The organism is Clostridium sp. LIBA-8553 (genome assembly GCF_057782465.1).
The window spans coordinates 2,364,535-2,422,205 of the sequence record NZ_CM173489.1 but is presented as its reverse complement, the minus strand read 5'-3'; the positions used below and the strand labels follow the sequence as shown (position 1 = coordinate 2,422,205).

Below are 57,671 nucleotides of genomic sequence, written 5' to 3'. Positions count from 1 at the left end.
ACATAAAAATAGAGTAAAGGTTAAAACTATAGGAGACTTATCAAGATTTCCTGAGGAACCTAAAAAGGCTATATTAGGTGCTATTGAAAAAACTGCAAACAATACTGGAGTAGTTTTAACTTTAGCTTTAAATTATGGTGGAAGAAATGAAATAATTAAAGGTATGAAATCTGTAATAGAAGATGTTCAAGCGGGTAAAATAAGCATAGAGGATGTAAATGAAACTATGTTTAATGATTACCTTTATACTAAAGGAATGCCAGATCCAGATCTTATAATAAGACCAAGTGGAGAGCAAAGACTTAGTAATTTCTTATTATGGCAATGTGCTTATTCAGAGTTTTGGTATTCTCAAATTAACTGGCCAGACTTTAATGGAGAAGATTTAAGAAAAGCTATTTTTGATTACCAAAATAGAGATAGAAGATTTGGTGGAATTAAATAAATATTGAGGTGATTTTAGTGAAATCCAATAGCAGATATTTAGGTGCGCTTATTATGGCTCCATTTATTGCTTTTATATTTTTAGGTGGTATTTGGCTTAAGTGTTTTACAGTTGCTTTATCTCTAGCAGGATTATATGAATATTATAAGACTGTTAAAGTGGCAAAAATGAAGCCTATATCTATAGCAGGATATATTCTTTTAATATTATATTATTTAACTTCAAATAATTTTGAAGTGTTATCATTTTTAATTATAATAGGAACTTTTATTTTACTATGTGTTCCAATATTAGATATTGAATATACTTTTATTGATGTAGCAGTAACTATTTTAGGGTTTATATATGTAGGAGTTTTCTTTAGCTTCATACACTTAGTTAACATCAAAGAAGGTGGACAATACCTAGTTTGGTTAATATTCCTATCATCATGGCTTTGTGATACAGCTGCATATTATTCAGGAAGATTTCTTGGAAAACATAAATTATGCCCAAAAGTTAGTCCTAAGAAGACTATAGAAGGATCTATAGGAGGGATATTAGGAAGTACACTAGCGTGTGGAATTTTTGGTATAGTGATATCAAGCAATTTCTCTTTAATACCAATATATCATTATTTCATAATAGGTATATTATGTGGAGTATTCTGTCAATTTGGTGATTTAGTTGCTTCATCAATAAAGAGATATGCCGGAATAAAGGACTATAGTAATTTAATACCAGGACATGGTGGAATACTTGATAGATTTGATAGTATCCTATTTGCAGGAACTATAGTATTCTTTTATTTAACACTTGTATTGAAGTTTTAATGCTTTAGATTTTTCTAAAGCATTTTTTTTATAAAATTTTTTATTTAATAGTCTTAATTTCTTAATGAAAATTCTGTGTCTTGCGATTAAAATAGAATACTATATGTAATTTATATTGCGTTTTAATTGCTAAGATTATATACTTTAACTAACTTTAAATACTATATTTGGAATAAAATATATAAATAGGATGTGTAGTGATAGTATTTGGAGTTTATTATATATAGTATATATATATATCAATTAATAATTAGGGGGTGAGGTTTATGATATCAAATTATATGATAGTATGTTTTCTTATAAATATAATGATAGGATTAGGAATACCTATAGGGTCGTTTTTTTATTTAATAAGAAAAAGAGATAAGTGTATAAAGCCTTATTTTATTGGTGTTTTAGTATTTTTAATATCTCAAATTTTCTTAAGAATACCATTAATAAATAATGTATTGGCTTATATGGAATGGTTTAATTATATGACTATTTTTTATCCAATAGCATATATTTTGTTTTTAGGATTTTCAGCTGGTATTTTTGAAGAAATAGGACGTTACTTAGGTTTTAAAATAGCTTTAAAGAATAATAGAAGGTGGATTGACGGTATTTCCTTTGGATTAGGACATGGAGGAATTGAGGCTGTGTTGTTCCTAGGAATACCTAGTATACAGAATTTATTTACAGCTATATCTCTAAATAATGGAACATACCTAGAAGGAAATATAGAGAGTATAAGAGCATTGTATTTATCAACGAGTAATATAAATGTATTAATGGGGAGTGTTGAAAGAATTTTAGCTATTATTATGCATGTAGGATTAACGCTTATAGTTTTATATGGTATAAATAAAAAGCAAATAAGATATTTACTATTAGCTATATTAATACATGGAAGTGCGAATTCTATATCAGTAATATGTTTGAACTTTGGAATGAATGTATTGATCGTAGAAGGAATTATAGGAATTTTTTCTTTAGGATTACTTATTTTTATAATAAAATCTAAAGAGTTATTCAAAAAGTTTGAAGGAGTATAGGGAATGAAAAAAATTATATCAACTTTATTAATAGTATTTTGTGGAGCTTTATTTATTGGGTGCGGAGCTTCTAAGTTAAGCTCTAATTATAATGAGGAAGATTTGAAGACAGCTTCTGAAAAAATTATTACTAATTTAAATGATGGAAGGTATGAAGATGTAGTAGATATGGGGAGCGATGAATTAAAAAGTCAATTATCAAAGGAAAAAATAGAAGAGGCATACGAAGCTTTAAAAGGAAAGCTAGGGAAGTATGAAAGTATTGAAAAAATATCTTTTAAAGAAAAAGATGATATTGCAGCCGTTATAGCAATAGCTAAATATGAAAATGGAAAAGCACAATTTACTTTGTCTTTTAATACTGATATTAAACTTATGGGAATTTACATGAAGTAATCAATAATATAAGAAATTATTAATAATATAAATCATAAAGCATATGGTTAAGTAAAAACCTATGCTTTTTTATTTAGAATATGTTTTAAACTAGTGTTAAGTTTTAACAGTCTAACATTCACCTAAAACAGAATCTTTATTTAAAGGTGTAATAATAAGAAAAAATGAATGTTTTATTTATAGAATATTCATTGATAAATTGAGTATATTTATTATGTAGATAATTTTCCTTAAATAAAATGAAGTTAAATGTAGGGAAACTTATTTAAAAACAAAATTAGATAAGAGTAATATCAAATTCTATTAGATAAATTTTTGTTAAAAGAATACATAATAAATGTATATTATTGTATTTAGAGATATAATGATATAAAATAATATAATAGGCTAAGTAGAGAATTTTAGTCTAGTATGTTTAAGGAAGAACTTAGGAGGAAAGAATATGAAGAGAATATCTATACTAGGGGTAACTGGTTCTATAGGAACTCAAACTTTAGATGTAATAAGATTTCATAAAGAAGATTTTGAACTAGTTGGAATAACAGCTAATAGAAATATAGATTTAACAGTAGATATAATAAAAGAATTTTCACCTAAATATGTTGCGATAAATCATAAGGAATCTTATGAAAAACTTGTGGATTTAGTGAAAAAAGAAGGATTAGAATGTGAAGTTATCTATGGTATGGAAGGCTTAGTCAAAGTTGCTACTTTAGATGAGATTGACATAGTTGTTACTTCTGTAGTTGGTATGATTGGATTAAAACCAACAGTTGAGGCTATAAGAAAAGGAAAAGACATTGCTTTAGCAAATAAGGAAACTTTAGTTGTAGCAGGGGAGCTTGTTATGAGAGAAGCTAAAGAAAATGGAGTAAAAATACTTCCTGTAGACTCAGAGCATAGTGCTATATTCCAATCATTACAAGGAAATGCTAATAATAAAATTGACAAAATACTTTTAACTGCTTCTGGAGGACCTTTTAGAGGATTTACTATAGAAGATTTAAAATCAGTAACTCCAGAAAGAGCTCTTAAGCATCCAAAATGGAATATGGGACAAAAGATATCAATAGATTCATCAACTTTAATGAATAAAGGGTTAGAAGTTATAGAGGCTCATTGGCTATTTGATTGTCCTTATAAAGATATAGAGGTTGTAGTTCATCCACAATCAATAATTCATTCTATGGTTCAATATACTGATGGAGCAGTTATAGCTCAATTAGGCGTACCAGATATGAAATTACCAATTCAATATGCTTTAAATTATCCAAATAGAGAGGGTAATATAAGTGAAAAGTTAGATTTATTCAAAATTAGAGAATTAACTTTTGAGAAGCCAGATTTAGATACTTTCAAATGCTTAAAATTAGCTTATGAAGCAGGAGAAAGAGGAAAACTTATGCCAACAATATTAAATGGTGCAAATGAAGTATGTGTTGAATTATTTTTAAATAAAAAGATAACATACTTACAAATACCAGAGATAATAGAAGAATGTATGAATAAGTTTAATTACAACCAAGAGGTTACTCTTGATAATGTAATAAATTTAGACCAAGAAGTAAGAAAATATATATATGAAAAATATAACTAGGAGGGGAAAGGGTGTATATAATTTTTGCTTTATTAGCATTTAGTGCTTTAATCTTAGTTCACGAGCTTGGACATTTTATTGTAGCTAAATTAAATGGAATTTATGTTGAGGAATTTGCTATTGGTATGGGTCCAAAGATTTTTGGTGTAAAAGTTGGAGAAACAGAATATAATTTAAGAATCCTTCCTTTTGGTGGATTTGTTAAAATGCTTGGTGAAGAGGATGATAGTGAGGATTCAAGAAGCTTAAATGCTAAGACCCCATTACAAAGAATCCTTGTTATGGGTGCGGGGGCTTTTATGAACTATATGTTAGCTCTTATAATTTTTGCAGGATTAGCAATTAATTCAGGATATGCAGAAAACAGCATTGCAAGTATTGTGCCAAATTCACCAGCTCAAGAAGCAGGGATTCAAAAGGGTGATGAATTCTTAAAAATAGATGGGCATAGAATTTATACAACTGATGATTTTAGAATGGGGTTAGCTTTAGCTAAAGGAGCTCCAGTTGAAGTAGAAGTAAAGAGAGGAAATGAAGTATTTACAAAGTCAATAAAACCTATGGTTAATGAACATGGAATATATCAAGTAGGAATAGGATATAGTGTTGTTGAAAATCCTACTTTATTACAAGGAATAAAGCAAGGATTTAATGAAACGATAAGTCTTGTATCACAAGTATTTATATCATTAAAAACTATGATAACAGGAAATATTAATTTCAAAACAGATGTAGGAGGACCAGTAACTATAATAAAAATGTCAGGTCAAGCTGCTAAAGCAGGTGCAAGTACTTTGTTATGGTTTATGGCATTTTTAAGTGTTCAATTAGCTGTATTTAATCTTTTACCATTCCCAGCTTTAGATGGAGGTAGAATATTTATAGAGCTTATACAGATGATAACAAGAAAAGATATACCAGCAAAATATGTAGATGCTGTAAATACAGTAGGCTTCATGCTCCTTATGGGACTTATGGTGTTGGTAACTATAAAGGATATAATATTCCCGATATTATAGAAATCAGGAGGATTTACCAGTGAATAGAAAAGAAACTAGAAAGGTTAAGGTTGGAAGTATATATGTAGGAGGAGACTTTAGAGTTTCTATTCAATCTATGACCAATACAGATACAAAGGATATAGAGGCTACAGTTAAACAAATAAAGTCTCTTGAAGAGGCTGGATGTGATATTGTTAGATGTGCAGTTTTAGATATGGATGCAGCTTGTGCAATAAAGGATATAGTATCACAAATAAATATACCATTAGTTGCAGATATTCATTTTGATTATAGATTAGCTTTAAAATCAATAGAAAATGGGGTTTCAGCAATAAGAATAAATCCAGGAAATATTGGATCAAGAGAAAAGGTTGAAGCTGTAGTAAAAGCATGTAAGGAGAAAAATATTCCTATAAGAATAGGGGTTAACTCAGGATCATTATCTAAAGAGCTTTTAGCAAAATACGGAAAACCTACCCCAGATGCCCTAGTTGAAAGTGCATTAGAACATGTTAAAATATTAGAAGAATTAGATTTTTATGATATAGTAATTTCAATGAAATCATCTAATGTTGAAACTATGATTGAAAGTTATAGAATAGCTTCACAAAAAACTAATTATCCTCTTCATTTAGGAGTTACTGAAGCAGGTACAACTTGGAGAGGGACAATAAAATCTGCTATAGGAATAGGAACTTTACTTGCAGAGGGAATTGGTGATACTATAAGAGTTTCTTTAACAGGAGATCCTGTTGAGGAAATAAAAGTAGGTAAGGAAATCCTTAAAAACTTTGGATATGTTAAAGAAGGAATAGAGTTTATATCATGTCCTACTTGTGGAAGAACTCAAATCGACTTAATAAATATAGCTAAAGAAGTAGAGGAAAGATTAAGTTCTTGTAAGAAAAATATAAAAGTTGCCGTAATGGGATGTGTTGTAAATGGTCCTGGAGAGGCAAGAGAAGCAGATATTGGAATAGCTGGAGGTAAGGGAGAAGGTCTTATCTTTAGAAAAGGTGAAATAATTAAAAAAGTAAAAGAAGAAGACTTAGTTGAAGAGCTTATAAAGATAATAGAAACAATATAGTTTAAAGGAGGGATTAATATCCCTTCTTTATGTCGTATAGGGATAAATTTAGATTTGATTCAAAGGAGGCTTAGATTTTGAGTAACGAGTTTGTTAAAAAGATTAACAGGTCTATAAGATCAGATGAAAATCTGAGCGACTTAGAGTTTGAAATAACTAAGTTTCAGTTATTAAAAAAAAGTAATACTTTGAGAACAATAATAAAAAGTAAAGAGCAATTATCAGAGGAACAGAAAAAAATAATAAAGCAATATATAAAAAAGGCTATAGGCTTTGAAATAAATATAGAACTTATGTATTACATAGATATTTCTGATATAAATCTAAAACAAGTAGTAGATCAACATTGGAATCACATTTGTGAAAAAATTATAGATAAACATCCTGTTTTAAAAAATATTTTACTTAATTCTCCTATAACAATTGAAGAGGAGAAATTAATTATAAGAAATGGATCAGAATTCTTGTGTACTTTCGTTAATAAGAAAAATATAGACAGAGAATTAAAGGGATATATAAAATCATTTTTTGGAATTAATTCTTTTATAGAGTTTAAATATGATGAATCTTTAGCTAATAAAAATTATAATGACGAAAAGATAAATGAAAACAAAGAAATAGCTAAAAAGGTTATAGAAACTATGAAGGCTCAAGTTTCCCAAGAAAAGTCTATTAAAAAGGAAAGTGTAGACAATAAATCCAAAACAGGTGGAGGAAGCAAAGGGGCATACGAAAAGAAATCATATAAGGATGAACCTAAGAATGAAAATACTATTCTTGGAAGAAATATTCAAGGTGATACTATAGATATATGTAACATAGATATGGGTTCTGGAATAGTAACTGTTGCTGGAGATGTATTTAAAACTGATATATTTGAAACTAAGACAGGTAGAATAATACTTACATTCTTTATAACAGATTATACAAGTTCAATAGCAGTTAAGTGTTTCTTAAGAGATAAGGATAAAGAACATGTATTAGAGAATGTTAAAAAAGGGCTTTATTGCAAGGTAAGGGGAGAAGCTACTATGGATCCTTATGCTAAAGAAGTAGTAATAATGGCTAGGGATATAAATAAGCTTACTAAAATAGAGCGTATGGACACAGCCGAGGAGAAAAGAGTAGAGCTTCACATGCATACGACTATGAGTTCTATGGATGCAGTAACTTCTGCTAGTAAGATAGTTGAGAGAGCAGCTAAGTTTGGACATAAGGCTGTGGCAATAACAGACCATGGAGTTGTTCAGGCTTTCCCAGATGCTCAAATCGCGGCTAAGAAAAATAATATAAAAGTTATTTATGGAGTAGAAGGATATTTAGCTGATAATGGAACACCTATAGTTATTAATGGGCATGAAGAAAGTTTTGATGATGAATATGTAGTATTTGATTTAGAGACAACAGGATTTTCTAGTAAGAATGATAAAATAATAGAAATAGGTGCTGTTAAGTTAAAAGGCGGAGAAATAATTGATTCCTTTAGTGCTTTTGTAGATCCTAAAGTTGTTATTCCATATAAAATTACAGAGCTTACAAGCATAACTCAAAATATGGTTGATGGACAGCCGACTATAGAGGAAGTTTTACCAAAGTTTATGGATTTCGTTGGGGATGCTGTTTTAGTAGCACATAATGCTGCCTTTGATGTTGGGTTTATAAAGAAAAACTTAGGTGATTTAGGAAAGGAACTTAAGAATCCTATAATGGATACTGTACCTTTAGCTAGATACCTTTATCCAGATTTAAAAAAAGTTAAATTAAATCTTGTTGCTAAGCACTTAGGTATAAGCTTAGAAAACCATCATAGAGCGGTTGATGATGCTAAGGCTACTGCAGAAATTTTAAAAGTTTCATTTGAAAAGATGAAAGAGGAAATGGATATTCATGATGTTAAGGCATTAAATGAAAAATATTTATCTAATATAGATGTAAGAAAATTACCTCTTCATCACATAATAATATTAGCAAAAAATCAAATTGGAATTAAAAACTTATATAAATTAGTATCCATGGCTCACTTAGATTATTTTGCAAGAAGACCAAGACTTCCTAAAAGTTTAATAACGGAATATAGAGAAGGTTTAATCATTGGGTCGGCTTGTGAGGCAGGTCAATTATATAAGGCGGTTTTAGAAGGAAAAACTCATGAAGAATTAAAGGAGATAGCATCATTTTATGATTATTTAGAGATTCAGCCAATACAAAATAATGAATTCCTTATAAGAAAGGGAAATGTAAAGGATGAGGAAGAGCTCAAGGAATTAAATAAAAAAATATATGATTTAGGAAAAGAAATGGATAAACCGGTAGTTGCCACATGTGACTGTCATTTCTTAGACCCTAATGATGAAGTGTTTAGAAGAATAATAATGGCTGGTCAGGGATATGGAGATGCAGATAATCAACCACCATTATACTTTAGAACAACAAATGAAATGATGAAAGAATTTGAGTATTTAGGTGAAGAAGCTTGTAAGGAAGTTGTAATAGAAAATACTCAAAAGATAGCTGATATGGTTGATGTTGTAAAACCTATACCAGATGAAACCTTCCCGCCTAAAATAGAAGGAGCAGAGGAAGAAATAAGAACTATGACTATGAATAAGGTACATAGTATATATGGAGATAATCTTCCAGAAGTTGTTCAAAAGAGACTTGATAAAGAACTTAACTCTATAATAAATAATGGATATGCCGTGCTTTATCTTATAGCTCAAAAACTAGTTGCTAAGTCTTTAGAAGATGGATACTTAGTTGGTTCAAGAGGATCCGTTGGTTCATCTTTTGTTGCAACAATGTCAGATATAACAGAGGTTAACGGATTACCACCTCATTATGTTTGCCCTAATTGTAAGAAGTCAGAGTTTTTCTTAGATGGTTCAATAAGTTCAGGAGCCGATTTACCAGATAAGAAGTGCCCAGATTGTGGAACTGATTATATTAAAGATGGTCATGATATTCCATTCGAAACATTCCTAGGTTTTGAAGGGGATAAGGAGCCTGATATCGACCTTAACTTCTCTGGAGAATATCAAGCTGTTGTACATAAGTACACAGAGGTTCTTTTTGGAAAGGGATATGTATTTAAAGCTGGAACAATAGGTACTGTAGCAGAGAAAACTGCCTATGGTTTTGTAAAAAAATATCTTCAAGAAAGAGATTTAGTAGTATCACAAGCTGAAATAGAAAGACTTACTATTGGATGTACTGGTATAAAAAGAACTAGTGGACAGCACCCAGGAGGAATCATGGTTGTTCCAAGTGATAATGAAATATATAATTTCTGTCCAATACAACATCCTGCTGATGACGTTAATACAGATATTATAACTACTCACTTTGATTATCACTCAATAAGTGGTAGACTTCTTAAGCTTGATATACTTGGACACGACGATCCTACCGTCCTTAGAATGCTTCAAGACTTAACTGGCTTAGATCCTAAGACAATACCTTTAAATGATCCTAAGGTTATAAGTTTATTTACTGCACCTGATGCTTTAGGAGTAACTAAAGAGGAGTTAGGATGTGAAGTTGGTAGTTATGGACTTCCTGAGTTCGGTACTAAATTTGTTAGACAAATGCTTGTTGATACTCAACCTAAGAGTTTTGCAGACCTTGTCAGAATATCAGGTCTTTCTCATGGTACTGACGTTTGGCTTAATAATGCACAATACTTTATTAAAGAAGGATATACGACACTGAAAGACTGTATTGCAACAAGAGATGACATCATGGTTTATCTTATGTATAAAGATCTTCCACCTAAAACTGCATTTACAATAATGGAGAAGGTAAGAAAAGGTAAGGGACTTAGTGAGGACGATGAGGCCTTAATGAGAGAAAAACAAGTACCTGATTGGTATATAGAATCTTGTAAAAGAATAAAATACATGTTCCCTAAGGGGCATGCTGTTGCATATGTCATGATGGCTGTTAGAATAGCATATTATAAAGTTTATTATCCAGAAGCTTATTACACAACATATTTTACAGTTAGAGCAGATGATTTTGATGCTGATTTAATATGTAAGGGTGAACAGGCTATAAAAGCTAAAATGGATGAATTAAATGGTTTAGGGAATAGTATATCTGTAAAAGAAAAAGGGCTTTTAACAATTTTAGAACTTTCTTATGAAATGTATAAAAGAGGTTTGAATTTCTTAAAGGTTGATTTATATAAATCAGAGGCAACTAAGTTTAAAATAGAAGAAGATGGAATAAGACCACCATTAAATGCTCTTCAAGGAGTTGGAGACAATGCGGCAAAAAGTATAGTTGAATGTAGAGTAAATGGTGAGTTTATTTCAAAAGAAGATTTAAGACTTAGATCTAAAGTTTCAAAGACTGTAATAGAAACTTTAGATAACCATGGATGCTTAGAAGGAATGCAAGAAAGTAATCAACTTAGTTTGTTTGGCTAATTTCAAAAATTTCTTGTAATATAAAATATACTATGTTACTATATAAGTAGAAGTTTTTTACTAATAGTTTGAGGTAAAGGAGTGGGACAGAAAAGCCCGCTCTTTCTATTTGTAACGCAACTTAGAAAAAAGTTGCGTTTTTGCATACCTATTATTATATAAGTTAATAGGTATTTAATTTATTGGATACAATAAAGATAAGACTTAAAACTTAATAAGGGAGGGAAGTATAATGAAAAAAGAACAACTTGTAGCTGATCTTGAAGCACTTTGTGCTCCTATAGTTAAAGAAAAGGGATATGACCTATATCATATAGAATATGTAAAAGAAAATAATGAATACTATTTAAGATTATATATAGAAAAACCAGAGGAAAGAATTTCTCTAAGAGATTGTGAAATTGTAAGTAGAGCATTAAGTGAAATGCTTGATATAGAAGATCCAATAAAAGATGCTTACTTCTTAGAAGTTTCATCACCAGGATTAAATAGAAAGTTACATAGTGATGATCATTTTAATAGATTTGTTGGAAGTGAAGTATTTGTTGGATTTAAGAGTTCTTTAAGTGGTAGAAAAAACGTAAAAGGAATTCTTAAAGATGTACAAGAAGATGAAATAGTAGTTGAATGTGAAGGGAATGATATCAAAGTTCCTAAAGATAAAATTAAGACAGCGAACCTTGAAGGGGAGATATAATTTAAGGAGGGTTTAAAAATGAACGAAGAATTTCTAGGGGCATTATCTGAAATAGTAAAAGAGAAAGGTATTTCAGTAGAGGCTTTATTAGAAACTATAGATGACGCTATAATAGCAGCTTATAAGAAAAACTTTTCAAACTCAGGAACAACTGCACAAAATGTAAAGGTAAAACGTGATGAGAAAACAGGAGAAATCCATGTTTATGCTCAAAAAGTTGTTGTTGAAGAAGTGTATGACGATGTAACAGAAATAAGTTTAGAAGATGCAAAGGCTGTTAGTGCTATTTATCAATTAGATGATATAGTAGAAATCGAAGTAACACCTAAAAACTTTGGAAGAGTTGCGGCACAACTTGCTAAGCAAATGGTTATTCAAAGAATAAAAGAATCTGAGAGAAATGTAATCTATTCAGAATTTGCAGAAAAAGAGTTTGACATATTACCTGGTACAGTAATAAGAAAAGACAAAGGTAATGTATTTGTTGATTTAGGAAAAATAGAAGGTGTTTTAGGACCAAACGAACAAATGCCTACAGAAAAGTATAACTTCAATGAAAAATTACAATTATATGTAGTTGAAGTTAAGAAAACATCTAAGGGTGCTTCAGTTTTATGTTCAAGAACACATCCAGGTTTAGTTAAAAGATTATTTGAATTAGAGGTTCCAGAAATATATGAAGGAATAGTTGAAATAAAGAGTATAGCTAGAGAAGCTGGATCAAGAACTAAAATAGCTGTTTACTCAAATGATGAAGCAGTAGATGCTATGGGAGCTTGTGTTGGACCTAAGGGTGTTAGAGTTCAAAATATAGTTGATGAGCTTAAAAATGAAAAAATTGATATAATAAAGTGGAGCAATGTTCCATCTGAATATATATCAAATGCTTTAAGTCCAGCTAAAGTTATAAACGTAGAAGCAGATGAAGAAACTAAATCAGCTAAAGTTATAGTTGATGATAGTCAGTTATCATTAGCTATAGGTAAAGAAGGACAAAATGTTAGATTAGCAGCTAAATTAACTGGTTGGAAAATAGACATAAAGAGCAAATCTAAAGCAGAAGAGTTATTAAAAGAAGAGAATATTGTTGTTGAAGAAGACATTATAATAGAAGAATAATAACTTCTAGACTTTGGAGGTGACAAAATGAAACCAAAAAAAATTCCAATGAGAATGTGTAATGGTTGCATGGAAATGAAGCCTAAAAAAGAAATGATAAGAATTGTTAAAAATGCTGAAGGTGAAGTTTCAGTAGATTTGACAGGAAAGAAGTCAGGTAGAGGGGCTTACATTTGCAAAAGTGTCGAGTGCTTAGAAAAAGCATTTAAGGCAAAAAGATTAAATAAGAATCTTCAAACCAATATTGGAGATGAAGTCTATGATAGATTGAGAGATGAGATAGTGAATGAATAAATTTCTTAATTTTTTAGGACTTACTAAAAGAGCAGGAAAACTTTTGGAAGGTTATAATAAATGTGAAGAAGAAATGAAGAGGAGTAAAATTTATCTTTTCATTTTTTCAGAAAATATTTCAAGTCGTTCAAAAGAAAAGTTTGTTAAGTACTGTGAACAGTACAACATACCATATGTTGATAATTTCTCAAAAGAGGAGTTAGGATATAGTATTGGTAGATGTGAAATCAATATACTAGGAGTAACTGATGAGAATATGGCAAATAAACTTTTGTCATATTCTAATAATAATTAGTTCATCTAAATTTTTTCGGGGGTGAATATATGTCAAAAATAAGAGTTTATGAATTGGCAAAAGAATTAAGAGTTCCAAGTAAAGTTCTTATAAATGTATTAATGGATGAGTTTGGCGTTGAGGTTAAAAACCATATGAGCGTTATAGAAGATGAAGATGCATCATTAATAAAAGAACTTTTAGCAGGTAGTGAAGGAAATAGCGAGTTAGTTGAAGAATACGAAGCTGAATTAGCTGAAGAGGTAAATAACGCTGCTAAAAAGAAAAAGAAAAGAAAGAAAAATGATGACGAAGATGATATGGATCAAGCAGTTGAAGTTATCGAGATTGGAAAGACTATAACAGTTAAGGAATTAGCTGAGAAATTAAATAAACCAGTTAATGATGTTATAAAAACTCTTATCTTCACAGGGGTAATGGCTGCTATAAACCAAGAAATCGACTTTGAAACAGCTGAAAAGGTTGCTGAAAAGTATGAAGTTGCAGTTTATGAAAAAGAAGAAGAAAATACTTTAGAAGATTTCGAAGAAGATACTGATGTAGAAGAAGAAAACTTAGCTAAGAGACCACCTATCATAACAGTTATGGGTCACGTTGACCATGGTAAAACTTCATTACTTGATGCTATAAGAAAAGCAAAAGTAACAAGTACAGAAGCTGGTGGAATAACTCAACACATAGGTGCTTACACTGTTGAAGTAAAAGGTGAAACTTTAACATTCTTAGATACACCAGGACATGAGGCATTCACAGCTATGAGAGCTAGAGGAGCTCAAATAACAGATATAGTTATCTTAGTTGTTGCGGCTGATGACGGAATAATGCCACAAACAGTAGAGGCTATAAACCACTGTAAGGCAGCTAACGTTCCTATGATAGTTGCTATAAACAAGATGGATAGAGAAGGTGCTAATCCAGATAGAGTTAAACAAGAATTAACTGAGCATGGATTAGTTGTTGAAGACTGGGGTGGAGATATAATTGCAGTACCAGTTTCAGCTAAAACTCAAGAGAACATTGATACTTTATTAGAAATGGTTCTTTTAACTTCAGAAATGCAAGAGTTAAAAGCAGATGCTAGTAGAAGAGCTAAGGGTACAGTTGTTGAAGCTAAACTTGATAAAGGTAGAGGTGCTGTAGCAACATTATTAGTTCAAAACGGTACTTTACACATGGGAGATTCAATAATAGTTGGATCAACTTATGGAAGAATAAGAGCTATGTTTGATGATGCTGGTAAGAAGATAAAATCAGCAGGACCATCAATCCCAGTTGAGATATTAGGACTTTCAGAAGTTCCTGCTGCTGGAGATAGATTTACAGTAGTTAAAGATGAAAAGACTGCTAGAAACATGGCTGAAGCTAGAAAAGAAAAGTTAAGACAAGAAAGTTTCGCAACTTCACATAGAGTTTCATTAGAAGATTTATATAGCCAAATAAAAGAAGGCTCTGTTAAAGAACTTTCAGTTATAGTTAAAGCTGATGTTCAAGGATCTGTTGAAGCTATAAAAGCATCATTAGAAAAATTATCAACTGACGATGTAAAAGTTAGAGTTATTCATGGTGCTGTTGGTGCTATAAGTGAAACTGACATAACACTAGCAGCTGCATCTAACGCTATAGTAATAGGATTTAACGTTAGACCAGATAATAATGCAGTAATAGCTTCAGAAAGAGATGGAGTTGAAGTTAAAACTTACAGAGTAATATACGATGCTATAGAAGATATTAAGTCAGCAATGATTGGTATGTTAGATCCAGAATACAGAGAAGTTGTATTAGGAACAGCTGAGATAAGAGCTACTTACAAAATTTCTAATGTTGGAACAATTGCTGGTGGATATGTATTAACTGGTAAATTAGTTAGAAATGCAGATGTGAGAGTTATAAGAGAAGGTATCGTAATATTCGAATCTAAGTTAGCATCATTAAAGAGATTTAAAGATGATGTTAAGGAAGTTAATGCTGGATATGAATGTGGATTCAGTGTAGAAAAGTTTAATGATATTAAAGAAGGCGATATCATCGAAGCATATACTATGGAAGCTATAGAAAGAAAAGAACTTTAATTTTATAAAGAGGTGATTTATATGGCTAACTTCAGAGGTAAAAGAATAAACGAAGAAGTAAGAAAAGAAGTAAGTGATATCATAAGAAATCAAATAAAAGACCCTAGACTAACAGCTATGGTAAGTGTAACTCATGTTGAGGTTACTAAGGATTTAAGATACGCTAAAGTTTTTGTTAGCCTATTCGCTAAAAATGAAGAGGAAAAAGAGGAAAGCTTAAAAGCTCTAAAGAGTTCAGCTGGTTTCATAAGAAGAGAAGTTGGAAATAGAGTTAAGCTAAGAAGTACTCCTGAAATATTATTTGAAGAAGATAATTCTATAGATAATGCAATGTACATTGAGTCATTGCTACACAAAATCAAGGAGAAATAAAAATGAGATTTCATGATGTAATATCAATTATAGATAAAAGTAAAAAGATTGGTATAACATATCATGTATCTCCAGATGGTGATGCCTTAGGTAGTGTATTAGCACTACTTCAAGGTATCAGAAGTTATGGTAAAGAAGCTTATGTTATCTCTAAAGACTTAGTCTCAGATAACCTAAGCTTTCTGCCTTATGCTGAGGAAATAACTGGAGAAGTTATAAAGCCATCAGAAGATACAGATTGTGTTATAGTTTTAGATTGTGGAAACGTTGAGAGAATTTCTGCAGACTTAAGTGAATTCAAAGGAAACATAGTAAATATAGACCATCATTTATCAAATGATAAATATGGTGTTGTTAACTATGTTGATACTGAAGCTGCAGCAACGGCTGAAATAATATTTATGTTATTAAAAGAATTAAAGATTGAGATTAATGAAGACATAGCTAAATGCTTATATACATCTTTAGTAACGGATACAGGTTCTTTTAGATATTCAAATTCTACAGAAAGAACTCATATAATAGCTGGTGAACTAGTCAACTATATAAAACATGATGAGATTCATAGAAATATATTTGATAATAAGCCTTTCGCTAAAATGAAATTAATGTCTTTAGTTTTAGGAGATATGGAGCTAGTTTGTAATAATAAAATAGTCCTTATGAGAATTACTAAAGAAATGTTGGATTCTATTGGAGAAGAAGTACAAAATAGCTCAGATGTTGTATCCTTAGGAAACCAAATAAAGGGAGTAGAAGGATGCATACTTCTTAAAGAGGTAGATGAAGGAGTAAAGGTTAGTTTCAGATCAAAAGATGCTTTAGATGTTAGAAAGATTGCAGAAAACTTTGGGGGCGGTGGTCATACAAAGGCTGCAGGAGCATTTATTAAAGGTGTAACTATGGATGAAGCTAAGAATAAAATATTAGAAATACTTACAAAAGAGATGGTGTAACATATGAATGGAGTAATTAACATATACAAAAATACGGGAATGACTTCATTTGATGTTGTAGCCATGGTAAGAAGAATTGCAAAGATGAAAAAGGTAGGGCATACAGGAACTTTAGATCCAGCGGCTTCTGGAGTTTTACCTGTTTGTCTTGGGAAAGCCACAAAGATTATAGATTATATAATGGAAAATAAAAAAGTCTATAGAGTGAATTTAAAGCTTGGAATGATTACTGATACTTACGATTTAGAAGGAGAAGTTTTAAAGGAGAAGGATGCTTCGCACATAACAAAGGATGAAATATTAGAATGTATAAATTCTTTTGTAGGAACAATAGATCAAGTTCCACCTATGTATTCTGCTTTAAAACAAAATGGAGTAAGATTATATGAATTAGCACGCCAAGGAATAGAAGTTCATAGAGAGGCTAGAAAAATTACTATTTATTCTATTGAAAACATAAAAATAGAATCAAATGATAATATACAGATGGATGTTTGTTGTTCTAAGGGAACATATATAAGAAGTCTTTGCTATGATATTGGAGAAAAATTAAATGTTGGAGCAACAATGACTGCCCTAGAAAGAATACAAAATGGTCCGTTTACAAAGGAAAAAGCCATAAATATAGAGGATTTAACAGAAGAACTTTTAGAAAAACATCTTATTTCTATAGAGGATGCTTTAGATTCTTTTGAAAAAATTATTGTAAATGAGAAATTCAGTAAACTTTTAAGAAATGGTGTTAAAGTATTTGACAGCAGAATGTATAGTGAGGAAATTCAATTTGATAAGCTATACAGGGTATATGAAGATAACGGAGTCTTCTTAGGATTAGGAAAAAGGGATGAAAAAGGATTTAAATTAGAGAAATTGCTGATAGAGGAGTAGTCAATGATTTTAATAAACAATGATTTTAATAGAGTGATTCAAAAAAGTACCTATATAGCATTAGGTAGTTTTGATGGAATTCATAAAGGTCATTTAGCTTTAATAAACAAAAGTATTGAGTTATCTAAGAATAATGATGCATTAAGTATGGTCTATACCTTTAAAAATCATCCAAGGACTTTTATAAATAAGGAGAGTGCTCCAAAACTTATAGTGACTTTAAGTGAAAAAATAAAAATTCTTGAAGATTTAAAAGTTGATTTAAGTAGTTTTGTTGAATTTGACAAAAAGTTTATGAAGTTAGAGCCTGAAGAGTTTATAGACAATCTTATAAAGAACTATAATGTAAAGGGAATAGTTGTAGGTTTTAATTATAGATTCGGTCATAAGAATAAGGGGGATGTTAGATTGCTTAAGGAATTATGTAATCTAAAAGGAATAGAACTTTGTGTTATAGAGCCATTTACATATAAATCAGAAGTAGTTAGTTCAACAAGAATAAGAAAAGCTTTATCAGAAGGTGAGTTAGAGGATGCTAATAATATGTTAGGCAGATATTTTTCTTTAAGTGGTGAAGTGGTAAGTGGAAAGAAGATAGGGAGAACAATAAATTTTCCAACTGCTAATTTGAAAACTGCTGAAAAAATCATACTTCCTAAAATAGGAGTTTATTATACTAATGTAGAGATTCATGGAGAAATTTATAAAGGTATAACATCTGTAGGGAATAATCCTACGGTAAATGGTAAGAATATTACAGTAGAAACTCACATACTAAATTTTGATGAAGATATATATGGAAAGAATATAAAACTTTACTTTATCAATAAAATAAGAAATGAAAAGAAATTTAATTCTTTGGAAGAATTAAAAGAACAGTTGATTAAGGATAAAAAATTCGCAGAAAAAAGTAACATAAAAATTTCTTTGTAATAAAGATTTACAAGAAAAGCGAGTTTTGATATAATCATATAGAACCTAACTCTAAGATTTAAGGGTAACCGTCTTTTTTCTTGGAACTAGGGGATAATTTTTCGGAGGTGTAACAATGGATAAAATAAGAAAACAAGAAATAATAGCTAAGCATGCAAGACACGAAGGAGACACTGGTTCACCAGAGGTTCAAATCGCGTTATTAACAGAGAGAATAAACTCTTTAACTGATCACTTAAGAACACACAAAAAAGACCACCACTCAAGAAGAGGTCTTTTAATGATGGTTGGACAAAGAAGAGGTTTATTAAACTACTTATATGAGCAAGATATCGAAAGATACAGAGCTATAATCAAAGAATTAGGATTAAGAAGATAATTTAGTAGAGCGGGTTTTTTACCGCTCTATTATTTTAAAAATATTAATATTGTAAAAATTTAGTCTTTATATACCGAAAGGAGGTATTTATATGAATCATACACATGAAACTGTTATAGCAGGAAGACCAATGAAAGTTGAGTTCGGAAAATTAGGAATGCTTTCAGATGCTGCTATACTAATGAGTTATGGTGATACAGTAATATTAACAAATGTAAATGCATCAGAAAAACCAAGAGAGGGAATAGACTTTTTCCCACTAAGTGTTGAATATGAGGAAAGATTATATTCAGTTGGTAAAATACCAGGTGGATTTATAAAAAGAGAAGGAAAGCCTTCAGAAAAAGCTATACTAAATGGTAGAGCTATAGACAGACCTTTAAGACCTTTATTCCCAAAAGGATATAGAAATGATGTTCAAGTAGTATGTACAGTTGTTTCAGTAGAAAATGATAACCTTCCTGAAATATTAGCTATAAATGCTGCGTCAATGGCATTATGTTTATCAAGCATACCTTTTAATACTCCAGTAGCTGCAGTTCAAGTAGGATTAATAGGAGATGAATTCATATTAAACCCTACATCAAAGGAAAGAGAAGAAAGCTCACTTCAATTAACTGTTTGTGCAACTAAGGACAGAGTTATGATGATTGAAGCTGGTGGAGATGAAATCCCAGAAGAAACAATGATTAACGCTATCAAATTTGGTTTTGATAAGTGTCAAGATATAATAAAATTCCAAGAAGAAGCTGTAAGTATGTTTGGTAAAGAGAAAAAAGTGCCAGAACTACATAAAGTACCAGCAGAAATAGAGGAAGCTGTAAGAGAATTCGCATTTGATATGATTAGTGAATCAATGCACATTACTGATAGAGATGAAAGAAATGCTGCTATGGATGATGTTAAAGCTAAAATAAATGCTGAATTTGAAGAAAAATATCCAGATAATATGTCTGATATTGGAGAAGCTGTTTACGACATGCAAAAAGAAGTTGTAAGACATATGCTTTTAAAAGAAGGTAAGAGACCAGATGGAAGAGCTTTCGATCAGGTTAGAAATATAGGTTGTGAAGTTGGAATACTTCCAAGAACACATGGAACAGGAGTATTTACAAGAGGACTTACTCAAGTAATGACTGTTGCAACTTTAGGTTCAATAAGTGAAATTCAAATATTAGATGGTATTGGTGAAGAAGAATCTAAGAGATACATGCATCACTATAACTTCCCAGCATACAGTGTAGGAGAAGTAAGACCATTAAGAGGACCAGGTAGAAGAGAAATAGGTCATGGAGCTTTAGCTGAGAGAGCTTTAGAACCACTTATACCTTCAGAAGCTGAGTTCCCATATACAATAAGATTAGTATCAGAAGTATTAAGTTCAAATGGATCTACTTCACAGGCTTCAGTTTGTGGTAGTACATTAGCTCTTCTAGATGCAGGTGTTCCAATTAAGAGACCAGCAGCTGGTATAGCTATGGGATTAATAACTTCAAAAGATTTAACTGAGGAAGAAGTTATAACTGATATCCAAGGTTTAGAAGATTTCTTTGGAGACATGGACTTTAAAGTGGCTGGAACTGAAGAAGGAATAACTTCAATACAAGTTGATACTAAGATAGCAGGCCTTTCAGAGAAAGTTATACACGATGCTATTTACGGAGCAAGAAAAGCAAGATTAATGATCTTAGATAAGATTAAAGAATGTATACCAGCTCCTAGAGAAGAGGTTTCAAAATATGCACCTAAGACATCAACTTTACAAATAGATCCTGAAAAAATAAGAGATGTAATTGGTGCTGGTGGAAAAGTTATAAATAAAATAATAGCAGATACTGGTGTTAAGATAGACATAAAAGAAGATGGATTAGTTTATGTTTCATCATCTGAAACAGAGGGTGTTAAAGAAGCTATAAAAATAATCGAAGGTTTAACTAAAGAAGTTAAGGCTGGAGAAATTTACTTAGGTAAAGTTACAAAGATTGCCCAATTTGGTGCTTTTGTTGAAGTGTTACCTAATAAAGAAGGTTTAGTACACATTTCTAAGTTAGATGCTAAGAGAGTAGAAAAAGTTGAAGATGTAGTATCTGTTGGAGATGAAATTTTAGTCAAGGTAACAGAAATAGATTCTCAAGGTAGAATAAATCTTTCAAGAAAAGATGCAATAAAAGAAGCTGAAGAAGAAAATAAACAGCAATAGTAAAAGGCAATTATTATTGCCTTTTTATTTTTTTCATTATTCATAAAGCTTACCTCTTTTAAGAGTAATTTGACATATATTTGTTTATAGTAACATATTATTTATTGTTTTAATAAATAAGTGGAGGTATGCTTTATGAGTAATAATGTTAAATATTTGAGCGAAATAGAAAGATATGAAATTATAAATATAAATGATGGCGAAAAATATAGCGGACTTATAAACAATGATGTTATTATAGATGAAGAAGGAAATCTAAAATATTTAATAGTAAATTTAGGTGGTGGAAAGTTTAATCTTTTTAACTCAGATGAATATTTGGAAATTGAGTGGGAAAATGTAAAAAGAATAGGCGCTAAAACCATAATATTAGATGTAGACAGTGATATGATAAAAAAAACAAAACTATAGGAGCGTGGGGATTTTGAAAATAGTAGTACAAAAATTTGGGGGTACTTCTGTATCAACTAAAGAAAGAAGAACTATGGTTGTAGAAAAAGTAAGAGAGGCAATAAATAAAGGATACGTACCAGTGGTTGTTGTATCTGCTATGGGTAGAAAAGGGGAGCCTTATGCAACTGACACGCTTTTAGGGCTAGTGTCAGAAGAGTTTAAGAAAGAAAATAAGTTAGCTACAGATTTACTTATGGGATGTGGAGAAATCATAAGTACTGTTGTTATGAGTAATGAATTAAAAAATGCTAATATAGATGCAGTTCCTTTAACAGGAGGAAATGCAGGAATACTTACAGATGATAATTATTCAAGTGCAGATTTTATAGATATAAATCCTAAATTAATATTAGAAGTTATCAAGGAAGGAAAAGTTCCTGTTGTTGCTGGATTCCAAGGTGTTGATAGAAATGGTTTCTTGACTACTTTAGGAAGAGGGGGAAGTGATACCACAGCAGCTGTTTTAGGAGTAGCATTAAAGGCTGAAGAGGTTGAAATATATACAGATGTTGATGGAATAATGACTGCTGACCCAAGAATAGTTGGAGAGGCTGAGCTTATAAACAAAATAAGCTATAATGAAGTATTCCAATTAGCAGACCAAGGGGCTAAAGTTATCCACCCAAGAGCTATAGAAATAGCTATGAAAGGTAACGTTGCTTTAGTAATAAAGAACACTATGAGTTCTTGTGAAGGTACAGTAATAGACAATTTAGGTGATATAAATAATAATAAGTTTATAACAGGAATAACTCATCAAGAAAATAGAATACAAGTTTCTATAAAAGCTGATGAAAATGAAAATAATAATAATTATAAGACTGTTTTAGAAAGTCTTGCAAATAATAAAATAAGCTTAGATTTAATAAATATTTTCCCTAAAGAAAAGGTATTTACAATAGATTCAAATGTTAAGGAACTATTTGAAGATATTATGAAAAAAAGTAATTTAAAGTACAGTTTAGTAGAAGATTTAAGTACAATAGCTATAGTTGGATCAAGAATGAAGGGACTTCCAGGGGTTATGGCAAAAATAGTAGGAGCCTTAGATAAGGAGAACATAGAAGTTTTACAAACAGCAGATTCACATATGACAATATGGTGTCTTGTTGAAAGCAAAAATGTAAAAGAGGCTATAAAAGCACTTCATAGAGCTTTTATGAAATAATGTATATAAATTTCCTTTCTGTATAAAATAACAATAGTACAGGAGGGAGATAAATGGAACATAATAAAGAAAATGAGAATAGTAATAATAAAAATAAGAGTATAGAAGAAATAAAAGAAATTGGAGCAGTTATGCCCGAGAATAAAAAAGAAGATTCTAATATACAGGTATTAACTATAATTGGGCAGATAGAAGGTCATAGTGTTCAGCCACCACAAACTAAAACAACTAAGTATGAACACATGATTCCTCAATTAATTGATTTAGAGCAAAATGATAAAGTAAAAGGAATACTATTTGTTTTAAATACTGTTGGAGGAGATGTGGAAGCTGGTTTAGCTATTGCTGAGATGATAAGAAGTCTAAAAAAACCAACAGTGTCTTTAGTTATTGGAGGAGGACATTCCATAGGGGTTCCTTTAGCAACAGCATCACAATATTCTTTTATTTCGCCATCAGCAACAATGATAATACACCCTATAAGAATGAATGGCCTTGTAATAGGTGTTCCTCAAACATTTAAATATTTCAATAAAATGCAAGAGCGAATAAATGAATTTATAATAAGAACTTCAGGTATAAAATTAGAGATACTTAAAGAAATGATGATGCAGACTGATGAGCTTTTAAATGATATGGGCACAATATTAGTTGGCGAAGAGGCTGTTCAGTGTGGATTAATAAACGAAGTTGGCGGTGTTAAAGAAGCCTTAGATAAGTTAAATAGCTTAATAGAAGCTTATAATGTAGAACCATAGAATTTCTATGGTTCTATTTATGTAATATAAAAATATTTTGACAATTTATACTCTTTTATGTATATAATATTTTTTGGTACAAGTATTTTACCATTTTAAAATTAAAATAGGTGAGGTGATTTAGTTAAGTATGGCTGGGGGAAAAAAGAAAACCGCAACTAAGACTGGAAAAAAGAAAAATCAAAGCCAAATAAAAGTTACAGAAGAAATATATGCTTTAGTAGCTATATGTGTTTCGTTAATAGTTATGTTTAGTTTATATACTGATAAAGCAGGATATTTAAGTGTTATATCAAGAACTTTACTAATAGGTTTTTTTGGGATTGGAGCTTTTTTTATTCCAATTTACATAATATATTTATGTACAAAGCTTTTCTTATTTAAAAGAGAAGTATTGTTTTCTAGAGTTGGGTTAGGAATAACTATAGCATTAATAACCACTGTGTTGCTTATTCAGACAGTAAATATAAATGATTATTATGTCCAAGGTAATTTATGGGGATCTATAAAAACCATATGGAATTCAGCAAGTGGATGGCATGGAGGTATAGTTGGATTTTTAATAGTATTACCTTTATATAAATTAGTAGGTAAAATAGGACTTTTTGTTATTTTTATAACTCTATATCTTATATCTTCAATGCTTATATTTGATTATAATTTAGTTTCAATAAGAAATTTCTTTGGTGGAGTTAAGGAGAAAGCTTCTAAAGTGAAACTTGTTGATAAAAAGTATGAGAAGGATGACTATATCAATTTAAAGAAAAAGGATGGTTCTTCTAAAGATAATAAGGAAATTAATAAGAAAAATTTAGAAGATGATAAGTCAGAAGGAAATAATAAAATAAAGATATTAGATTTTATGAAGAATTCGTCATTAAATGATATTAAGGATGAAGAAAATGAAAGTAATGCAAAGGCAAAGGATGATATTAAAATAAATCAATTCAAGCAAGAGTCTAAAATGCCTAGAGATTTAAGTTTAGATAATACAATAATAGAACAAAGAAGATTTAATTCAGATAATAATAATGAAGAAGCCATAGGAGAAGAAATATCAAATAATATATCAAGTAAAAATCCACCAGTAGGAGCTAGTTATGTTGCCCCCAATGCGGATTTATTAAATTTTAATAATAATAATGAATTAGATAAGGATGACAAAAAAGCATTGTTAGCTAATGCGGCTAAACTAGAAGAAACTCTTATGAGTTTTGGAGTAGAAGCTAAAATACTTCAGGTAACAAAGGGGCCATCTGTTACTAGGTTTGAGCTTCAACCTAAGGCAGGGATAAAGGTTAGTAAAATAGTTAACTTAGCTGATGATATAGCTTTAGGATTAGCGGCTAAAGGGGTAAGAATAGAAGCACCTATTCCAGGAAAGGCTGCTATAGGTATTGAGGTGCCTAATAAAGAACAAACACCAGTATTTTTTAGAGAAATTGTAGAATCAAAAGAATTTATAGATAATAAGTTTAAGGTTGCATGTGCATTAGGAAAAGACATTACAGGTAAGGCTGTCGTTACAGATTTAAGTAAGATGCCTCACGTACTTATTGCAGGGGCAACTGGGTCTGGTAAGAGTGTATGTATAAATACTTTAATAGTAAGTATACTATATAAATATTCTCCAGATGAGGTTAAGCTTTTAATGGTAGACCCTAAGGTTGTTGAATTAAATGTTTATAATGGAATTCCACATTTATTAATTCCAGTTGTTACAGATCCTAAGAAGGCAGCAGCTGCATTAAACTGGGCTGTAAATGAAATGACTAGAAGATATAAGCTTTTTGCTGATAATGGAGTAAGAAATATAGAATCATATAATGCTTTATTTACTAGGGGAGAGGTACCTGAGAAGCTTCCTTATATAGTTATAATTGTAGATGAGCTTGCTGATCTTATGATGGCATGCCCTCACGATGTGGAAGATTATATATGTAGATTAGCACAAATGGCTAGAGCGGCTGGAATGCATTTAGTAATAGCTACTCAAAGGCCATCTGTAGATGTAATTACAGGAGTAATTAAAGCAAATATACCATCTAGAATATCATTCGCAGTTTCAAGCCAAATCGACTCAAGAACAATATTAGACTCAGCAGGAGCAGAAAAACTTTTAGGTAGAGGAGATATGTTATTCTATCCGGTTGGAGAATCTAAACCTCAGAGGGTTCAGGGAGCCTTTATTTCAGAAGAAGAGGTTGAACATGTTGTATCTTTTATTAAAGAATCACAAAAAGATACTCAATATGAAGAGGACATATTAGAACATATAAATTCGGCATCAGTTGGTTCTGAAGGAAATAGTGATGGAGATAGAGATGAGCTTTTAGATGAAGCTATAGGAATTGTAGTTGAGAGTGGGCAAGCATCAGCTTCTTATTTACAAAGAAGATTAAGAATAGGATTTAACAGGGCGGCAAGAATAATAGAAGAACTAGAAGAATGTGGTGTTATTTCTAGAAGAGATGGAAGTAAGCCAAGACAAATTTTAATTAGCAAAGATGAATTAGAAAATATGAAATAAAAACTTGTTTAATTTTAAAAAGAGTTTTAAAATAAGAAATATATATTTAAACGTAGGAGGAAGTAGATTTGGCGAAATATAAGGTAGGAATGGTGAGTTTAGGTTGTGATAAGAATAGAGTAGACTCAGAAATCATGCTTGGGATGGTTCAAAATGAGTATGAACTTACAAATAACCCAAAGGAAGCGGATATAATAATAGTAAACACTTGTGGGTTTATTGAAAAGGCTAAACAAGAATCCATAAACACAATATTAGATATGGCAAAATACAAAACAAGTCACAACTGTAAGTTACTTATAGCTACAGGCTGCTTAACTCAAAGATATGGTGATGAATTATTAGAATTAATGCCAGAAATAGATATAATGTTAGGTGTTAATGATTATGCTAAAATAAATGAAGCCATAATGAACTTTATAAATGGAAATAGTAATAAGGTTACAGCAACAAATTATAGTGATATATCAATTAATGAAGGTTTAAGATTGATAACAACTGATAAAGCAACTGCATATTTAAGAATTGCAGAAGGATGTAATAACTTCTGTACTTACTGTATTATTCCTAAAATAAGAGGTAAGTTTAGAAGTAGAGCTTTAGAAAACATAATTGATGAAGCAAAAAAATTAGCTGAAGGTGGAGTAAAAGAGTTAATATTAATAGCTCAAGATACAACTAATTATGGTATAGATATATATGGTGAAAAGAAGCTTCACTTAGTTTTAAAAGAGTTAGCTAAAATAGAAGGAATAGAATGGATAAGAGTTCTTTATTGCTATCCAGAGGCAATATATGATGAACTTATTCAAGAGATAGCTACAAATGATAAAGTTTGTAATTATCTTGATTTACCTATACAACAGATAAGCAATAATGTCTTAAAGAGAATGGGGAGAAAAACAACAAAAGAAGAAATAATAGGTAAAATTAATGCTTTAAGAGAAAACATACCTAATATAGTTTTAAGAACTTCTTTAATAGTTGGATTTCCAGGAGAGTCTGAAGAAGACTTTAATGAATTAAAAGAGTTTATAAAAACAATAAAATTAGATAAGGTTGGAGTTTTCACTTATTCAAGAGAAGAAGGAACACCAGCTGCTATAATGGAAGATCAAATAGATGAAGATGTTAAAAAAGCTAGAGAAGAAGAAATAATGTTACTTCAAAAGGAAGTATCAGAAGAAATAAATAAGAATAAAGTAGGAAGAGAATACGATGTTCTTATTGAGAGATTTAATGGGGAATACTATATAGGAAGAAGTTACGAAATGGCTCCAGATATAGATGGAAATGTTTTTGTAAAAGGAAATGGAGCTAAAAAAGACCAATTCTGTAAAGTTAAAATTGAAAAGGCCTTAGAATATGATTTGGTAGGAGTTGTATGCAATGAATCTTGCAAATAAATTAACTTTGATTAGAATAATTTTAGTTCCCGTATTTTTAGTATTTATAGCCTTTCAAAACTTACCATATGGAAGCATAATAGCAACACTTATATTCATAATAGCATCTGTAACAGATCAACTAGACGGGTATATTGCAAGATCTAGAAATCAAGTAACTAATTTTGGTAAGTTTATGGATCCTTTAGCTGATAAACTTTTAGTGACAGCGGCACTTATATCTTTGGTAGAATTGCAATTAGTACCAGCATGGGCTGCCATTGTAATAATAGCTAGAGAGTTTGCTGTTTCTGGTTTAAGAACTATCGCGGCATCAGAGGGACTGGTTATAGCTGCTAGTTGGTGGGGAAAAATTAAGACTGTAATTCAAATAATTGCAATAGTACTTTTATTATTACAAGTAAACATAATTAATTCTCCAGGAATTAAAGAATTAGTAGTAGGAAATAGTTTCTTGAAAAACTTCTTTATATATGTTCCGGATATATTCCTATATTTAGCTGTTGCGATAACAATAATTTCTGGAATAGATTACTTTAGAAAAAATAAAAATGTTATAAATACTTACAAATAATGATTTAAAAGTGAAAAAATGGTCAATTATTAAGGCATGAAGTTCTTTTTAGAGCTTCATGTTAATATTGACTTTTTTTTTGTATATATTATAATATTAATAGAACTTATGTTCGGTTATTTAAGGAGGTTAAGTATGGCAAATATAGATAAAGATAAATTAAAAGCTATTGAGATGGCTATGGGTCAAATAGAGAAACAATTCGGAAAAGGATCAGTAATGAAACTTGGAGAGCAAGGTGCTCCTCAAATGGATGCTGTTTCAACTGGCTGTTTAGACCTTGATATAGCCTTAGGAATTGGTGGGGTACCAAAAGGAAGAATTATCGAGATATATGGACCAGAGAGTTCAGGTAAAACAACAGTGGCTTTACATGTAGTAGCAGAGGCTCAAAAACTAGGGGGGGCAGCAGCGTATATAGATGCTGAGCATGCTTTAGACCCTGTTTATGCAAGAAGATTAGGTGTTAATATAGATGATTTAGTTGTTTCACAACCAGATACAGGAGAACAGGCTTTAGAGATAACAGAAGCTTTAGTTAGATCAGGAGCTATAGATGTTTTGGTTGTTGACTCAGTTGCTGCCTTAGTACCAAGAGCTGAGATTGAAGGAGAAATGGGAGACTCTCATGTTGGACTTCAAGCTAGATTGATGTCTCAAGCTTTAAGAAAGTTAACGGGAACAATAAATAAATCAAACTGTGTAGTAATATTTATAAACCAATTAAGAGAAAAAGTTGGTGTAATGTTCGGAAATCCAGAAACAACACCAGGTGGTAGAGCTTTAAAATTCTATGCATCAGTTAGAATGGATATAAGAAGAATTGATTCAATAAAACAAGGTGACGGAATAACTGGTAATAGAACAAGAGTTAAGGTTGTTAAAAATAAGGTTGCTCCTCCATTTAAACAAGCTGAATTTGATATAATGTATAATGAAGGTATCTCAAAAGAAGGTAACATAGTAGACGTTGGAGTTAAAGAAAACATAGTGCAAAAGAGTGGTGCTTGGTTCTCATATGGAGATATAAGACTAGGCCAAGGTAGAGAAAATGCTAAGCAATATCTAAAAGAAAATCCATCAGTTGCATTAGATATAGAAAATCAAATAAGAGAAAAGTATGATTTACCTTTAGCTAAGGCTGTAGAAGCAGTAAATGTTGAAGAAACTATTGAGAGCTAATGAAAAAGATAAGGATTTTTCCTTATCTTTTTTTTTACGCAATTTATGAATTTATATTATTAAAAACATAAAAATTTAGGTGTTTATGAATATGTTAACATTAATTAAAAGTTTCTACATTTTAAGGAAGTTAAAAAGTTATGAAAGCTCATTATATCTAGGTTAAGATAAGAATAATTTTTGCTTTTTAGCATATAATATACGCAAGGCGTAACCTTGACATAAACATAAAATTACTATACAATAATAACAAATACTGGTTTATCATATTCAAAAAATTACAGTGAGAATAGTATGGCACCTTTCTACGCGAAATGTTTTTATAGAGAGAATAAGCGAGGAGGTGTTTATATGGTAGTAGAAATACTTATAGGAATAATAATATTAGGGGTAGTAGGGTTTATTCAATACACTCTTATACAAAAAGCTTCAAAAAATAAGGTGGAAAGCTTAGAAAGAGAAGCTAATGCAACTCTTGAGGAGGCTAAAAAAGCAGCCGAATCTACAAAGAAAGAAGCCATATTAGAAGCAAAAGAAGAGGTACACAAACTAAGGTCAGATCTTGACAAGGAAACTCGTGATAGAAGAAATGAGATTCAAAGGTTTGAAAGAAGACTTATCCAAAGGGAAGAGTCATTAGATAAAAAGAGTGAAATGCTTGAAAAAAGAGAAGATAGCATGAACAAAAAATCTATAGAAATTCAAGGACTTGAAGAACGTGTACAAAGTTTATACGGTGAACAAAGAGCTGAACTTGAAAGAATATCAAATCTTTCAAGCGAGGATGCAAGAACATTATTATTAGATGAAGTAAGAAAAGAAATAAAACATGAATCAGCTATGCTGATTAAAGAACTTGAGACTAAGGCCAAAGAAGAAGCTGATAAAAAATCAAGGGAAATAATTACTACTGCTATTCAAAGATGTGCAGCAGACCACGTTTCTGAGACTACAGTTCATGTTGTTGCCTTACCTAATGATGAGATGAAAGGAAGAATCATTGGTAGGGAAGGAAGAAACATAAGAACTTTAGAAACATTAACAGGAGTTGATTTAATAATAGATGATACTCCAGAAGCTGTTATTCTTTCAAGCTTCGATCCAATAAGAAGAGAAGTTGCAAGAATAGCCTTAGAAAAATTAATTGTAGATGGAAGAATTCATCCAGCTAGAATTGAAGAAATGGTAGAAAGAGCTATTAAAGATGTAGAAAATGACATTAAGGAAGAGGGAGAACAAGCAACTTTCGAAACTGGTGTTCATGGATTACATCCAGAAATAATTAAGCTTCTAGGAAGACTAAAGTACAGAACAAGTTATGGTCAAAATGTTTTAAAACATTCAATAGAGGTTTCATACCTAGCAGGACTAATGGCATCTGAATTAGGTTTAGATGTAAATCTAGCTAGAAGAGCAGGTCTTTTACATGATATAGGTAAAGGAGTTGACCAAGAATATGAGGGACCTCATGCAGTTATTGGTGGAGAACTTGCAAAAAAATATCATGAGTCAGCAGCTGTAGTTAATGCTATAGGAGCTCATCATGGTGATGAAGAAATGCAAACTCTTGAAGCAATACTTGTTCAAGCGGCAGATGCTATATCAGCAGCTAGACCTGGGGCAAGAAGGGAAACTTTAGAAGCTTACATTAAGAGATTAGAAAAATTAGAAGAAATAGCTACTTCATATGAAGGTGTAGAAAAGTCATATGCCATTCAAGCTGGAAGAGAAATTAGAATTATGGTTAAACCAGATCAAGTTGATGATGCAGGGGCAATTGAGATGGCGAGAAATATTGTTAAGAAGATAGAAGAACAATTAGAGTATCCAGGTCAAATCAAGATAAATGTAATAAGAGAGACCCGTGCAGTTGACTATGCTAAATAAATGAATATATAAAATACATTTTGTTTACAAAATGTATTTTTTTAATTAACTCTACTGGAATTATTTCAGTAGAGTTTTGTTATGGGTTAAAACAAATATTTTAAAATTGTTTTAAAAATTTTATCTATTTAAGAAGGAATTAGAAAATTTATATAGAATATTATTAGGTAAAGGAAAACGTTAACTATTTTAATGTAAACGTATCCTAAAAATATCTAGGAGGTTTATATAATGGAAGTATTAAAGGTATCAACTAAATCAAATCCTAATTCAGTAGCAGGCGCACTAGCAGCCATAATAAAAGAAAGAAACACTGTAGAAATACAAGCGGTAGGGGCAGGGGCTATAAATCAAGCAGTTAAAGCTATAGCTATAGCTAGAGGTTTCGTAGCACCAAGTGGAAAAGATATAGTTTGTATTCCTGCATTCACAGACATCGAAATAGATGGTGAAGAAAGAACAGCTATAAAGCTTATAATACAACCAAGATAAAAGTTTAAAGAGGAACTAAATTTGGTAAATAAATAGATGCTGCTATGAGTATTTTAACTTGTAGCAGTATTTTTTATTGGTTTACTTTAAAGAATAAAAGTGATATATTGTAAGCGTAATTAAATAAAAAATAAGCAGTAAAGAGGGGATTAGATGATATTATCTAGAAAAGCACAAGGTATTGGGGCATCATTAACTTTAGCCTTAACAGCTAAGGCTGGAGAGTTAAAAAAAGAAGGTATCGATGTAGTTAGCTTTGGAGTAGGTGAGCCAGATTTTAATACGCCTAAGAATATAATAGAAGCCGCTACTAGAGCTATGAAAGAAGGTAAGACAAAATATACAGCAACATCTGGAATAGTAGAATTGAAGGAAGCCATAGCAAAAAAATTATATAATGAAAATAAATTAAGTTATGAAGTTAAAAATATAATTGTTTCAACAGGTGCTAAGCAATCTTTAGCAAATGTATTTATGGCAATTTTAAATCCTGGAGATGAAGTAGTAATACCAGTACCTTATTGGGTAAGTTACCCCGAATTAGTTAAGTTAAGTGATGGTGTTCCTGTTTTTATAGAAACAAAGAAAGAAAATGATTTTAAAGTAACTTATGATGAATTAAAGTCAGTTTTAAGTGATAAAACAAAGGCTATAGTTTTAAATTCACCTAACAATCCAACAGGAACTGTGTATTCAAAGAAAGACTTAGAAACCATTGCAAAATTTGCTGAGGAAAATGATCTTATAATAATCTCTGATGAAATATATGAAAAACTTATATATGGAAAAGAAGAGCACATAAGCATTGCTTCTTTAAATGAAGATGCTTTTAAAAGAACTATTGTTATAAATGGATTTTCAAAAGCATATGCAATGACAGGATGGAGAATTGGTTATGCAGCTTGCTATAATGAAGAGTTGGTTAAGGTTATGAATAATATTCAAAGTCATATAACATCAAATACAAATAGTATAGCTCAATTTGCAGCTTTAGAAGCTTTAACAGGAGAGCAAGGAACTATAGAGGAAATGGTTAAAGAATTTAGTTCAAGAAGAGATCTTATGATAGATATTATAAGTTATATAGATGAACTTACATTTATAGAGCCTAAGGGTGCTTTTTATGTAATGATTGATATATCTAAAGTTTTAGAAAAAGGCAATATACAAGGTTCAATGGAATTTGCTAATTTATTATTGAAAGAAGAAAATGTTGTTGTAATACCAGGAATAGCTTTTGGAGAAGATAATTTTATAAGATTGTCTTACGCTACTTCTAAAGAGGAAATAATAAAGGGCTTAAATAGGATAAAAAAATTTGTTAATAAAATAATGAATAGAGATTAATCTTTTTTTAAGTTGTTGAAATTTTCTAAAAAAATGAGTATAATTAAGAAGTTAGTATTGTTAAATAACAAATAAAAGTAAAGAGGTGTTTATAATGGTAACTAAAGAAGTTATAGTTAAAAATTCAACAGGCTTACATGCTAGACCAGCAACTTTACTAGTAAAAAAAGCTTCAGCTTTCAAATCAGACATAAGCTTAGAGTACAATGGAAAAAAAGCTAATGTTAAGAGCTTAATAGGAGTTTTATCATTAGGAGTTTCTAAAGATGCTAATGTTAAGGTTATCGCTAGTGGTGATGATGAAGCTTTAGCAGCTGAAGAAATAGCTAAGTTAATCGAAAATTTAGAAGAGTAATCTTCGTAAAAGGATTCCTTGGGGAGTCCTTTTATTTTTTATAAATTTACATAATAATTTTATAGAGTTTTTCAAAAACTATAAATATAGATAAAATACGTACATTTATACATAGATAATACTGTTTTTGTGGTTTAAAACATGGAAAATACGAATGATAAGCAAAAAAACTTATAAATTTATTTATATTAGACTTGCCTTATGGTATAATATAGGTATAATTAGTATTGCTGCTTTAGGAGGGTACAAAGTGAAAAATTTATATAGCACACCATTAAATTCAAGATATGCGTCAAAGGAAATGTCATATATTTTCTCAGATGATATGAAATTCTCAACATGGAGAAAATTATGGGTAGCTCTAGCAGAGGGCGAAAAAGAATTAGGTTTAAATATAACTGATGAACAAATAGGAGAGCTTAAAAGTCATATTTCAGATATAAACTATGAAGAAGCAATAAAGAAGGAAAAAGAAGTAAGACATGATGTTATGAGTCATGTTCATGCATATGGACTTCAATGTCCTTCAGCAAAAGGTATAATACATTTAGGAGCTACAAGCTGCTATGTTGGAGATAATACAGATGTAATAATAATGAGAGATGCTTTATTATTAATAAAGAAAAAAATAGTTGCAGTTTTAAATAATTTAAAGAAGTTTGCATTAGAGTATAAAGATATGCCAACTTTAGGATTTACTCATTTCCAACCAGCACAGCTTACTACAGTTGGTAAAAGAGCTACATTATGGATGCAAGATTTAGTAATGGATATAGAGAATATAGACCATTTATTATCAACTTTAAAGTTAAGAGGTGTAAAAGGTACTACAGGAACTCAAGCAAGTTTTATGAACCTTTTTGAAGGGGATGAAAGTAAGGTTAAGGCTTTAGATAAGATTGTTGCTGAAAAAATGGGATTCGAAAAGAGTTTTGGAGTTACTGGGCAAACATATCCAAGAAAATTAGATTCTATAATATTAAATACATTATCAGAAGTTGCACAAAGTGCATATAAATTCTCAAATGATTTAAGATTACTTCAAAGTATGAAAGAGGTAGAAGAGCCATTTGAAAAAAATCAAATAGGATCATCAGCTATGGCATATAAGAGAAATCCTATGAGAAGTGAAAGAATGGGAGCTTTAGCTAGATACGTTATTGTAGATGCATTAAATCCAGCTATTACGGCTTCAACTCAATGGTTTGAAAGAACTTTAGATGACTCAGCTAACAAGAGAATAGCTGTTGCAGAGGCTTTCTTAGCTTTAGATGGTGTTTTAAATCTTTATATAAATATTGCTGAGAATATGGTTGTTTATGATAAAGTTATTGCAGCTCATGTAAATCAAGAATTACCATTTATGGCTACTGAGAACATAATGATGGAATCAGTTAAAAAAGGTGGAGATAGACAAGAACTTCATGAAAGAATAAGAGTTCATTCTATGGATGCAGCACAAAGAGTTAAAGGCGAAGGACTTGATAATGATTTAATAGAAAGAATTATAAATGATGATTCATTTAATCTTTCAAAAGAAGAAATTATTGCTATAATAGATCCAGTTAAGTTCATTGGAAGAGCTCCAAGCCAAGTTGTAGAGTTTATAGATGAATATGTAGACCCTATAATAGAAGCTAATAAAGATGCTGCTAACTTAAGTAGTAACATAACAGTTTAGTATAAAGTTAATTAAGAAGCTATTAGAGATATTTTCTCTAATAGCTTTTTTATATAGTGCTTTATTTTAAATTATAATATTAAATTATTCATTGCTAAAAATAATATTTATTTAAGTAGGAATATATTGTAATATTTAATTTTATGTTATATAAGTTAATTTGATAAAAATTTTTTAAAGAACATATGTTTGAGACTCTTAGATATGGTCAATACTCTAAGTAAATAAAATTTAAGGAGTGAAAATTCATGAATAAAGTTGATCTTATTGGAAGAATCGCTACAAAAATTGAGGTGAAAGAGTCTAAAAATCAAAAGAAGTATGTGAGATTTAGAATAGCTGTGAATAGTTTTAATGGAAGAGAAGAAAATACTACATTTTTAAGCGTAATAACATGGAGTAAATCCACAGTAGAATTTTTAGAGAAATATGTTAATATTGGTGATTTGGTTTCTGTAAGTGGAGAGATTGTAGAAAGTAGATATGAGAGTGAAAGTGGAGAAGTTAGATACTATACTAATATAAATACCTCTAATATAAATCTTCTAAATAAAGCAAAAGAAAAAGAAATTTCATAGCAAACTAAAAAAAGATATATTTTTAAAATATATCTTTTTATTTTTTTTCTAATAAATTTGAAAAATAATTTCTAGGAATTAATCCTTTTTTTATTCCATTTATTACAGTAAGGTATGTTGCTGCTGTATCAAATCTAGCGTCGTGGTAGTTTCCACTACCTTTAAAGTATTTATTAGCAGTTTCACTTATTTCAATATCAGTTATTTTTAAGTGTTTAATTACCTCTTCAAGTTTAGGGTTTTTATAATCCCCAGTAGGTCTTAATATCTTACATATATCTTTGTAGTATTTCATAGTACAAAATACATTTTTAGGCTCAAAGAATTCTCCAAGTCCCAATAATTCGTGTTTTAAGAATTTTATATCAAATTGAACGTTATGTCCTATTATAAAATCTGCTTCTAGGAAGTCATTTATAAAGTCAGTATAAAGATCTTCAAAATACATTCCTTCACTTAATTCATATAATTTTTCTAAAGAAAAACCGTGTATTCTTTCAGCCTCTGGTTCCATATCATCAACTGTGAAGAAAACATTTTTACCTATTGTTGTTTGAGGTTTAGTTGAAGTATCTACAAGGATGTAACTAAGTTGGCATATGCTTCCAGGTTTAACTCCTGTAGTTTCTGTATCAAAAAAAAGTAATTTCATTATGTAAAGCCTCCTATATGCTTAGTATCTATAGAATAGTATAAACTAAAAGTCTTACTAATTAAATCGAATTTATAATTTATAAATTTTGCTTATAAAATATCGATATTTAAGAATTATATTGAGTATTCTTAAATATTAATATATAAACAAATGAAAATCAAGTTTGCTTATTATAGCTGTATTATTCTAAAGGAGTGATTGTTTTGAAGAAAACTTATATATTAGATACCAATGTATTGTTATATTCACCAGGAGCTATATATTCTTTTGCTGATAATAATGTTATTATTCCAGAAGTAGTTCTAGAAGAATTAGACAATATAAAGAAAATGAACAATGATTTAGGGGCAAATGCAAGAAATGTTGCTAGAGAGCTGGATAAGCTAAGATTAAATGGTTCTCTAAGTGAAGGTGTTGACTTACCTGGAGGAGGGAAACTTAAAGTAGTAACTAATTTTTATAATACTGAAATACCAGAAGCGTGGAATATAAGTAAACCTGATAATAGAATAATACAAATATGTAAGGCTTTAAAAGAAGCAGGAGAGGATGTTTGTTTAATAACTAAGGATATATTTGAAAGAATAAAGGCTGATACAGTAGGCATAAAGTCAGAAGACTTTTATGAGGTTGTGGTACCTGAATTTGAAGAACAGTATAGTGGAAGAATGGAAGTTTACACAAGCTCTGAAGCTTTAAGTAAATTCTTTAAAAATAAAGTAATAGAAAAAAAGGATTTAACATTGTATGATGAGGCAAATAAAAACTATGTAGAACCAGAACTTGAAGTTAACCAGTTCTTAATAATACATTGTAATGATAATGGCAAACAAACAGCTTTAGGAAGATTTGATGGAAAAGTTGTTAGACCTTTAATATATAAGGATAATAACAATATAATGGGGATATCTCCTAGAAATGTTGGGCAAAAATTTATGTTAGAGTGTTTAAGTATTGATGCTAAGAAAGCTCCTTTAGTAATTATAAAAGGACCTGCAGGTACTGCTAAGACATTATTCTCTTTAGCTGTCGGATTACAAAAAATATTAGAAGAGGAAAGTGGACAATATAGAAGAATTTTAGTATGTAGACCAAATGTAACAATGGATGAAGAAATAGGATATTTACCAGGAACTGAACAGGAAAAAATAGCTCCATTTATGAGACCTATATATGATAACCTAGAAATTTTAATAGATTCAGATGAAAAGGCAAGATATTCTAATGAAAGAGAGTTAAATGATAAAATAGAAGAGCTTTTTGATAGAAAAATAATAACAACAGAAGCTGTTGCCTATTTAAGAGGAAGAAGTATAATAAAGAACTGGATTATAATAGATGAAGCTCAAAACTTAACACCAAAGCAAGTTAAAGCTATTATAACAAGAGCTGGAGAGGGATCAAAAATAATATTGATTGGAGATCCAGAACAAATAGACCAAGCGTTTTTAGATTCAAGAAGTAATGGACTATGTTATGCATCAGAAAAAATGAAGGGTAGTCATCTTTGTTATCAAGTTACTTTGAAATATGATGAGTGCGAAAGAAGTGAATTAGCTTACGAAGCAGCTAAGAGATTATAGTTGATTATGAGGGTTCTTTATTTATAAAAAGGAAAGAACCCTCTATTTTGCGTGCTTTAAAACTAAATCTGAAGGGCTAGCTAACAACATTCACCTAAAATAAAGCTTTTAAAAAAGATAGAAACTAATATTAACTTAAAAGAGAACCTAAAATTAATAAATTATTAAGTTTACCACATAATAAAATAAAGAAATTTATGGTATAATTTAAGATACAAAATAAGGAGGTCTTAATTATGCAATTTTTATTAAACGCATTGCTTAGCATTCCGGCAATATTAATAGCTTTTTCAGTTAAAGAATATACTCGTGCCAAAATGGCAGATAAATTAGGAGATAAATCACCAAGGTTTAAAGGAGAATTGACTTTAGATCCATTAAAACATGTTGATATAGTTGGTGCCATAATGATGGCTTTCTTTGGATTTGGTTGGAGTAAATCTGTAGAGATAAATAAATATGCATTTAAAAATCCAAAGAAGGATGCTCTTAAAGTTAATACAACTGCATGGCTTTCAAACTTAGTTGTTGCTATAATTGGAGTAATACTTACAGGTTTATACTTAAGATTCTTTGGGATAAGCGGAGATTTATCTCAGATAATATTCTTAATATTACAGTATATAATAATATTAAATGTAAACTTCTTCGTATTTAATATATTACCACTGCCAGGACTTGATTGTTTTAGAATTTTAGAGGATCTTAAACCTCAATTATTCTATAAGTTATCTGGAATAGTATATCAATATTATTATCCTATACTTATAGCTATAATACTTCTTGGAAGATATGTATTAGCTATACCATCTCAATTAGCTATGATTTTTGTATATTCTATAGGTGGTTTATTTATTTAATGATAATTTGAAATTTATAATACTTTAGTTAGATTAGGTTTATAATTTGAAAATAACTCTTAATTTATGAGTTGTTTTCAAGTTTATTATCTAATCTAATTTTTTTATATAAAGATAATTGAAATAAAATGTAAAAATATGGTAATATATAGAGGGGTGAGAATATGATAAGAATGTCTAAAGCAATGAAAATAATTTTAGCCTCTCTAGTTATTGTTTGTTCTGTTTTAATAGCTAATAGTCTTATAAGCAATAACATTGTAACTACAAAGGGAGCAGCTAGTGAGGAAAAGGAAGTTACAAAAGAAAAAGATAAAAAAGGATTTTCTGATTTATTTAGTCTAGGAAGAAAAGTAGAAATAAGTGCAGTAGGAGACATAATATTACATGATGAGCAAATATGGTCAGCATATAATGAGGAAAATAAAGCCTATGATTTTATAGATAATTTCAAATATATAAAGAGTTTTATTGAAGAGAGTGATATAGCCTATGGAACTATAGAGGGAACGTATAGTGGCGAAGAAAAAGGATATTCAGGGTATCCTTCTTATAATGGTCCAGATTCAATGATAACAACTTTAAGAGAGACAGGCTTTGATGTTATAAATGTAGCAACTGATCATTCTTTAGATAAGGGAGAAGAGGGAATTATTAGAACCGAAGAAAAAATAGATGAGATAATGAGTTCCATTGGAAATAAAAAGTATATCATTAAAAAAGTGAAAGGAATGAAAATAGCATTTACATCCTACACTTATGAAAGTAAAGAAAGAGAGTTAAATGGTAATAAAATTTCTGAAAATAGTACTCTAAACACTTTCAATTATAATAAATTAGATGAGGGATTAGAGGAAATGAAATCTCTAATAGAAGAAATGAAGAATGAAGGAGCAGATTTCATAGTTTTTGGTATGCATTGGGGTGTAGAGTATAATAGTGAACCTAGTAAGTACCAAATTCAAATAGCTGAGGCTTTAAATGAGTATGGAGTTAATTTAATACTAGGAAGCAATCCTCATGTTATACAACCCATAAGGGAGCTTGAGAGGGAAGATGGTCATAAGACATTAGTAGCCTATTCCTTAGGAAACTTCATTTCAAATCAAAGAGAAGAAACTATGGGAGATAGAAGAACAGCAGATGGAATTATATTAAATTTAACTTTAGATAAAACTAGAAAGGGAGTAGAAATAGAGAGATGGGGATATACTCCAACTTGGGTTTATAAAATTCCAAAAGAAAATAAAAAGTCAGACTATTATATATTACCTATAGAAGAAACATTAAATAGTGAAAAAGGAAAAGAATTAGATAAAAATGTTATAAGCGAATTAAAGAAATCTCTAGAATCAACTAAGAGTTTAGTAGAAAGATAAAGTCTACAGGAGAACTTTCTCCTGTAGACTTTTATTATGCTTTTTCAATAATTAACTTTTTATTATAAATCTCTGAGAATGCTTTAGAGCTTCTTTTTGCTTGACGGATTTCTAAATCTAGGTCATAGTCAGAATAAAGTTTTAATGTAACTGTATCTTCGTTAATTATTACATCAAGATTTTTTACATGACCAGTTAATCCTCTATCTAATCCTTCAGCAAGTTTAAGAATAATTCCTAAATATTCAACATGCTTTAAATCAAGTCTATTTATTATAGTAGAATATTTTGCAAGTGGTGCTTGATAAGAGTTATTTCTATGATAAGCAGCACATAAAGCACTTAATAATATTTCCTTATGAGTTAATCCATTTATATGAGAACTTAAAATAACATAGAATGAATGAACATGATGATCATAGTATCTTATACTTATACCGCAGTCATGAAGTAATGATGAGGTTTTTAGTATGTTTTTAAATTCATCATTTAAATGATGAAGGGGTTTTAAACCTTCAAATAATGAAAATGCAAGCTTACATACATTTTTAGCGTGAGGAATATTTATATTTAAAGTGTCCATAATTCCTTTTAAACTTACATCTAAAATATCATCATTATTATGGAATGTATCTGTTATATATTCATATATAAGTCCTTCTCTAAGCCCACGACCACAGATTATTACTTCGTTGGTACCAGTAAAGCTTAAAACTTCTTTTATTAAATTTGTGGAAGCAACTATAACATCAGCTCTTGCTGGAGAAAGTCCTTCAATTTTCTTTCTTTGACGAAGATTTTTACTCTTTAAAAGATGAAACATTTCATCTATATCATAATCATAAAGAACGTAGTTATGAACTATATCAATGGGATATCTTTTTCTACGTCTATCCATTTTACCAAGGTTTCTAAAAGAACCTCCAACACCTATAACAGAATTAAACTTAGTATCTTTAAGCCAAGATATTTCTTCAAGGTGCTCTTCAATATATTTAACACAGTTTGTATTATTCTCATATCCAATCATGTCACTTAATTGGAACATTGATGTTAATGTTACATATCCAAATGGAAGAGTAATCTCTTTATGAATTTCATTGTTTTTTAACCAACATATGTGAGTATTATTTCCGTTTATATCTAAAAGAAGAGAATTATTTATATAAAGAGAGTTTTTTGCTCCTAAAAAGTTATAATGAATTTCTTCTTCATTAGATAAAATTCTAAGGTCTAATCCAAGTTCGTTCTTTATTATTTCCTTAAGGTTTATTTTGTTATCTAATTCTCTTATGCTTTCTGCACCGATAAGTATTATTTTTGATGCACCACAAGAGATACACATAGATTTAAAAGCCTTTATAGATGAAATTGTAAGTTTAATTTTTTCTTCATCTATAATTGAACAAGCAAATAAATCAGAACCAAGTCTTATATGTTCTTTTAATTCATCAATTATTTTAAAATATCCAGAGTTTTCAACTTCTGCAAGAGTTAACCTTACTGAGTTCGAACCTATATCTATTACTCCTATTCTATCCATTTCTTTTCCCCTCTACTTGTTTAAAATATAATTTGATTATAATACTGATACTATAGAATTTCAAAGATGTTTTCAATGGGTATTTTAAAATAAAACTTTATTAATAATAAATAAAAGAGGATATTGACAGTATTTAAGGTAAAATAATATAATAATTAAGAAAAGATAATATAAAAAGTCTGTGAAGAGAAGAGTAGTCTTTATGATTTCTTAAGCGAGTAAGGGATGGTGTAAGCCTTATAGAATAGTATAGATGAAGAGAGCCTCTGAGATTGCATTTTAATATTGTATTATTAAAATGTCGCTTATGCGTTAACTTATAAAGTGGGTTTTTAACCAATTAGAGTGGTACCGCGGATATATCCGTCTCTTTGTTTCAAAGAGGCGGTTTTTTATATTGTAAATAAATTTATATTTTGGCAATAATGTCATTATGTGATATGTTTTAAAATCAGATATAATAAGGAGGATAATTATGGATTACAAAAAGTTAGTTGCAGAAAGAATTAAAGAGCATGTTGATCTAGAGTTAGAAAACATAGAAAAACTTATAGAAATACCACCTAAACCAGAAATGGGGGACTTTGCATTTCCTTGTTTCCAATTAGCTAAGGTTATGAGAAAAGCTCCTAACATGATAGCAGCTGAGTTAGCTGAAAAAATAAACAAAGAGGGATTTGAAAGAGTAGAATGCTTAGGACCTTACTTAAACTTCTTTGTTGATAAAGTGGCTTTCTCAAAGAATGTAATAAATAAAGTTTTAGAAGAGGGAGATAACTACGGTTCTTCTAAAATAGGAGAGGGAAAAAATGTTGTTGTTGAGTATTCATCACCTAACATAGCTAAGCCTTTCCACGTTGGACACTTATTCACAACAGCTATAGGACATTCATTATATAGAATGTTAAACTTTGAAGGATATAACCCAATAAGAATAAACCACTTAGGAGACTGGGGAACTCAATTTGGTAAATTAATATCTGCTTATAAAAGATGGGGTAATGAAGAAGCTTTAGAAGAGGCTCCAATAACTGAACTTTTAAGAATATACGTTAAATTCCATGATGAGGCTGAAAATAATCCAGAGCTTGAGGACGAAGGAAGAATGTACTTCAAGAAGCTTGAAGATGGAGATGCTGAAGCTGTAGCTTTATGGGAAAGATTTAAAGACTTATCATTAAAAGAGTTTAATAAAATATATGGTATGTTAGGGGTAGACTTTGATTCTTGGGCTGGAGAAAGTTTCTATAATGACAAGATGGATGTAGTAGTAGAAGAGTTAGAAAAAGCTAATATATTAACTGAAAGTAATGGAGCTAAGGTTGTAATGTTAGATGAGTACAATATGCCACCTTGTATAGTTGTTAAATCAGATGGAGCATCAATATATGCAACAAGAGACTTAGCAGCAGCTATGTACAGACACAAAACATACGACTTTGATAAATGTATATATGTAGTTGGTAAAGATCAAATATTACACTTTAATCAAGTATTCAAAACATTAGAGTTAGCAGGTAATGAATGGGCTAAAAACTGCGTACACATTCCATTTGGATTAGTTAAGTTTGCAGATAGAAAACTTTCAACAAGAAAAGGTAATGTAGTTTTACTTGAAGACTTATTAAATGAGGCTATAGATAAAACTAGAGAGACTATAGAAGAAAAGAACCCTTCATTAGAAAATAAAGAAGAGGCAGCTAAGAAAATAGGTATAGGTGCTATATTATTCACTTACTTAAAGAACTCAAGAGAAAGAGATATAGTTTTCGATTGGAAAGAGATGCTAAGCTTTGAAGGAGAGACTGGTCCTTATGTTCAATACTCATATGCAAGAGCTAAGAGTATATTAAGAAAGGCTGAAGAGCAAAATATAACAGCTGAGCCAGACTTCACAAAATTAACTTCAAAAGAAGAATTTGAGTTAGCTAAGACTTTAGAAGGATTACAAAAGGCTGTAATACTAGGAATCGATAAGTTAGAGCCTTCAGTTGTAACTAGATATTCAATAGAAGTAGCTAAAGCTTTCAATAAATTCTACAACAATCATACAGTTTTAAATGTTGAAGATGAAGGATTAAAGGCAGCAAGACTTGCACTTATAAAGGCTACTGCACAAGTTATTAAGAATGCTTTATTCTTAATAGGAATAAATGTAGTTGAAAAGATGTAGTTTATAATAAAAAATAACCAATTCCAAATGGAATTGGTTATTTTTTTATTTTTTATTATCTTTTCTACTAGGACAACTTCCTTTAGAAGCACATCCACTGCAACCACTACATTGTCCTTTAGATGATTTTTTAAAGTTTTTATATAGTATAAACACAACAGCTATTACTATTAAAGCTGTAATAAAAATTTCCATAAAAACACCTTCTTTAAAATATTAATAAACCAATATGATAAATTATGAAGGCACTTACCCAAGCAACTACAAATTGGAATATTACTGATAAAATTGTGAATTTACCACCATATTCTTTCTTCATAACACCCACAACACTTATACATGGTGTATAAAGTAATACAAATACCATAAATGAGTAAGCAGAAATAGCTGTAAAGAATTGTGGTAACATATGAACTAAGTCACCTTTATAAATAACTTCCATTGTTGAGATTATAGTTTCTTTAGCCATTAATCCAGTTAATAATGAAACTGAGGCTTGCCAATCACCAAATCCTAATGGAGCGAATATAGGAGCTATAAATGAACCTATATTATATAAGAAACTATGAGTTATATCTTCAACCATTCCACCGAAGTTGAAACTTTGAAGGAACCAAATAACAACACTCATTGCAAATATAATAGTTCCAGCTTTTTTTAAGAAATTTTTTGATTTATCCCAAAGTTGACCTAATACAGATCTAATTTCTGGTACTTTATATTCAGGAAGTTCTATAATAAAAGGTTCTTCATCTTTTTTGAATAAAGTATTTTTAAATATTAGCCCTAATATGAAAGCAACTATTATACCTAGTATATATAAAGAAGCAACAACTATAGATGCATTTTCTGGGAAAAATAATCCAGCGAATATTACATATACAGGTAATCTAGCATTACATGACATAAATGGTGCTAGAAGAGCTGTAAGCTTTCTATCCTTTTCACTTTCCAAAGTTCTAGCTGACATAATAGCAGGAACTGTACATCCGAATCCAGTTATCATAGGAAGAAAAGCCTTTCCAGAAAGACCTATTTTTCTCATGAATTTGTCCATTAAGAATGCAACTCTAGCCATATATCCGCTATCTTCTAATATTGAAATACATAAGAATAATGCTAATATTATTGGTAATAATACTATGATTCCTCCAACACCGGCTACAATACCATCAACAAGTAATGATTGGAACCATGGAGCTGTACCTGATAAAAGATTACTTAAGTATGGCATGAAAGTATCACTTAAAAATCCATCTAAAGCATCTGAAATAGGTTGTCCAACCCATGAGAATGTAAATTGGAATACAAAAATCATAAGTACTATAAATAATGGGTATGCAAGCCATGGGTTTAAAAATATTTTATCTAATTTATCTGTTAAGTTAGTTGAAGAACTATTTGATCTATTAAAACAACTTGATAGTTTTTCTTCAATAAATTTATAAGTATTAGCCTCATCTTTAAATGAGTAAGTATTTTTGTCTAAGTATTTATCAAAATTGCCTTTATTTAAGAATTCCTTAACTTCATCTAATCCTTCTTTTTTAGAGGCTGTTATAGGAATTACCTTAAGGTTGAAAGCTTTTTCTAATTTTTTTGGATCAATCTTAATTCCTTTTTTCTCGGCTATATCGTTCATGTTAAGAAGCAATACTATTGGTTTCTTAAATTCTTTAAGTTGCATGGTCAAATATAAGTTTCTATCTAGATTAGAAGCATCTACTATATTTAATATTAAATCAACTTCTCCAGATTCTAAGAATTTTTTAGATACCTTTTCTTCGTTAGAGAATGTATCTAAAGCATATATACCAGGTAAATCAACTATTTTGTTAGAGTTGAAAAAACCTTCCTTTTTATCAACTGTAACACCTGGCCAGTTTCCTACGTGTTGGTTAGAGCCAGTTAAGGCATTAAATAAAGTAGTTTTACCAACGTTAGGATTACCGAGTAAAGCTATTGTTGTCATTAGTTTTCCTCCTAGTTTAATTATTCTATTTTATTTATTATTTTAAAATTATATTTTTAGCATCTTTTTTTCTGATTGCTAAATCAAATCCTCTTAAATTTACTATTAATGGATCTCCAAGTGGAGCAACTCTTTTAAGTTTAATTTCAGTTCCTTCTATGCATCCTAAAGCAAGAAGTCTTTTAGCTAAACCATTATGTCCACAAATTTTATCTACAACACCTGCTTGTCCAATTTTTAAATCATATATACTCATCTTAAGCACCTCACTAATGAAAATCATTATCAAATTCATTTAAATTATATCAACTTGGCAAGAATTTGTCAATTAGCAAATGCTATTAATTAAAAATTCAATTAATATTTATTAATACTTAACTAAAGAGTGATATAATGATATAATATTTTTGTTATAAGTTTATATAAGAAAAGAGTGATAAAGTGATCATAAAAGAGCATGAAATAGATATAAATGATTTAGATCTTAGTAATGCCCTATCTTTTAATGAAAATTATGATATATATAAACAGGCTGTATATTTTGATTTGGAACACTATGTATATAAAAAGCCTAAGTGTATAGGTGTTTTTGGAGCGGGATATTATGACGAGGAAAAATCTAAGTTCATGACGACCCAATATATGATAGAACATAAGGGAGAAGTAAGAGATATTCTTTACTTAGCAAAAAAATATTTTATAATGGTTGCTGCGGAGAAAAAGAAAAAGTACATAGTAACTTTTTCTGGTAATAATGACTTTACAGTTATAAATTATTTGTTTGATAAATATGGAATAAATTTTGATTTTAATAATTACTTTAGATCTGTGGATATACAGAAAATTTATGAGCATACTTTTAAGCAAGGGATAGGTCTTAAGGCTTTAGAAAAAAAATTTGGTATTGAAAGAGAAGGTGATGTTCTTTCAGGTTCAAATTTAGCAAAAACATTTCATAAAGTTTTAAAAGATAGAGAGTATTTTCAAAGAATGCCAAAGGAAAAGGTTGAGAAAATACTTATTTATAATGAACAGGATGTTGTAAATTTATTTTACATATTATTGAGTTGGAAAAAGATATTAATTAGTGAAGACGACAGTGAAGTTGAAGAAACTAAGGAATAATAGTTTATTATAGGATATAAAGCTATAAAACTAAAGGCACCAAGTTTGGTGCCTTTAGTTTTTGTGTCTTTTTATAGATTTCCCATCAGAGGAGAGAATGATTGTTCCATCTTCGTCAGTTCTAAAAATTTTGATTTTATTATCCAAAAGTTTATTTAAAATTTGAGGAGATGGATGGCCATAGGAATTATCTAATGATGAAGATATAATAGCTATGCTTGGAGAAACTTCTTTTATAAATGAATCGGTTGTTGAAGTAATACTACCATGATGTCCGACCTTTAACACATCTGATTTTAAATCTTTATTTAATTTTAGTACTTCCATTTCAACATCAGCTTCTGCATCTCCAGTAAACAAAAATGAAGTTTCGCCATAAGATATTCTAAGGAGAGGTGAATAGTTATTTATATTATCATATTCCTTATTTAAAGGAGAGTATATCTCTACTTTAGTATTTTCACCTAAATCTATTGGGTGAGAATTAGAATAAGATAGCGTGTTTATGGAAGTATTCTCTTCCTTTAAAGCTTTAATCATATTTTTAAATATATCAGTATTTTCAGTGACTTTAGGTGCACAAAAGTAACTCACATTAAATTCCTTAAGAATAGATTGCATGCCTCCAATGTGGTCGGCGTGGGGATGTGTCGCTATAACAAAATCAAGTTTTTTTATTCCAAAACTTTTCAAATATTTTACAAGGGATTCAGAGGACTCTGGTGGACCTGAATCTATTAAAAGATTTTTATTGTTGCTTTGAACTAAAGCAGAATCTCCTTGTCCTACATCTATGTAATGAATCATAAAGTCATAATTTGGAATTGAATATGAGGATGAATAATAAAATATTGATGTTAAAAGTAAAATAATTAAAAAAAAGCTAAATTTCCTAGTTGTAACTTTCAATTATAAAAACTCCTTTAAAAAATAAGTTATAGTACATTATTAACCTATTATTCAATTAATAAACTAATCATAACAAGTTTATAATTACAATTAAAATAAATAATGGGATATTTTGAAAAGATACAACTTTAGTGTTATAATTGAATTGGAGATAATACATTTTGACAAATGTATTAATTAAAAAGGGGGCTTAATATGAAAAAAGAATTTTGCTTAAAGCATGGAAAAGTGACAATGAACTTCACTGCTAAATATTGTGATAGTTTTGAGTCAATAATAAATAGTGAAGGATTCAGAAGAATTTTAGAAGCTTATTTAAAAAAGGCTAAGAAGAAAAAAAGTCATAATTTTAGATTCTTAAGTGAAACTACAGGTGCTGAGGATGTAAAGGTAATATCAAGGTACTTAATAAGTACATTAAAACTATTATCCATGATGGGGGCTGATGAGGTATTAGTTGTTAATGAAGCTTTTGAAGGTTTGCTTGAAGATAAAAAATCTTTTGCAAGTGTTATAGATGATGTTTATTCTTTCTGGAGAAAATTAGAAAGGTATACTGTTATTCAAAATAATAAAGTAAAAGATGGAATTGCCGCAGTAGGATTTGTGGATGCAAATAGAAGCTTTAATGATCTTGTATTAAGATTTTATAGAAGAATTCAAAAGAATTTATTAGGAAATATGCCTAATATACTTAGGCAAGTTTCTGCAGGTGGAAATGCAGGGATTATGGTAAATAATATAATTTGGCCAAGTCCAAGAGAATACGCTATATTAGAAAATATTCCATTTATAGATGCAATATCTTTAGAGGCACCATTTATAACTTATCCCAATAAGAATACTAGAGATGGAATATTTTCAGAAATAAGTGAGAATCCATTAAGTGGTGCTCATATAAATAATGAAGAATGGTTCTGTTATCCAGCTAAAGTAGGAGAATTATTAGCTTATGTATATTTCCATAGAGATTTTATGTCTCATGGAATAAGCCTATGTAATTTATTTGATTTAGCAACACCTGAGGAGTGTAGAGGAATAAAACCAGATATAGTTTATGTATTTGGGGCTAAGGATGATGAAGAGGATGTAAAGACTTGCTTCTATGATGATGAAAAAAACAATATAATGTTAGGATATGCTAACTATAGTGAAGAAATAGATTATTTTGGATATATGAAGAAAATGATTTTAACTCTACACAATATAATAATGATAAAAAGAGGATATATGCCAATACACGGAGCAATGGTTAATGTTGTTCTTAAAAATGGAAAAGAAGCTAATGTTGTAATAATGGGAGATAGTGGGGCTGGAAAGTCTGAGAGTTTAGAAGCATTTAGAACACTAAGTGAAGAATATATAAGTGATATGACTATAATATTTGATGACATGGGAGTGTTTAAGAATGTTGATGGTGTTATTAAGGGATATGGAACAGAAATTGGTGCCTTTGTAAGGCTTGATGATTTAGACCAAGGATATGCTTTTAAAGAGATTGATAGAAGTATATTTATGAATCCAGATAAAATAAATGCAAGACTTGTTATGCCAGTTTGTAAGTATGATGAAATAATAAAAGGTTATGATGTTGATCTTTTCCTTTATGCAAACAATTATGATGGTTTAATGGATGGAGAAAACTCAATTGAATATTTCAAAAATCCAGAAGAGGCAAAAAAAGTTTTCAAAGCTGGAGCGAGAATGGCAAAAGGAACTACTACAGAAAATGGATTAGTAGAGTCATATTTTGCAAATCCATTTGGACCAGTTCAGAAAAAAGAGAAAATGGATTTAATAATAGATAGATATTTTGAAGATATGTTTAATAATAATGTTAGAGTTGGTCAAATAAAGACTTGCTTAGGTGTTTCTGGTTTTGAAAAAGAGGGACCTAAAAAGGCTGCTATAGAACTTTTTGATATAATTGAAAAAATGTAGAAAAAGATATCCCTATTAGGAATCCTAATAGGGATATAAATTTATTACTGTTCTTTTGTACTATTAAGGTAACCGTAAAATGATAAACAGTATAGGCCAGCTAGACCTACTAATACATAAATAGTTCGACTCCAAATAGATCCTATTCCAAATATTAAATCTACTAAATTAAAATCCATGATGCCTACAAGACCCCAGTTTAATGCCCCTATTATTACTAAAGTAAGGGCAATAATATTTAATGTTTTCATTTTTAACACATCCTTTACTAAGAATATGTTAATATTATTAGTAGAAAAATATATTTTATTCATATATAAAAAAGAAATAGCTTTTGCTATTTCTTTTTTATAGAGTTATATTTCTATCTATTGGTTGAGATAGAGATATGAATGTATCAGTTCCGCTTATTCCTTCAATATGATTTATTTTGTTCATTAGAATATCTTGAAGGTCTGAAATATTTCTACAAATAACCTTAGCAAAAATAGCGTAGTCACCAGTTATTAGATGAAGTTCTACAACTTCTTTAATTTTTGAAAGTTCATCAAAAACATGAGTATATGATGATGTTGAGTTAACATGTATTCCAACAAAACATGTTACATCATAGCCTAATTTAGGTAAGTTTAAAAGTATTCTAGTACCTTTAATTATTCCTAAATCCTCCATCTTTTTCATTCTAACATGGATTGTACCACCTGAAACATGGCATATTCTTGCTATTTCTAAATAAGGAGTTCTACAATCTTTTATTAGGATATCTAAAATTTGTAAATCTAATTCATCTAAATGAGTTGATGTATTTATTAGAGACATAATATCACCTCTTTAAAATTTGAATAAAATGATAATTCTATTCTAACAAATCTTCTATAAAAATACTACATATTATTTTAAAAATAATAAAGTTTTTTTTATTAATTTAACACATTAATAAAAATGATATTATAAATGTTAATTTTATAAGAACGAATTTGAAAATTAAAAACTTGAAAATGTTTTTTTTTTAGACTAATATATTATATAAGGAGTATTATGCGAGGAGGCAAAGTTATGGGAATACTTTTATTTATTTTACAAATAATACTTTTAGCAGTAGTAATTTTTGGGGGATTTTCAGTATTAAGTAGATATGTATTTAATAAGGTTAAAGTTAATAAATGGATCATATTAGCTGCAGCTATAATAATCTTCCTTATTCCTATGTTCATTCCTATGAATCAATGGATTATGCTAATAATTTCTGCCGTAGCAACAATATTATTCTTATGGTTCTTAGATATTATTAGAAACGGATATCCAAAACTTAAAAAAGAGAAAAAAGTGGTTATTAAACCAAAGGCGAAACCAAATAGAGTTAAACATAATAAAGATTCAAAAAAGTAAACTCCATTATATATGGAGTTTATTTTTTACTCGTAAGTAACGAATATTGGAGAAGACATGGCTTCTCTATCATCATTTAAAAAAACTTTAGCTACAAACCAAGTTTCATCTAAAGAAATATCCTTTTCAAAGATATATTTGACATCATACAAGTTTATATCATCAATTTCTTTAATAATTTTTCCTTTGTTAGTCAAAAATTGAATCTTTGATATTTTGTTTAAATTATCTTCAACCTGTAAATAAAGGTTGATTTTTGAAGATTTATCTATTATAGCAACCCCTCCCATAAAAGTTGAATTTAGGGAAAATAGCATTTTTAAAGTTTTAGATTCTGTTGAGAATATATGTCTATTTTTTAATGCTGAAAGAAATGTGTTTTTATCTAATTTGTGAGAAACTACGCAAGTTAAATTTTCACTATCTCCATAATTTAATTTATGATTGTCTTGAGAGTTTATAGCTCCAATTTTGAATCCTTTATCAAGTAGTGAAAAAAATTGAGAATCATATCTTGTATAATTATTAGGTGGTATTCCATTTCCAACTTCTATAGAACATAAAAGTTTATCCAAAAGAGGAGTAAATTCAATCTTTTTTGAGATAGAATTTTTAGGATGATTAATGCTAAACAAAGCTGTATGATCATTAATTAACCAAAGTAGTAAATAGTTCATATCTGAGACTATTCCAGTAAAAAAAGTATTTGGGCATATTATATTTAAATGACCTAAGGGAGTTGACTTTGCTTCGAATCCTGGTAAAGCTAGAAAGTCAGAATGTTTTTTGTTAAATTTATTTATGCATTTATTTAAATATGTCCATTTTGAAATTTCTTTATTTTTTTCCTTGATATTTTCACTTAGATATTTATTATGATCAGTTATTATTAAAAAATCCAATCCACGAGAACGAGCATGTTCCAAAGCTTCGATTGGAGTGCTTTTCCCAGTTGATAACGAGGTGTGGGAATGGGGAATTCCATAATAAAATCTAAGTTTATCAAAGGATATGTTTTTTTTATCCATTAATACCTCTTAATTATATTAATATAATATATAATATTATTGTTATTCAAATTAAATGTCATGCTTTTAATATTGATATGTAAAAAAGATTAAGAGGTTAATTTAATTATATAAAAGCATAAGTAGACATAATCTACTTTGATGTGATAAAATTACAAGAATAATTAAGAGGTGATTATATGTTAATTGAAGTTAAAGGAAATAAGCCTAAAATAGGGGAGAAAACCTTTGTAGCACATAGTAGTGACATTATAGGTGATGTTACTATAGGAGAAGATTGTGGTATTTGGTTTGGTTCCGTATTAAGGGGAGATGAAAATTCAATTAAAATAGGAAATGAAACTAATATACAAGATAATGCAGTGTTTCATGTTGATAAAGAGCATAATGTTGAAATTGGTGATGGTGTTACCATAGGCCATGGTGCTATAATACATGGGTGTAAGATAGAAGATGAATGCTTAATAGGCATGGGGGCAATAATATTAAATGGAGCGAAAATAGGGAAAAATACTATGATTGCCGCTGGAACTTTAGTTAGTCAAAACAAAGAAATACCAGAGGGAGTTTTAGTTATGGGAGTTCCAGGCAAGGTTGTTAGAGAACTTACAGATTTAGAAATACAAAGTATAAGAAATTCAAGAAGAGAATATATAGAGATGAAAAATCTTTATAATAAATAAAGGAGGAGCTTATGATAATAAACGTAGGACAATTTAATAAAATGAAAGTAGTAAGAGAAGCAGATTTTGGATACTACTTAGATAGGGGAACTAGAAATACTTCTGATGATATATTAATTCCAAATGGAAATTTAGATGGAAAAGAAATAAAGGTTGGAGATGAAGTAGAAGCATTTATTTATAGAGATTCTAGGGATAGACTTATAGCCACATTAAAAAAGCCTTTAGCAGTGGTAGGAGATGTTGCCTTATTAGAGGTTAAATCTATTACTAAAATAGGTGCTTTCGTAGATTTCGGTTTAGAAAGAGATATACTTGTTCCATTAAAGGAGCAAAAATATAAAATGGAAGAGGGTAAAAAATACTTAGTATATATTTATGTTGATAAAACAGGAAGATTAGCAGCAACAACAGAGATTGATAAGTATTTAGAAGAAATAGAAGAACCTAAAATGGGAACTGAGGTTTCAGGAATAGTTTATGGATATCAAACTAATGGTTCTTTAAGAGTTGCAATAGATAATAAATATAGAGGAGTAGTTCTTAAAAACGAATACTTCACAAATATTAAACCAGGCGATACTATAAAAGGAAAGATAATAAAGGTTTATGAAGATGGAATAGTTGGTTTATCTTTAAGAAATCATAAGCTTAAGGAGAGAAATGAATTAGGAGATACTATATTAGAGTATTTAAAGGAGCATGGGGGAGTTATGAGCTTAAATGATAAGAGTACTCCAGATGAAATAAGAAATACTTTTAAAACTTCTAAAAACTATTTCAAAATGGCTTTAGGTGGATTAATGAAAAAAGGTTTAATAGAACAAGACGAATTTGGAACTAGATTAAAATAGCTTAATGGGCTGTATCAAAACTTGAATTTAAAACTTATAAATAGTATGAAATATATTTATAAGTTTTAATTGTGGGTTGTTTTGATACAGCTCTATTTTTTAAAATTATATTTTATTAGTTTAAGTATAAAATATAATTTTTTGGGGATTTTATTGGTATAGGTGGTGAATTTTATGAGAAAAAGGAAAAAAATAAGAATAATATCTCTCATGTTTCTAATGATTTTATTATTTAGTAGCAATACTAGTGTATTAGCTAAAGAAAATCCAAATACCATAGAGTTCTTAAGTTATGAAGAGGAAATAATAGTTTTAAAAAGTCCTTGTGAAACGGTTGTTATAAGTGAGGGAAATGATGTAAAGAGTGTTTTAAAAGGAATTAATAAAGAGAATTTAGGTAAAATTGATTTGTTTGTTTTAAACTCTTTTAAAGAGGAAAGCAATGAGTTTATTGCGGAGGTAATAAATAATAGTAATATAAGAAAGATACTTATTCCTACTTTAGGAGAATTAAATGAAGAGACTAAAAGTCTCATGAAAAGCAGGGGTATAGAAGTATTATCTATGGAAGAGGGATTTAATTATAATAAAGAAAGTATTTCTCTAAATGCAAAAAGAGTGGATAATTCTAATGAAGGTATGATTTTTGCTACTGTAGATAATATTAAAATAGCAGTTTTGTCTAAGGAGTCTTATGATAAAGCTTTAGAATTAAGTAAAATAGAAGACTGTAGAGTTGAAATTTTAAATTTAAATGATGGCGAAGAAAAGAAAAAGGAAATAAAGAAACTAGTAAAGAACCTAAAACCTTTAGTAATAATAGAAAATTCAGAGGATAATGAATTTATAAAGAAGATGGGAGTTAAGCATTTTAACTTAAATGAAGAAAAAGGAATAAAAATAATACGAGTTCTTGGTGAAAGTAAAGAATTTGAAATTTTGTCAAGAAAGGAAGGCTATACTAAATAGTATAGCCTTATCTACTTTTAATAGAAATTCTTTTTAGGTTTGATGAAAATTTTTCCTTAATAATCAACAGTATAAATACAGAAGCTGTTATTAAGGTAATAACTAAAACCTGAATTCTAAAATTAACAAAAGAAAGTTTTAGTGAAAGTGGACTTAAGCATATATAAGTTAAAATTCCAGTTAATATATATATAAAACAATTTGATATGGATAAACCTATATTTATGTTTTTATATAATTCATAAAGGTTTAGGCATAGGGATAGTGATGAAACTAAAAGCATAGTTATTGCATAACCATATATATTTATAGATGGTATAGCTGTTAAAAAGAATAATAAAGTGACTTCTAATACTTCTGTTATTATGGTGTTTCTTAAAATTACATTTTGTTTCCCTAGACCATTTAGTATTCCATACATAGTATTGGAAGTAAATACTATAGGCATCATTAATGAAGTTACCCTTATATATTCTCCTAAATCATCTCTTCCAAAGAACAACTTTCCTAATGAATCCGGAACACATAAGCCTACAACGGCAGTACAAATACCAATTAAGAATGCTATTTTAATTACATCCCTAATTCTTTTAGCTGCAGAAATGTAATTCTTTTTACTCAAAGTCTGTGATAAATCTGGTATTAACATTGTATTTATAGAAGAAACTATTATTATAGGAAATGTTACTATGGACATAGCCATAGAGGAATATTTTCCTATAAGTGATAGTGCTTGAGAATAAGTAAAACCAGCAACAACAAGTCTTTTAGGAACTAAAAGTGTTGATATAACGCTAAATATGCTCATTAAAAAACCATTTAGACATAAAGGAACTGATGTTACTAAAACATCAAATAATAATTGAGCACGACTTTCTCCCCTAGTATTTCTTTTAGGTACTTTTCTTATCATATATTTAAAATAACCAAATAAAAGTATTAAACTTTGAAGTTCTCCTAAACATAGGGCTAAATAAGCTAATGTAACCAAGGTCTCTAAAGTTTGAGCTTTAAAGATAAAAATCAGTACTGCTAATACAAGTATACGAAGAGATTTTTCTAAAATATCTATAAAAGATGGAACTGTAATTTTAGATGTTCCGTAAAAGAATCCCTTTAATATGTTTGAAAGAGATATAAAAATCATAGCTGGACAAGTTACCATTATAGCTTTTATTATTCTAGGATCTTTAGCCCAAAAGTTACCTATTATAGGTGAAATGAAAAAAACAAATATACCTATTATAAAGCACCAAATAAAGTTGAAAATAGCTACGACTTTCATAGTCCGAATTATGTTATTATAATCATCTTTAGCTGAATATACAGCTGTTACCTTAGAAATTGATGCAATTATACCAGCAGTCATGATTGATATAAATAGATTATAAATCGGCATTATAATTCCATATAGACCCATTCCTTCAGGGCCTAGAACTTTCGATAAGTACATTGAGAATATAAAGCCTAATAATCCTGTTGTTAAATTTGAAGCTGTTAGCATAAAAGAATTTTTATAAAAATCATCTTTACCCAATGAATCACCTCCTAATTTAAAAGTTCAATAATAATGAATATTCACAACTTATGTTAAATATTCATTATATAGGAGGTAATTATAATTAATTGCTTTTAATTTTCTTAGTGGTGAAAATTTATTATTGAGGCTGATTGGGAGGGAAAATGAAGAGTATTATAAGGGGTATAGGATTAATTTTAATTAGTGCACTCTTAGCAAGTGGAATATGCTTTTTTACTAATAAGGATGGAAAATATTTAGAGAGTGAAGATTTTAGTGAAGAATTAATTTTAAAGGGGTTAGATGGTGCAAAAGCTTTATGTAACAATGAAGAGAATATTTATGTAGCAGTAAAGAATAATATTTTTAAAATAGATAAAAACAATAATGCTCTTTTAGAGAAAAGAGAAGAAAGCAACATATATGATTTAGAGTATTATGATGGAAAGTTATATTACACCTTAGATGAAAAATTAATATCATATGACTTAAATAACTCAAGTAGAGAAGTCTTAATTGAAGACATTCCTAATAAAGGTATAAATAAAGAAAATACTATGATTTTAATAAAAGAAGGAAAGCTTTATTTGAGTATAGGGTCAGCTACAAATTCAGGAGTTGTAGATGAAGAAGGAGAAGCCTATGATATACCACCAGTAGATACTATTTTAAATGGAAGAAATTATGATGAAAATAAGAAAGGGGCTTTTGTGCCATACAATACTAAAACCCAAAAAGGAGAAGTAGTAAAAGGAAATATATTAGGAAATGGAGCAATCTTAGAGTTTGATACAAATAAAAAGGAGAAAAAGTTATATGCCTATGGAATAAGAAATGTTAAGGGAATTGATTTAAACAGTTCAGGAGAAATTTTTGCAATAGTTGGAGGAATTGAGGAAAAAGGATATAGACCTTTAAATGATGATAATGATTATATATATAAAATAGAAGGAAAAGGCACTTGGTATGGATGGCCAGATTATAGTGGAGGAGATCCTGTTAATTCTCCAAGGTTTAGAGAAGAAGGAAAACCTATAATCAATTTTATAACAGATGAACATAGAAGTTATATAATGCCAAAACCATTATATCAAAGTGAAGAGGTTGGAGAGATTAATACACTATTAATAGATAGAGATGGAGTCATATTAGAAGAAAATGCATTTTTATTTTTTAATCATGAGAAAAATACTCTTTCAAGATTTCTTAAGGAAGGAGAAGTTAAGGACCTAGTAAGCTTAGAAGAAAATGCATATATAAATGATATGAAAATAATTAAAGGTAACCTATATATTTTAGATGGAAATAAAGGTGTACTTTTTAAATTGCATAAAAATGTAAATAAAGATAATATACCTATTTATAACTACTTATTTATATTAGGTATAAATTTAGTTATAATTATTGTGCTTATTATAAAAATTGTTATGTCCATGAAAAAAAATAAGAGTTAAATGAGGTTTAAAGTTTACGGATTTTAGAAAAAATAAATCATATAGTGAGAAAAAGAAATAGTATAAGATAATGTTTTGTTATTTTATAATCATATAAAGTTCATTAAGAAATAATAAGAGTAATTTTTTCTATATAAGCATAGAAAGAATTACTCTTTAAATGTATAATAGAAATTAATATGGAAAAAAATGGGAGTGGTTTTATGATAAGAGAAGTTGTATT

General features: G+C 29.5%; 53 protein-coding genes, 1 pseudogene and 1 other annotated feature (2 of these 55 only partly in view). Of the genes and pseudogenes, 44 read left to right on the top strand and 10 right to left on the bottom strand.

Going from position 1 to position 57,671, the window contains the following annotated elements; translation table 11 throughout:
- From uppS to AC2JAQ_RS10535, 32 genes and pseudogenes are all read left to right on the top strand, one after another.
- Positions 1–445: the 3' portion of an undecaprenyl pyrophosphate synthase gene (gene uppS, locus AC2JAQ_RS10690; protein ID WP_488456445.1), read on the top strand. Its footprint begins 317 nt before the window's first position; the window shows 445 of its 762 coding nt (coding positions 318–762); its start codon lies off the left edge, out of view; it ends in the stop codon at positions 443–445.
- A gap of 17 nt (positions 446–462) precedes the next feature.
- A complete protein-coding gene (locus tag AC2JAQ_RS10685) occupies positions 463–1,257 on the top strand; it encodes a phosphatidate cytidylyltransferase (protein ID WP_488456444.1) in 795 nt (264 codons plus the stop codon).
- 266 nt (positions 1,258–1,523) lie between these two features.
- Positions 1,524–2,291, top strand: coding sequence for a YhfC family intramembrane metalloprotease (locus tag AC2JAQ_RS10680; protein WP_488456443.1), 768 nt, complete (start codon positions 1,524–1,526; stop codon positions 2,289–2,291).
- A 3-nt stretch (positions 2,292–2,294) separates the two neighbouring features.
- Positions 2,295–2,687 (top strand): DUF3887 domain-containing protein, encoded by a 393-nt coding sequence (locus AC2JAQ_RS10675; RefSeq protein ID WP_488456442.1) that lies wholly within the window; start codon positions 2,295–2,297, stop codon positions 2,685–2,687.
- 442 nt (positions 2,688–3,129) lie between these two features.
- Complete coding sequence (locus AC2JAQ_RS10670; protein ID WP_488456441.1) at positions 3,130–4,284, top strand: 1-deoxy-D-xylulose-5-phosphate reductoisomerase; 1,155 nt, start codon at positions 3,130–3,132, stop codon at positions 4,282–4,284.
- An 11-nt stretch (positions 4,285–4,295) separates the two neighbouring features.
- Positions 4,296–5,303 carry an RIP metalloprotease RseP gene (gene rseP, locus AC2JAQ_RS10665; protein ID WP_488456440.1) on the top strand — a complete coding sequence of 336 codons (1,008 nt, stop codon included), beginning with the start codon at positions 4,296–4,298 and terminating at the stop codon, positions 5,301–5,303.
- Between the two features lie 16 nt (positions 5,304–5,319).
- Positions 5,320–6,372: pseudogene (gene ispG, locus AC2JAQ_RS10660) on the top strand (flavodoxin-dependent (E)-4-hydroxy-3-methylbut-2-enyl-diphosphate synthase); the annotation flags it as partial.
- 77 nt (positions 6,373–6,449) lie between these two features.
- The gene (locus tag AC2JAQ_RS10655; RefSeq protein WP_488456439.1) at positions 6,450–10,799 is read left to right on the top strand and encodes a PolC-type DNA polymerase III; all 4,350 of its coding nucleotides are present in this window, start codon (positions 6,450–6,452) and stop codon (positions 10,797–10,799) included.
- A gap of 232 nt (positions 10,800–11,031) precedes the next feature.
- A complete protein-coding gene (rimP, locus tag AC2JAQ_RS10650) occupies positions 11,032–11,496 on the top strand; it encodes a ribosome maturation factor RimP (RefSeq protein ID WP_488456438.1) in 465 nt (154 codons plus the stop codon).
- An 18-nt stretch (positions 11,497–11,514) separates the two neighbouring features.
- Positions 11,515–12,615 (top strand): transcription termination factor NusA, encoded by a 1,101-nt coding sequence (gene nusA, locus AC2JAQ_RS10645; protein ID WP_488456437.1) that lies wholly within the window; start codon positions 11,515–11,517, stop codon positions 12,613–12,615.
- 27 nt (positions 12,616–12,642) lie between these two features.
- Positions 12,643–12,909 carry an RNase P modulator RnpM gene (rnpM, locus tag AC2JAQ_RS10640; RefSeq protein WP_423237513.1) on the top strand — a complete coding sequence of 89 codons (267 nt, stop codon included), beginning with the start codon at positions 12,643–12,645 and terminating at the stop codon, positions 12,907–12,909.
- Entirely contained in the window at positions 12,902–13,204 is a 303-nt protein-coding gene (locus AC2JAQ_RS10635; protein WP_488456436.1) for a ribosomal L7Ae/L30e/S12e/Gadd45 family protein, read from the top strand. The genes rnpM and AC2JAQ_RS10635 overlap by 8 nt, the downstream gene beginning before the upstream one ends.
- 29 nt (positions 13,205–13,233) lie before the next feature.
- Positions 13,234–15,273: a translation initiation factor IF-2 gene (infB, locus tag AC2JAQ_RS10630; RefSeq protein WP_488456435.1), complete on the top strand. Its 2,040-nt coding sequence runs from the start codon at positions 13,234–13,236 to the stop codon at positions 15,271–15,273.
- Positions 15,274–15,294: 21 nt separating this feature from the next.
- Positions 15,295–15,645 (top strand): 30S ribosome-binding factor RbfA, encoded by a 351-nt coding sequence (gene rbfA / locus AC2JAQ_RS10625; RefSeq protein WP_322502689.1) that lies wholly within the window; start codon positions 15,295–15,297, stop codon positions 15,643–15,645.
- Positions 15,646–15,647: 2 nt separating this feature from the next.
- Positions 15,648–16,601 carry a DHH family phosphoesterase gene (locus AC2JAQ_RS10620; RefSeq protein ID WP_488456434.1) on the top strand — a complete coding sequence of 318 codons (954 nt, stop codon included), beginning with the start codon at positions 15,648–15,650 and terminating at the stop codon, positions 16,599–16,601.
- Positions 16,602–16,604: 3 nt separating this feature from the next.
- Positions 16,605–17,489 carry a tRNA pseudouridine(55) synthase TruB gene (gene truB / locus AC2JAQ_RS10615; RefSeq protein ID WP_488456433.1) on the top strand — a complete coding sequence of 295 codons (885 nt, stop codon included), beginning with the start codon at positions 16,605–16,607 and terminating at the stop codon, positions 17,487–17,489.
- A gap of 3 nt (positions 17,490–17,492) precedes the next feature.
- Positions 17,493–18,422, top strand: a complete 930-nt coding sequence (locus AC2JAQ_RS10610) for a bifunctional riboflavin kinase/FAD synthetase (RefSeq protein ID WP_488456432.1) — start codon at positions 17,493–17,495, stop codon at positions 18,420–18,422.
- Between the two features lie 115 nt (positions 18,423–18,537).
- On the top strand, positions 18,538–18,801 hold the full coding sequence (rpsO, locus tag AC2JAQ_RS10605; protein ID WP_003449423.1) for a 30S ribosomal protein S15: 264 nt from the start codon (positions 18,538–18,540) through the stop codon (positions 18,799–18,801).
- A gap of 91 nt (positions 18,802–18,892) precedes the next feature.
- On the top strand, positions 18,893–21,001 hold the full coding sequence (locus AC2JAQ_RS10600) for a polyribonucleotide nucleotidyltransferase (RefSeq protein ID WP_423237507.1): 2,109 nt from the start codon (positions 18,893–18,895) through the stop codon (positions 20,999–21,001).
- A 135-nt stretch (positions 21,002–21,136) separates the two neighbouring features.
- Positions 21,137–21,412 (top strand): YlmC/YmxH family sporulation protein, encoded by a 276-nt coding sequence (locus tag AC2JAQ_RS10595; protein ID WP_488456431.1) that lies wholly within the window; start codon positions 21,137–21,139, stop codon positions 21,410–21,412.
- A gap of 13 nt (positions 21,413–21,425) precedes the next feature.
- Complete coding sequence (gene dapG, locus AC2JAQ_RS10590; RefSeq protein WP_488456430.1) at positions 21,426–22,622, top strand: aspartate kinase; 1,197 nt, start codon at positions 21,426–21,428, stop codon at positions 22,620–22,622.
- 53 nt (positions 22,623–22,675) lie between these two features.
- Positions 22,676–23,380, top strand: a complete 705-nt coding sequence (locus tag AC2JAQ_RS10585; RefSeq protein ID WP_488456429.1) for a ClpP family protease — start codon at positions 22,676–22,678, stop codon at positions 23,378–23,380.
- Positions 23,381–23,510: 130 nt separating this feature from the next.
- Positions 23,511–25,910, top strand: coding sequence for an FtsK/SpoIIIE family DNA translocase (locus AC2JAQ_RS10580; RefSeq protein ID WP_488456428.1), 2,400 nt, complete (start codon positions 23,511–23,513; stop codon positions 25,908–25,910).
- Positions 25,911–25,978: 68 nt separating this feature from the next.
- Positions 25,979–27,316: a 30S ribosomal protein S12 methylthiotransferase RimO gene (gene rimO / locus AC2JAQ_RS10575; RefSeq protein ID WP_488456427.1), complete on the top strand. Its 1,338-nt coding sequence runs from the start codon at positions 25,979–25,981 to the stop codon at positions 27,314–27,316.
- Positions 27,300–27,890 carry a CDP-diacylglycerol--glycerol-3-phosphate 3-phosphatidyltransferase gene (pgsA, locus tag AC2JAQ_RS10570; protein WP_488456426.1) on the top strand — a complete coding sequence of 197 codons (591 nt, stop codon included), beginning with the start codon at positions 27,300–27,302 and terminating at the stop codon, positions 27,888–27,890. The genes rimO and pgsA overlap by 17 nt, the downstream gene beginning before the upstream one ends.
- Before the next feature lie 135 nt (positions 27,891–28,025).
- Positions 28,026–29,072, top strand: a complete 1,047-nt coding sequence (gene recA / locus AC2JAQ_RS10565; RefSeq protein ID WP_488456425.1) for a recombinase RecA — start codon at positions 28,026–28,028, stop codon at positions 29,070–29,072.
- 351 nt (positions 29,073–29,423) lie between these two features.
- Positions 29,424–30,959: a ribonuclease Y gene (gene rny / locus AC2JAQ_RS10560; protein WP_488456424.1), complete on the top strand. Its 1,536-nt coding sequence runs from the start codon at positions 29,424–29,426 to the stop codon at positions 30,957–30,959.
- A gap of 231 nt (positions 30,960–31,190) precedes the next feature.
- Positions 31,191–31,451: a stage V sporulation protein S gene (locus AC2JAQ_RS10555; protein WP_003459803.1), complete on the top strand. Its 261-nt coding sequence runs from the start codon at positions 31,191–31,193 to the stop codon at positions 31,449–31,451.
- Between the two features lie 153 nt (positions 31,452–31,604).
- A complete protein-coding gene (locus AC2JAQ_RS10550; RefSeq protein WP_488456423.1) occupies positions 31,605–32,798 on the top strand; it encodes a pyridoxal phosphate-dependent aminotransferase in 1,194 nt (397 codons plus the stop codon).
- A gap of 94 nt (positions 32,799–32,892) precedes the next feature.
- Positions 32,893–33,153 carry an HPr family phosphocarrier protein gene (locus AC2JAQ_RS10545; protein WP_003459789.1) on the top strand — a complete coding sequence of 87 codons (261 nt, stop codon included), beginning with the start codon at positions 32,893–32,895 and terminating at the stop codon, positions 33,151–33,153.
- A gap of 250 nt (positions 33,154–33,403) precedes the next feature.
- Positions 33,404–34,834 (top strand): adenylosuccinate lyase, encoded by a 1,431-nt coding sequence (purB, locus tag AC2JAQ_RS10540; RefSeq protein ID WP_488456422.1) that lies wholly within the window; start codon positions 33,404–33,406, stop codon positions 34,832–34,834.
- Positions 34,835–35,082: 248 nt separating this feature from the next.
- On the top strand, positions 35,083–35,412 hold the full coding sequence (locus tag AC2JAQ_RS10535; protein ID WP_488456421.1) for a single-stranded DNA-binding protein: 330 nt from the start codon (positions 35,083–35,085) through the stop codon (positions 35,410–35,412).
- Between the two features lie 37 nt (positions 35,413–35,449).
- On the opposite strand, the gene AC2JAQ_RS10530 is transcribed toward AC2JAQ_RS10535, so the two are convergent.
- Positions 35,450–36,064: a 3'-5' exonuclease gene (locus AC2JAQ_RS10530; protein ID WP_488456420.1), complete on the bottom strand. Its 615-nt coding sequence runs from the start codon at positions 36,062–36,064 to the stop codon at positions 35,450–35,452.
- Between the two features lie 206 nt (positions 36,065–36,270).
- On the opposite strand from AC2JAQ_RS10530, the gene AC2JAQ_RS10525 reads away from it, so the two are divergent.
- From AC2JAQ_RS10525 to AC2JAQ_RS10515, 3 genes are all read left to right on the top strand, one after another.
- Positions 36,271–37,650, top strand: coding sequence for a PhoH family protein (locus AC2JAQ_RS10525; RefSeq protein WP_488456419.1), 1,380 nt, complete (start codon positions 36,271–36,273; stop codon positions 37,648–37,650).
- A 236-nt stretch (positions 37,651–37,886) separates the two neighbouring features.
- Positions 37,887–38,510 carry a site-2 protease family protein gene (locus AC2JAQ_RS10520; protein WP_488456418.1) on the top strand — a complete coding sequence of 208 codons (624 nt, stop codon included), beginning with the start codon at positions 37,887–37,889 and terminating at the stop codon, positions 38,508–38,510.
- Between the two features lie 164 nt (positions 38,511–38,674).
- Positions 38,675–39,889: a CapA family protein gene (locus tag AC2JAQ_RS10515; protein WP_488456417.1), complete on the top strand. Its 1,215-nt coding sequence runs from the start codon at positions 38,675–38,677 to the stop codon at positions 39,887–39,889.
- 34 nt (positions 39,890–39,923) lie between these two features.
- On the opposite strand, the gene AC2JAQ_RS10510 is transcribed toward AC2JAQ_RS10515, so the two are convergent.
- The gene (locus AC2JAQ_RS10510) at positions 39,924–41,432 is read right to left on the bottom strand and encodes a Ppx/GppA phosphatase family protein (RefSeq protein WP_488456416.1); all 1,509 of its coding nucleotides are present in this window, start codon (positions 41,430–41,432) and stop codon (positions 39,924–39,926) included.
- Positions 41,433–41,604: 172 nt separating this feature from the next.
- Positions 41,605–41,806 (top strand) — a binding site (T-box leader).
- 101 nt (positions 41,807–41,907) lie between these two features.
- On the opposite strand from AC2JAQ_RS10510, the gene argS reads away from it, so the two are divergent.
- The gene (gene argS, locus AC2JAQ_RS10505; RefSeq protein WP_488456415.1) at positions 41,908–43,605 is read left to right on the top strand and encodes an arginine--tRNA ligase; all 1,698 of its coding nucleotides are present in this window, start codon (positions 41,908–41,910) and stop codon (positions 43,603–43,605) included.
- Positions 43,606–43,650: 45 nt separating this feature from the next.
- Here argS and AC2JAQ_RS10500 read toward each other — a convergent pair whose 3' ends face one another.
- From AC2JAQ_RS10500 to AC2JAQ_RS10490, 3 genes are read right to left on the bottom strand one after another with little or no spacing between them, the layout of a single operon-like run.
- Entirely contained in the window at positions 43,651–43,800 is a 150-nt protein-coding gene (locus tag AC2JAQ_RS10500; protein WP_164813314.1) for a FeoB-associated Cys-rich membrane protein, read from the bottom strand.
- 13 nt (positions 43,801–43,813) lie between these two features.
- Positions 43,814–45,577, bottom strand: a complete 1,764-nt coding sequence (gene feoB / locus AC2JAQ_RS10495; protein ID WP_488456414.1) for a ferrous iron transport protein B — start codon at positions 45,575–45,577, stop codon at positions 43,814–43,816.
- 37 nt (positions 45,578–45,614) lie between these two features.
- Positions 45,615–45,833 (bottom strand): FeoA family protein, encoded by a 219-nt coding sequence (locus tag AC2JAQ_RS10490; RefSeq protein WP_423237487.1) that lies wholly within the window; start codon positions 45,831–45,833, stop codon positions 45,615–45,617.
- 185 nt (positions 45,834–46,018) lie between these two features.
- On the opposite strand from AC2JAQ_RS10490, the gene AC2JAQ_RS10485 reads away from it, so the two are divergent.
- Positions 46,019–46,702 (top strand): ribonuclease H-like domain-containing protein, encoded by a 684-nt coding sequence (locus AC2JAQ_RS10485; RefSeq protein ID WP_488456413.1) that lies wholly within the window; start codon positions 46,019–46,021, stop codon positions 46,700–46,702.
- Positions 46,703–46,756: 54 nt separating this feature from the next.
- Here the strand turns inward: AC2JAQ_RS10485 and AC2JAQ_RS10480 are convergent, their stop codons facing one another.
- The gene (locus tag AC2JAQ_RS10480; protein ID WP_488456412.1) at positions 46,757–47,611 is read right to left on the bottom strand and encodes a ComEC/Rec2 family competence protein; all 855 of its coding nucleotides are present in this window, start codon (positions 47,609–47,611) and stop codon (positions 46,757–46,759) included.
- Positions 47,612–47,806: 195 nt separating this feature from the next.
- Here AC2JAQ_RS10480 and AC2JAQ_RS10475 point away from each other — a divergent pair, with 195 nt between their 5' ends.
- Complete coding sequence (locus AC2JAQ_RS10475) at positions 47,807–49,552, top strand: phosphoenolpyruvate carboxykinase (RefSeq protein WP_488456411.1); 1,746 nt, start codon at positions 47,807–47,809, stop codon at positions 49,550–49,552.
- A 44-nt stretch (positions 49,553–49,596) separates the two neighbouring features.
- On the opposite strand, the gene AC2JAQ_RS10470 is transcribed toward AC2JAQ_RS10475, so the two are convergent.
- Positions 49,597–49,803, bottom strand: a complete 207-nt coding sequence (locus AC2JAQ_RS10470; RefSeq protein WP_423237483.1) for a DUF378 domain-containing protein — start codon at positions 49,801–49,803, stop codon at positions 49,597–49,599.
- A gap of 97 nt (positions 49,804–49,900) precedes the next feature.
- Positions 49,901–50,371 (bottom strand): Lrp/AsnC ligand binding domain-containing protein, encoded by a 471-nt coding sequence (locus AC2JAQ_RS10465; RefSeq protein WP_423237482.1) that lies wholly within the window; start codon positions 50,369–50,371, stop codon positions 49,901–49,903.
- A gap of 237 nt (positions 50,372–50,608) precedes the next feature.
- Between AC2JAQ_RS10465 and AC2JAQ_RS10460 the strand changes: the two genes are divergently transcribed.
- A complete protein-coding gene (locus AC2JAQ_RS10460) occupies positions 50,609–50,941 on the top strand; it encodes a hypothetical protein (protein ID WP_488456410.1) in 333 nt (110 codons plus the stop codon).
- Positions 50,942–50,967: 26 nt separating this feature from the next.
- Here AC2JAQ_RS10460 and AC2JAQ_RS10455 read toward each other — a convergent pair whose 3' ends face one another.
- Entirely contained in the window at positions 50,968–51,969 is a 1,002-nt protein-coding gene (locus AC2JAQ_RS10455; RefSeq protein WP_488456409.1) for a CehA/McbA family metallohydrolase, read from the bottom strand.
- A 179-nt stretch (positions 51,970–52,148) separates the two neighbouring features.
- Here AC2JAQ_RS10455 and AC2JAQ_RS10450 point away from each other — a divergent pair, with 179 nt between their 5' ends.
- The 3 genes from AC2JAQ_RS10450 (at position 52,149) to AC2JAQ_RS10440 (ending at position 54,475) form a co-directional block, all read left to right on the top strand.
- Positions 52,149–52,652: a gamma carbonic anhydrase family protein gene (locus AC2JAQ_RS10450; protein ID WP_488456408.1), complete on the top strand. Its 504-nt coding sequence runs from the start codon at positions 52,149–52,151 to the stop codon at positions 52,650–52,652.
- A gap of 11 nt (positions 52,653–52,663) precedes the next feature.
- Positions 52,664–53,506 carry a CvfB family protein gene (locus AC2JAQ_RS10445; RefSeq protein WP_488456407.1) on the top strand — a complete coding sequence of 281 codons (843 nt, stop codon included), beginning with the start codon at positions 52,664–52,666 and terminating at the stop codon, positions 53,504–53,506.
- A gap of 174 nt (positions 53,507–53,680) precedes the next feature.
- Positions 53,681–54,475, top strand: coding sequence for a hypothetical protein (locus AC2JAQ_RS10440; protein WP_488456406.1), 795 nt, complete (start codon positions 53,681–53,683; stop codon positions 54,473–54,475).
- Between the two features lie 7 nt (positions 54,476–54,482).
- Here AC2JAQ_RS10440 and spoVB read toward each other — a convergent pair whose 3' ends face one another.
- Positions 54,483–56,012: a stage V sporulation protein B gene (spoVB, locus tag AC2JAQ_RS10435; RefSeq protein ID WP_488456405.1), complete on the bottom strand. Its 1,530-nt coding sequence runs from the start codon at positions 56,010–56,012 to the stop codon at positions 54,483–54,485.
- A gap of 146 nt (positions 56,013–56,158) precedes the next feature.
- Here spoVB and AC2JAQ_RS10430 point away from each other — a divergent pair, with 146 nt between their 5' ends.
- Together AC2JAQ_RS10430 and AC2JAQ_RS10425 are read left to right on the top strand one after the other, a co-directional pair.
- Positions 56,159–57,448: a PQQ-dependent sugar dehydrogenase family protein gene (locus tag AC2JAQ_RS10430; protein WP_488456404.1), complete on the top strand. Its 1,290-nt coding sequence runs from the start codon at positions 56,159–56,161 to the stop codon at positions 57,446–57,448.
- A 203-nt stretch (positions 57,449–57,651) separates the two neighbouring features.
- Positions 57,652–57,671 carry the 5' portion of a hypothetical protein gene (locus AC2JAQ_RS10425; RefSeq protein WP_488456403.1) on the top strand. 583 nt of this gene lie beyond the right edge of the window, so 20 of the gene's 603 nt are visible here — the first part of the coding sequence; its start codon is at positions 57,652–57,654; the stop codon falls past the right edge of the window.

Coding starts and splice junctions, on each gene's coding strand:
- AC2JAQ_RS10515 (WP_488456417.1), top strand. CDS start 38,675: ATGATAAGAATGTCTAAAGCAATGAAAATAATTTTAGCCTCTCTAGTT.
- AC2JAQ_RS10535 (WP_488456421.1), top strand. CDS start 35,083: ATGAATAAAGTTGATCTTATTGGAAGAATCGCTACAAAAATTGAGGTG.
- AC2JAQ_RS10550 (WP_488456423.1), top strand. CDS start 31,605: ATGATATTATCTAGAAAAGCACAAGGTATTGGGGCATCATTAACTTTA.
- AC2JAQ_RS10470 (WP_423237483.1), bottom strand. CDS start 49,803: ATGAAAACATTAAATATTATTGCCCTTACTTTAGTAATAATAGGGGCA.
- truB (WP_488456433.1), top strand. CDS start 16,605: ATGAATGGAGTAATTAACATATACAAAAATACGGGAATGACTTCATTT.
- AC2JAQ_RS10585 (WP_488456429.1), top strand. CDS start 22,676: ATGGAACATAATAAAGAAAATGAGAATAGTAATAATAAAAATAAGAGT.
- AC2JAQ_RS10430 (WP_488456404.1), top strand. CDS start 56,159: ATGAAGAGTATTATAAGGGGTATAGGATTAATTTTAATTAGTGCACTC.
- recA (WP_488456425.1), top strand. CDS start 28,026: ATGGCAAATATAGATAAAGATAAATTAAAAGCTATTGAGATGGCTATG.
- rny (WP_488456424.1), top strand. CDS start 29,424: ATGGTAGTAGAAATACTTATAGGAATAATAATATTAGGGGTAGTAGGG.
- AC2JAQ_RS10530 (WP_488456420.1), bottom strand. CDS start 36,064: ATGAAATTACTTTTTTTTGATACAGAAACTACAGGAGTTAAACCTGGA.
- AC2JAQ_RS10440 (WP_488456406.1), top strand. CDS start 53,681: ATGAGAAAAAGGAAAAAAATAAGAATAATATCTCTCATGTTTCTAATG.
- rbfA (WP_322502689.1), top strand. CDS start 15,295: ATGGCTAACTTCAGAGGTAAAAGAATAAACGAAGAAGTAAGAAAAGAA.
- AC2JAQ_RS10460 (WP_488456410.1), top strand. CDS start 50,609: ATGGGAATACTTTTATTTATTTTACAAATAATACTTTTAGCAGTAGTA.
- pgsA (WP_488456426.1), top strand. CDS start 27,300: ATGAATCTTGCAAATAAATTAACTTTGATTAGAATAATTTTAGTTCCC.
- AC2JAQ_RS10490 (WP_423237487.1), bottom strand. CDS start 45,833: ATGAGTATATATGATTTAAAAATTGGACAAGCAGGTGTTGTAGATAAA.
- infB (WP_488456435.1), top strand. CDS start 13,234: ATGTCAAAAATAAGAGTTTATGAATTGGCAAAAGAATTAAGAGTTCCA.
- AC2JAQ_RS10555 (WP_003459803.1), top strand. CDS start 31,191: ATGGAAGTATTAAAGGTATCAACTAAATCAAATCCTAATTCAGTAGCA.
- argS (WP_488456415.1), top strand. CDS start 41,908: ATGGATTACAAAAAGTTAGTTGCAGAAAGAATTAAAGAGCATGTTGAT.
- AC2JAQ_RS10545 (WP_003459789.1), top strand. CDS start 32,893: ATGGTAACTAAAGAAGTTATAGTTAAAAATTCAACAGGCTTACATGCT.
- rnpM (WP_423237513.1), top strand. CDS start 12,643: ATGAAACCAAAAAAAATTCCAATGAGAATGTGTAATGGTTGCATGGAA.
- AC2JAQ_RS10475 (WP_488456411.1), top strand. CDS start 47,807: ATGAAAAAAGAATTTTGCTTAAAGCATGGAAAAGTGACAATGAACTTC.
- AC2JAQ_RS10455 (WP_488456409.1), bottom strand. CDS start 51,969: ATGGATAAAAAAAACATATCCTTTGATAAACTTAGATTTTATTATGGA.
- AC2JAQ_RS10445 (WP_488456407.1), top strand. CDS start 52,664: ATGATAATAAACGTAGGACAATTTAATAAAATGAAAGTAGTAAGAGAA.
- AC2JAQ_RS10520 (WP_488456418.1), top strand. CDS start 37,887: ATGCAATTTTTATTAAACGCATTGCTTAGCATTCCGGCAATATTAATA.
- AC2JAQ_RS10450 (WP_488456408.1), top strand. CDS start 52,149: ATGTTAATTGAAGTTAAAGGAAATAAGCCTAAAATAGGGGAGAAAACC.
- AC2JAQ_RS10675 (WP_488456442.1), top strand. CDS start 2,295: ATGAAAAAAATTATATCAACTTTATTAATAGTATTTTGTGGAGCTTTA.
- rpsO (WP_003449423.1), top strand. CDS start 18,538: ATGGATAAAATAAGAAAACAAGAAATAATAGCTAAGCATGCAAGACAC.
- AC2JAQ_RS10635 (WP_488456436.1), top strand. CDS start 12,902: ATGAATAAATTTCTTAATTTTTTAGGACTTACTAAAAGAGCAGGAAAA.
- rimP (WP_488456438.1), top strand. CDS start 11,032: ATGAAAAAAGAACAACTTGTAGCTGATCTTGAAGCACTTTGTGCTCCT.
- feoB (WP_488456414.1), bottom strand. CDS start 45,577: ATGACAACAATAGCTTTACTCGGTAATCCTAACGTTGGTAAAACTACT.
- AC2JAQ_RS10620 (WP_488456434.1), top strand. CDS start 15,648: ATGAGATTTCATGATGTAATATCAATTATAGATAAAAGTAAAAAGATT.
- AC2JAQ_RS10680 (WP_488456443.1), top strand. CDS start 1,524: ATGATATCAAATTATATGATAGTATGTTTTCTTATAAATATAATGATA.
- AC2JAQ_RS10670 (WP_488456441.1), top strand. CDS start 3,130: ATGAAGAGAATATCTATACTAGGGGTAACTGGTTCTATAGGAACTCAA.
- AC2JAQ_RS10510 (WP_488456416.1), bottom strand. CDS start 41,432: ATGGATAGAATAGGAGTAATAGATATAGGTTCGAACTCAGTAAGGTTA.
- AC2JAQ_RS10465 (WP_423237482.1), bottom strand. CDS start 50,371: ATGTCTCTAATAAATACATCAACTCATTTAGATGAATTAGATTTACAA.
- nusA (WP_488456437.1), top strand. CDS start 11,515: ATGAACGAAGAATTTCTAGGGGCATTATCTGAAATAGTAAAAGAGAAA.
- AC2JAQ_RS10595 (WP_488456431.1), top strand. CDS start 21,137: ATGAGTAATAATGTTAAATATTTGAGCGAAATAGAAAGATATGAAATT.
- AC2JAQ_RS10500 (WP_164813314.1), bottom strand. CDS start 43,800: ATGGAAATTTTTATTACAGCTTTAATAGTAATAGCTGTTGTGTTTATA.
- AC2JAQ_RS10580 (WP_488456428.1), top strand. CDS start 23,511: ATGGCTGGGGGAAAAAAGAAAACCGCAACTAAGACTGGAAAAAAGAAA.
- AC2JAQ_RS10600 (WP_423237507.1), top strand. CDS start 18,893: ATGAATCATACACATGAAACTGTTATAGCAGGAAGACCAATGAAAGTT.
- AC2JAQ_RS10610 (WP_488456432.1), top strand. CDS start 17,493: ATGATTTTAATAAACAATGATTTTAATAGAGTGATTCAAAAAAGTACC.